This window comes from Flavobacterium sp. (genome assembly GCF_052437795.1).
In the GTDB taxonomy this organism is placed as follows: Bacteria; Bacteroidota; Bacteroidia; order Flavobacteriales; family Flavobacteriaceae; genus Flavobacterium.
The window spans coordinates 173015-230471 of record NZ_JBQVPA010000002.1; the positions used below are offsets into that span (position 1 = coordinate 173015).

54 protein-coding genes and 1 tRNA gene are annotated in these 57457 nt (G+C 46.3%); 46 read left to right on the plus strand and 9 right to left on the minus strand.

Annotated features, from left to right (window positions below; translation table 11 throughout):
• Window positions 1-138: 138 nt before the first annotated feature.
• The 15 genes from mraZ to ACT6R0_RS07510 all read left to right on the plus strand — a co-directional run bounded on the left by mraZ (window position 139) and on the right by ACT6R0_RS07510 (window position 16805).
• Complete coding sequence (mraZ, locus tag ACT6R0_RS07440; protein WP_444653191.1) at window positions 139-612, plus strand: division/cell wall cluster transcriptional repressor MraZ; 474 nt, start codon at window positions 139-141, stop codon at window positions 610-612.
• On the plus strand, window positions 587-1495 hold the full coding sequence (gene rsmH / locus ACT6R0_RS07445) for a 16S rRNA (cytosine(1402)-N(4))-methyltransferase RsmH (RefSeq protein ID WP_444652966.1): 909 nt from the start codon (window positions 587-589) through the stop codon (window positions 1493-1495). The genes mraZ and rsmH overlap by 26 nt, the downstream gene beginning before the upstream one ends.
• A gap of 115 nt (window positions 1496-1610) precedes the next feature.
• The gene (locus tag ACT6R0_RS07450; protein ID WP_444652965.1) at window positions 1611-1964 is read left to right on the plus strand and encodes an FtsL-like putative cell division protein; all 354 of its coding nucleotides are present in this window, start codon (window positions 1611-1613) and stop codon (window positions 1962-1964) included.
• Window positions 1955-3955 (plus strand): penicillin-binding protein, encoded by a 2001-nt coding sequence (locus ACT6R0_RS07455; protein WP_444652964.1) that lies wholly within the window; start codon window positions 1955-1957, stop codon window positions 3953-3955. The genes ACT6R0_RS07450 and ACT6R0_RS07455 overlap by 10 nt, the downstream gene beginning before the upstream one ends.
• Complete coding sequence (locus ACT6R0_RS07460) at window positions 3952-5415, plus strand: UDP-N-acetylmuramoyl-L-alanyl-D-glutamate--2,6-diaminopimelate ligase (protein WP_444652963.1); 1464 nt, start codon at window positions 3952-3954, stop codon at window positions 5413-5415. Before ACT6R0_RS07455 ends, ACT6R0_RS07460 begins: the two co-directional genes overlap by 4 nt.
• A 6-nt stretch (window positions 5416-5421) precedes the next feature.
• Window positions 5422-6657, plus strand: a complete 1236-nt coding sequence (gene mraY / locus ACT6R0_RS07465; protein ID WP_444652961.1) for a phospho-N-acetylmuramoyl-pentapeptide-transferase — start codon at window positions 5422-5424, stop codon at window positions 6655-6657.
• Between the two features lies 1 nt (window position 6658).
• Window positions 6659-7996, plus strand: coding sequence for a UDP-N-acetylmuramoyl-L-alanine--D-glutamate ligase (gene murD, locus ACT6R0_RS07470; protein WP_444652956.1), 1338 nt, complete (start codon window positions 6659-6661; stop codon window positions 7994-7996).
• Window positions 7997-8089: 93 nt separating this feature from the next.
• Complete coding sequence (locus tag ACT6R0_RS07475) at window positions 8090-9400, plus strand: FtsW/RodA/SpoVE family cell cycle protein (RefSeq protein ID WP_444652954.1); 1311 nt, start codon at window positions 8090-8092, stop codon at window positions 9398-9400.
• A 149-nt stretch (window positions 9401-9549) separates the two neighbouring features.
• Window positions 9550-10641: an undecaprenyldiphospho-muramoylpentapeptide beta-N-acetylglucosaminyltransferase gene (gene murG / locus ACT6R0_RS07480; RefSeq protein ID WP_444652952.1), complete on the plus strand. Its 1092-nt coding sequence runs from the start codon at window positions 9550-9552 to the stop codon at window positions 10639-10641.
• A gap of 21 nt (window positions 10642-10662) precedes the next feature.
• Window positions 10663-12012, plus strand: a complete 1350-nt coding sequence (gene murC, locus ACT6R0_RS07485; protein WP_444652950.1) for a UDP-N-acetylmuramate--L-alanine ligase — start codon at window positions 10663-10665, stop codon at window positions 12010-12012.
• Window positions 11999-12721, plus strand: a complete 723-nt coding sequence (locus ACT6R0_RS07490; RefSeq protein ID WP_444652948.1) for a cell division protein FtsQ/DivIB — start codon at window positions 11999-12001, stop codon at window positions 12719-12721. Before murC ends, ACT6R0_RS07490 begins: the two co-directional genes overlap by 14 nt.
• 3 nt (window positions 12722-12724) lie before the next feature.
• On the plus strand, window positions 12725-14140 hold the full coding sequence (gene ftsA / locus ACT6R0_RS07495) for a cell division protein FtsA (RefSeq protein ID WP_444652946.1): 1416 nt from the start codon (window positions 12725-12727) through the stop codon (window positions 14138-14140).
• A 13-nt stretch (window positions 14141-14153) separates the two neighbouring features.
• Complete coding sequence (gene ftsZ, locus ACT6R0_RS07500; protein ID WP_444652945.1) at window positions 14154-16127, plus strand: cell division protein FtsZ; 1974 nt, start codon at window positions 14154-14156, stop codon at window positions 16125-16127.
• Window positions 16128-16217: 90 nt separating this feature from the next.
• On the plus strand, window positions 16218-16667 hold the full coding sequence (locus ACT6R0_RS07505; RefSeq protein WP_444652944.1) for a GatB/YqeY domain-containing protein: 450 nt from the start codon (window positions 16218-16220) through the stop codon (window positions 16665-16667).
• 66 nt (window positions 16668-16733) lie between these two features.
• Window positions 16734-16805 (plus strand) — tRNA-Arg (locus tag ACT6R0_RS07510).
• A 41-nt stretch (window positions 16806-16846) separates the two neighbouring features.
• On the opposite strand, the gene ACT6R0_RS07515 is transcribed toward ACT6R0_RS07510, so the two are convergent.
• Window positions 16847-17281 carry a hypothetical protein gene (locus ACT6R0_RS07515; protein ID WP_444652943.1) on the minus strand — a complete coding sequence of 145 codons (435 nt, stop codon included), beginning with the start codon at window positions 17279-17281 and terminating at the stop codon, window positions 16847-16849.
• 104 nt (window positions 17282-17385) lie between these two features.
• Between ACT6R0_RS07515 and ACT6R0_RS07520 the strand changes: the two genes are divergently transcribed.
• Both ACT6R0_RS07520 and ACT6R0_RS07525 read left to right on the plus strand, forming a co-directional pair.
• Complete coding sequence (locus ACT6R0_RS07520) at window positions 17386-19050, plus strand: T9SS type A sorting domain-containing protein (RefSeq protein WP_444652941.1); 1665 nt, start codon at window positions 17386-17388, stop codon at window positions 19048-19050.
• A gap of 85 nt (window positions 19051-19135) precedes the next feature.
• Window positions 19136-20428, plus strand: coding sequence for a flavin monoamine oxidase family protein (locus ACT6R0_RS07525; protein ID WP_444652939.1), 1293 nt, complete (start codon window positions 19136-19138; stop codon window positions 20426-20428).
• A gap of 63 nt (window positions 20429-20491) precedes the next feature.
• Here ACT6R0_RS07525 and ACT6R0_RS07530 read toward each other — a convergent pair whose 3' ends face one another.
• Window positions 20492-21985, minus strand: a complete 1494-nt coding sequence (locus ACT6R0_RS07530; protein WP_444652938.1) for a glycosyltransferase — start codon at window positions 21983-21985, stop codon at window positions 20492-20494.
• A gap of 267 nt (window positions 21986-22252) precedes the next feature.
• Between ACT6R0_RS07530 and ACT6R0_RS07535 the strand changes: the two genes are divergently transcribed.
• Window positions 22253-23026 carry a phosphatase PAP2 family protein gene (locus tag ACT6R0_RS07535; RefSeq protein WP_444652937.1) on the plus strand — a complete coding sequence of 258 codons (774 nt, stop codon included), beginning with the start codon at window positions 22253-22255 and terminating at the stop codon, window positions 23024-23026.
• Window positions 23027-23093: 67 nt separating this feature from the next.
• On the opposite strand, the gene ACT6R0_RS07540 is transcribed toward ACT6R0_RS07535, so the two are convergent.
• The gene (locus ACT6R0_RS07540) at window positions 23094-23252 is read right to left on the minus strand and encodes a lmo0937 family membrane protein (protein ID WP_444652936.1); all 159 of its coding nucleotides are present in this window, start codon (window positions 23250-23252) and stop codon (window positions 23094-23096) included.
• A 190-nt stretch (window positions 23253-23442) separates the two neighbouring features.
• On the opposite strand from ACT6R0_RS07540, the gene ACT6R0_RS07545 reads away from it, so the two are divergent.
• Window positions 23443-24786 (plus strand): FAD-dependent oxidoreductase, encoded by a 1344-nt coding sequence (locus ACT6R0_RS07545; RefSeq protein ID WP_444652935.1) that lies wholly within the window; start codon window positions 23443-23445, stop codon window positions 24784-24786.
• A gap of 66 nt (window positions 24787-24852) precedes the next feature.
• Here ACT6R0_RS07545 and ACT6R0_RS07550 read toward each other — a convergent pair whose 3' ends face one another.
• On the minus strand, window positions 24853-25221 hold the full coding sequence (locus tag ACT6R0_RS07550; protein WP_444652934.1) for a DMT family protein: 369 nt from the start codon (window positions 25219-25221) through the stop codon (window positions 24853-24855).
• A gap of 431 nt (window positions 25222-25652) precedes the next feature.
• Here ACT6R0_RS07550 and ACT6R0_RS07555 point away from each other — a divergent pair, with 431 nt between their 5' ends.
• The 9 genes from ACT6R0_RS07555 to ACT6R0_RS07595 all read left to right on the plus strand — a co-directional run bounded on the left by ACT6R0_RS07555 (window position 25653) and on the right by ACT6R0_RS07595 (window position 32905).
• On the plus strand, window positions 25653-26510 hold the full coding sequence (locus tag ACT6R0_RS07555) for a DUF2755 family protein (protein WP_444652933.1): 858 nt from the start codon (window positions 25653-25655) through the stop codon (window positions 26508-26510).
• Between the two features lie 87 nt (window positions 26511-26597).
• The gene (locus tag ACT6R0_RS07560; protein WP_444652932.1) at window positions 26598-27269 is read left to right on the plus strand and encodes an ExbD/TolR family protein; all 672 of its coding nucleotides are present in this window, start codon (window positions 26598-26600) and stop codon (window positions 27267-27269) included.
• A gap of 22 nt (window positions 27270-27291) precedes the next feature.
• Entirely contained in the window at window positions 27292-27855 is a 564-nt protein-coding gene (locus ACT6R0_RS07565) for an ExbD/TolR family protein (RefSeq protein ID WP_444652930.1), read from the plus strand.
• Between the two features lie 31 nt (window positions 27856-27886).
• A complete protein-coding gene (locus ACT6R0_RS07570) occupies window positions 27887-28711 on the plus strand; it encodes an energy transducer TonB (protein WP_444652929.1) in 825 nt (274 codons plus the stop codon).
• Between the two features lie 13 nt (window positions 28712-28724).
• Window positions 28725-28970 carry a hypothetical protein gene (locus ACT6R0_RS07575; RefSeq protein WP_444652927.1) on the plus strand — a complete coding sequence of 82 codons (246 nt, stop codon included), beginning with the start codon at window positions 28725-28727 and terminating at the stop codon, window positions 28968-28970.
• Window positions 28960-29433, plus strand: a complete 474-nt coding sequence (locus ACT6R0_RS07580) for an energy transducer TonB (protein ID WP_444652925.1) — start codon at window positions 28960-28962, stop codon at window positions 29431-29433. The genes ACT6R0_RS07575 and ACT6R0_RS07580 overlap by 11 nt, the downstream gene beginning before the upstream one ends.
• A gap of 69 nt (window positions 29434-29502) precedes the next feature.
• Window positions 29503-30423 carry a PstS family phosphate ABC transporter substrate-binding protein gene (locus ACT6R0_RS07585; RefSeq protein WP_444652924.1) on the plus strand — a complete coding sequence of 307 codons (921 nt, stop codon included), beginning with the start codon at window positions 29503-29505 and terminating at the stop codon, window positions 30421-30423.
• A gap of 49 nt (window positions 30424-30472) precedes the next feature.
• On the plus strand, window positions 30473-32176 hold the full coding sequence (locus tag ACT6R0_RS07590) for a tetratricopeptide repeat protein (protein ID WP_444652923.1): 1704 nt from the start codon (window positions 30473-30475) through the stop codon (window positions 32174-32176).
• 96 nt (window positions 32177-32272) lie between these two features.
• Window positions 32273-32905: a 7-carboxy-7-deazaguanine synthase QueE gene (locus ACT6R0_RS07595; RefSeq protein ID WP_444652922.1), complete on the plus strand. Its 633-nt coding sequence runs from the start codon at window positions 32273-32275 to the stop codon at window positions 32903-32905.
• 48 nt (window positions 32906-32953) lie between these two features.
• On the opposite strand, the gene ACT6R0_RS07600 is transcribed toward ACT6R0_RS07595, so the two are convergent.
• Window positions 32954-33655: a class I SAM-dependent methyltransferase gene (locus tag ACT6R0_RS07600; RefSeq protein WP_444652920.1), complete on the minus strand. Its 702-nt coding sequence runs from the start codon at window positions 33653-33655 to the stop codon at window positions 32954-32956.
• Between the two features lie 40 nt (window positions 33656-33695).
• On the opposite strand from ACT6R0_RS07600, the gene ACT6R0_RS07605 reads away from it, so the two are divergent.
• The 6 genes from ACT6R0_RS07605 to ACT6R0_RS07630 all read left to right on the plus strand — a co-directional run bounded on the left by ACT6R0_RS07605 (window position 33696) and on the right by ACT6R0_RS07630 (window position 36960).
• Window positions 33696-34190, plus strand: a complete 495-nt coding sequence (locus ACT6R0_RS07605; RefSeq protein WP_444652919.1) for a YkgJ family cysteine cluster protein — start codon at window positions 33696-33698, stop codon at window positions 34188-34190.
• Window positions 34191-34231: 41 nt separating this feature from the next.
• Entirely contained in the window at window positions 34232-35284 is a 1053-nt protein-coding gene (locus ACT6R0_RS07610; protein WP_444652917.1) for an ATP-dependent nuclease, read from the plus strand.
• Window positions 35281-35826: a hypothetical protein gene (locus ACT6R0_RS07615; protein ID WP_444652916.1), complete on the plus strand. Its 546-nt coding sequence runs from the start codon at window positions 35281-35283 to the stop codon at window positions 35824-35826. Before ACT6R0_RS07610 ends, ACT6R0_RS07615 begins: the two co-directional genes overlap by 4 nt.
• The gene (locus ACT6R0_RS07620; RefSeq protein ID WP_444652914.1) at window positions 35823-36227 is read left to right on the plus strand and encodes a PH domain-containing protein; all 405 of its coding nucleotides are present in this window, start codon (window positions 35823-35825) and stop codon (window positions 36225-36227) included. The genes ACT6R0_RS07615 and ACT6R0_RS07620 overlap by 4 nt, the downstream gene beginning before the upstream one ends.
• 112 nt (window positions 36228-36339) lie before the next feature.
• Window positions 36340-36708 carry a VOC family protein gene (locus tag ACT6R0_RS07625; protein WP_444652913.1) on the plus strand — a complete coding sequence of 123 codons (369 nt, stop codon included), beginning with the start codon at window positions 36340-36342 and terminating at the stop codon, window positions 36706-36708.
• A gap of 3 nt (window positions 36709-36711) precedes the next feature.
• Window positions 36712-36960 (plus strand): hypothetical protein, encoded by a 249-nt coding sequence (locus ACT6R0_RS07630; protein WP_444652911.1) that lies wholly within the window; start codon window positions 36712-36714, stop codon window positions 36958-36960.
• Here ACT6R0_RS07630 and ACT6R0_RS07635 read toward each other — a convergent pair.
• Both ACT6R0_RS07635 and ACT6R0_RS07640 read right to left on the minus strand, forming a co-directional pair.
• On the minus strand, window positions 36957-37169 hold the full coding sequence (locus ACT6R0_RS07635) for a hypothetical protein (RefSeq protein ID WP_444652910.1): 213 nt from the start codon (window positions 37167-37169) through the stop codon (window positions 36957-36959). The genes ACT6R0_RS07630 and ACT6R0_RS07635 overlap by 4 nt on opposite strands.
• A gap of 198 nt (window positions 37170-37367) precedes the next feature.
• On the minus strand, window positions 37368-38660 hold the full coding sequence (locus tag ACT6R0_RS07640) for an exo-beta-N-acetylmuramidase NamZ family protein (RefSeq protein WP_444652909.1): 1293 nt from the start codon (window positions 38658-38660) through the stop codon (window positions 37368-37370).
• A 6-nt stretch (window positions 38661-38666) separates the two neighbouring features.
• Between ACT6R0_RS07640 and ACT6R0_RS07645 the strand changes: the two genes are divergently transcribed.
• Window positions 38667-39902, plus strand: coding sequence for an ABC transporter permease (locus tag ACT6R0_RS07645; protein WP_444652908.1), 1236 nt, complete (start codon window positions 38667-38669; stop codon window positions 39900-39902).
• Between the two features lie 241 nt (window positions 39903-40143).
• Here the strand turns inward: ACT6R0_RS07645 and ACT6R0_RS07650 are convergent, their stop codons facing one another.
• Window positions 40144-40533 carry an SPOR domain-containing protein gene (locus tag ACT6R0_RS07650; RefSeq protein ID WP_444652906.1) on the minus strand — a complete coding sequence of 130 codons (390 nt, stop codon included), beginning with the start codon at window positions 40531-40533 and terminating at the stop codon, window positions 40144-40146.
• A 212-nt stretch (window positions 40534-40745) separates the two neighbouring features.
• Here ACT6R0_RS07650 and ACT6R0_RS07655 point away from each other — a divergent pair, with 212 nt between their 5' ends.
• Genes ACT6R0_RS07655 through ACT6R0_RS07690 form a run of 8 tightly spaced genes read left to right on the plus strand, consistent with a single transcriptional unit; the run spans window position 40746 to window position 52394 of the window.
• Window positions 40746-42080: a cytochrome c3 family protein gene (locus ACT6R0_RS07655; protein ID WP_444653190.1), complete on the plus strand. Its 1335-nt coding sequence runs from the start codon at window positions 40746-40748 to the stop codon at window positions 42078-42080.
• A 34-nt stretch (window positions 42081-42114) separates the two neighbouring features.
• Window positions 42115-45177 carry a TAT-variant-translocated molybdopterin oxidoreductase gene (locus tag ACT6R0_RS07660; protein ID WP_444652905.1) on the plus strand — a complete coding sequence of 1021 codons (3063 nt, stop codon included), beginning with the start codon at window positions 42115-42117 and terminating at the stop codon, window positions 45175-45177.
• Between the two features lie 37 nt (window positions 45178-45214).
• On the plus strand, window positions 45215-46645 hold the full coding sequence (gene nrfD / locus ACT6R0_RS07665; RefSeq protein WP_444652903.1) for an NrfD/PsrC family molybdoenzyme membrane anchor subunit: 1431 nt from the start codon (window positions 45215-45217) through the stop codon (window positions 46643-46645).
• A 5-nt stretch (window positions 46646-46650) separates the two neighbouring features.
• Window positions 46651-47175 carry a DUF3341 domain-containing protein gene (locus ACT6R0_RS07670; RefSeq protein WP_444652902.1) on the plus strand — a complete coding sequence of 175 codons (525 nt, stop codon included), beginning with the start codon at window positions 46651-46653 and terminating at the stop codon, window positions 47173-47175.
• Window positions 47176-47183: 8 nt separating this feature from the next.
• Window positions 47184-47726, plus strand: a complete 543-nt coding sequence (locus ACT6R0_RS07675; protein WP_444652901.1) for a c-type cytochrome — start codon at window positions 47184-47186, stop codon at window positions 47724-47726.
• A gap of 25 nt (window positions 47727-47751) precedes the next feature.
• A complete protein-coding gene (locus ACT6R0_RS07680) occupies window positions 47752-49311 on the plus strand; it encodes a quinol:cytochrome C oxidoreductase (protein WP_444652900.1) in 1560 nt (519 codons plus the stop codon).
• 19 nt (window positions 49312-49330) lie between these two features.
• Window positions 49331-50551, plus strand: coding sequence for a cytochrome c oxidase subunit II (locus ACT6R0_RS07685; RefSeq protein ID WP_444652899.1), 1221 nt, complete (start codon window positions 49331-49333; stop codon window positions 50549-50551).
• A gap of 31 nt (window positions 50552-50582) precedes the next feature.
• On the plus strand, window positions 50583-52394 hold the full coding sequence (locus tag ACT6R0_RS07690) for a cytochrome c oxidase subunit I (RefSeq protein WP_444652898.1): 1812 nt from the start codon (window positions 50583-50585) through the stop codon (window positions 52392-52394).
• A gap of 430 nt (window positions 52395-52824) precedes the next feature.
• Here the strand turns inward: ACT6R0_RS07690 and ACT6R0_RS07695 are convergent, their stop codons facing one another.
• Window positions 52825-54243 (minus strand): APC family permease, encoded by a 1419-nt coding sequence (locus ACT6R0_RS07695; RefSeq protein WP_444652896.1) that lies wholly within the window; start codon window positions 54241-54243, stop codon window positions 52825-52827.
• A 93-nt stretch (window positions 54244-54336) separates the two neighbouring features.
• Between ACT6R0_RS07695 and ACT6R0_RS07700 the strand changes: the two genes are divergently transcribed.
• The 3 genes from ACT6R0_RS07700 (at window position 54337) to ACT6R0_RS07710 (ending at window position 57320) form a co-directional block, all read left to right on the plus strand.
• Window positions 54337-55176 carry a DUF5694 domain-containing protein gene (locus ACT6R0_RS07700; protein ID WP_444652895.1) on the plus strand — a complete coding sequence of 280 codons (840 nt, stop codon included), beginning with the start codon at window positions 54337-54339 and terminating at the stop codon, window positions 55174-55176.
• 114 nt (window positions 55177-55290) lie between these two features.
• Window positions 55291-56634 (plus strand): sensor histidine kinase, encoded by a 1344-nt coding sequence (locus ACT6R0_RS07705; protein WP_444652894.1) that lies wholly within the window; start codon window positions 55291-55293, stop codon window positions 56632-56634.
• Window positions 56631-57320 (plus strand): response regulator transcription factor, encoded by a 690-nt coding sequence (locus ACT6R0_RS07710; protein ID WP_444652893.1) that lies wholly within the window; start codon window positions 56631-56633, stop codon window positions 57318-57320. The genes ACT6R0_RS07705 and ACT6R0_RS07710 overlap by 4 nt, the downstream gene beginning before the upstream one ends.
• Window positions 57321-57457: the final 137 nt, after the last annotated feature.

Consider the following 57457-nt stretch of genomic DNA (forward strand, 5'->3'; position numbering starts at 1 on the left):
TTCGCCTTTACATGTGTAGTGGGCTTTTCCCACAAAACCAGTTTTCAGTTCAAAACTTATTAACAAAGTAGGGGAAAGTGGGAAAATGTGGAGATTAATTACATATATTTGCTTCAAATCAAAGGGGGAGGTAACTCATTGAAAGTCATAACCGGAACATACGAATGTAAGGCAGATGCAAAGGGCAGGGTAGCGATACCGGCACCTTTGAAGAAGCAATTGTCAGGGAGCCTGGAAGAGGGGTTTATCCTGAAGCGTTCTGTATTCCAGCCTTGTCTCGAGTTATACCCGATGGCGGAATGGAACAAGATGATGGCGAAGATCAATAAGCTGAACCGTTTCGTGAAAAAGAACAATGATTTCATTCGCAGGTTCACGGCAGGTGTGAAGGAAGTGGAGATCGATGCGGCAGGAAGGCTGCTTATTGCAAAGGACCTGCTTGTGTTCTCAGGTATTGAGGGTAATGTGGTGCTGTCTTCGGCAGTGAACATTCTTGAGATTTGGGACAAAGATAAGTATGAACAGTCGATCGACGGCTCTGATATTGACTTTGCTGACCTTGCGGAAGATGTAATGGGAGGCTTAAATGATGATGAAAATGGAATATCATAACCCTGTGTTGCTAAAGGAAACCGTTGATGGGCTTAATATTAAGCCGGATGGTGTATATGTGGATGTGACCTTTGGCGGCGGTGGGCATTCTCGTGAAATAATGAGCAGGCTCGGGCCGAACGGGAGGCTTTTTGGCTTCGATCAGGACGAGGACGCGCAGGCGAACGAGATAAATGACCCGAGGTTTACGCTGATACCGGAGAATTTCAGGTTCATAAAAAGATACCTGAGGTTCCATAACGTGAAAGAGGTGGATGGCATACTGGCCGACCTTGGTGTTTCATCGCACCAGTTCGATGTGGCCGAACGCGGTTTTTCGACCCGCTTTGAAGCAGAGCTGGACATGAGGATGAGCAAAAAGAACGAACTGAATGCCTTTAAGGTGGTGAATGATTACGAAGAGGCCGATATAAAAAGAGTGTTGGTTGATTACGGAGAGCTTAAAAATGGCGGGGCAATGGCTTCGGTCATTGTAAAGGCCAGGGCGGAGCACCCAATAAAGAACAGTAGCGAACTGAAGCAGGTGCTTGGCAGGTTTTTGCCGGGGCACAAAAGCAATAAGATACTTGCGCAGATCTACCAGGCGATACGAATTGAGGTGAACCAGGAAATGGATGTGCTGAAGGAGTTTTTGGAGCAGTCCCTTGATATTTTGAAGCCCGGAGGCAGGCTGAGCGTAATATCCTACCACTCGCTGGAGGACAGGCTGGTAAAAAGATACATGCGCAATGGGATGTTCGATGGTGAGCCGGAGCGCGATTTCTTCGGGAATTTCGAAGTGCCTTTCAAAAGCATCGAAAAGCTGATCATTCCTACAGATGAAGAGATACGCATCAATAACAGGGCCCGTAGCGCAAAGTTGAGGGTTGCTGAAAAGAAATAAACAAAATAAAGTCCTGATTGGGCGTCCCGTCTCCCCCTCCTCCGGAGGGGGGGGCGGGGGGAGGAAAAAATAAACGTCCCAGTCCTCTTTGGCCGGGGCTGGAAAAAAACAAATCATGAAAGGCGGGGTCATCAATCTTTTAAAGGCAAAATACTTAGTAGACCAGGGGTCTATGAAGAACTGGAGCTTTATAGTGTTCCTGGTCATGGTTACCATGCTGATGATCGCCAACACGCACGATTATGAGCAAAAGCTGTACCGTATAGGGGAGCTCGAGAATGAGGTGAAGATACTGAGGTCGGAATTCGTAGACCGCCGCTCGGAACTGATGGAGCTCAAAATGGAGTCGACGGTATCGCGCAAGATGGAGGAACGCGAAATATACCCGTCATCGGTACCACCAAAGAAGATAAAAGTTGTAAGGGAAAAAGAAAAAAGCTTTTTGGATAAGCTAAAAATATGGGAGTAGAAGATAAAAAAACCTCGTACAGGATCTACCTGGTAGCCTTCATGATCTTCATGATGGCTATCCTCGTTTCTGTGAAGCTCACGAATATACAGTGGGTAGAGGGCGACTATTACCGTAAGCTTGCCGAAGACCGCACGGTGAAGAACGTGCCGCTGAAAGCTAATCGCGGCAATGTGTATTCTTCTGACGGAAGCCTGCTGGCAACCTCTATTCCGCATTACACGGTAAGGTTCGATGCTATGGCGCCGTCAAAAGAGGATTTTGGTCAACATGCCGAAGGGCTGGCCGATTCGCTTTCGGTGATGTTCGGCCGCCCGGCGGGCGAATATTATAATGAGCTCCGCAAGGCTCGCAATACGAAGAACAGGTATTTTTTTATTGCGAAAGGCTTAAGCTATACCGAATACCTGCGCGTAAAAAGCTTTCCACTTTTCAGTCTTGGGGCATTTAAAGGCGGTGTGATAACAGAGCAAAAGATCGTGCGTGAGCACCCTATAGGCAGGATAGCCGAAAGGACTATAGGCTATGAAAGGACCGGACATTCGGGAGAGAACCTTGAAGTAGGCATTGAAGGCGCATTTGCAAAATACCTTAATGGCAAAGATGGCCGCCGCATGATGCAGAAGATCGCCAAGAACCAGTGGAAACCGATAAGCGATGTGGACCAGGTAGAGCCGGTTGACGGTTTTGACGTGGTCTCGACGATCGATGTATACATTCAGGACATTGCGCACCACGCGCTTGTAAAGCAGCTGGAATATTATGAGGCCGACCATGGCTGTGTAGTGGTTATGGAGACCAAGACCGGCTACGTACGTGCGATATCGAATTTGGGAAGGAACACCGATGGTACTTATAGTGAAACAGTGAACTATGCCGTATGGGAGTCGCAGGAACCGGGCTCAACCTTTAAGCTGCCGGCATTAGTGGCTTTGCTTGAAGATAAAAAAGTAGACACCAGTAAAGTATTTGACTGCCATGGTGGCGTTGTCAACTATTTTGGCCGCCAGGTCGAGGATTCGAAAAAAGGCGGATATGGTAAAATATCGCTGGCAAGGGGTTTTGAGTTGTCGTCGAACACCGTGTTGGTACAGGCTGTATACGAAGGCTACAAGGACAACCCAAAGCAGTTCGTGGACCGCCTGAATGGCTTTGGGCTTAATAAAAAACTTGGCGTGTCGCTCAAAGGCGAAGCATCGCCAAGGATACCGCAGCCAGAAGATAAAACATGGTCGAGGTTATCATTGCCATGGATGGGCTTTGGCTATGGGCTGAGCCTTACGCCGCTGCAGACACTTACGTTTTACAACGCAATTGCAAATAACGGTGAGATGGTAAAGCCGCTATTCGTACAGGAAATAAAAGAGCGCGACAGGCTGATAAAGAAATTTGGAAAAGAAGTGATCAACCCAAAGGTATGTTCGCAGGAAACGATAGACCAGGTAAAGGCCATTATGGAGAATGTAGTGAAAAAAGGTACAGGCTCAAAGCTGTATTCACCTAATTTCTCGATGGCAGGAAAGACCGGTACCGCGCAGGTAAATTATGGTGGCGGAAAAGGGGATGGTATGTACTACGCATCATCTTTCGCGGGTTATTTCCCGGCAGATGATCCGGAGTATTCCTGCATCGTGATCATCCACAAGCCGCACGTGGGTAAGGGATATTATGGCGCCGATGTATCAGGCCCGGTGTTCAAGAGGATCGCTCAGAAAATATATACAGATGTGCCAAGCACTAACGAGGTGAAGAAGCTTGATAAAGAGCTAAAAAAACAGGAAGTGCTTTATGCGGCCTACTATGACAAGCAAAGCAAGGTTAAGGATACCATACCAAACACCATTGGCATGAGCGGCATGGATGCCGTGGCGCTGCTGGGCAACATGGGGCTGAAGGTGCAGGTGATAGGTATGGGCAAGGTGAAAAAGCAATCGCTTGCGCCAGGGCATTCTGTAGCAAAGGATCAAACCATAATACTGGAATTATCGTGATGGTTTTAAGGGATATACTATACAAGACATCAATTGAGGCCGTGAGTGGCCCGACCGATATAGCCGTCAACAAGATGGAGTTCGACTCGCGTGCAATAGCGCCAGGCGATGCATTTGTTGCCATAAGAGGTACGCAAAGCGATGGGCATGGATATATAGATAAAGCTATAAGCCTTGGCGCTGTGGTCGTGGTTTGTGAAGCAATGCCCGAGAACCTTAGTGAAAATGTAACTTATATCCAGGTAAAAAGTGCGTCGGCGGCACTGGCTACAATGGCGGCCAACTACTTTGGGAATCCGTCGCGCAGCCTGAAGCTGGTAGGGATCACTGGGACCAACGGCAAGACGACCATCGCAACACTGCTCTACCAGTTGTTTAAAAATGCCGGCTATAAAACAGGCCTGCTGTCGACAGTAAAAGTTATGGTTGCTGATACCGAATATCCCGCGACTCACACAACCCCTGATTCGCTTACCATCAACAGGTACTTAAGGGAAATGGCAGATACGGGGGTAGACTTCTGCTTCATGGAGGTAAGTTCGCATGGCATCCACCAGCACAGGTCGACCGGGCTGGAGTTTGCGGGAGGGATATTTACCAACCTGAGCCATGACCACCTGGACTACCATAACAGCTTCGCGGAATACCGCGATGTGAAGAAAAGGTTCTTTGACGAATTGCCCAAAGGTTCATTCGCCCTTGTGAATGTCGATGACAAGAACGGGCTGGTAATGTTGCAGAACACAATGGCAAAAAAGCTGACGTATGCGCTAAAAACCTACGCCGACTATAAGGCTCAGATACTGGAGAACCAACTTTCGGGCTTGTTGCTGAAGATCAATGAGCAGGAAGTTTGGGTTAAGCTGATAGGCAAGTTCAATGCCTACAACCTGCTGGCCATTTATGCGGCAGCGGTAAACCTCGGACTGGAAAGCCAGGAGGTGTTAAGGCTGATGAGCGAGTTGGAAAGCGTGTCGGGCAGGTTCCAATTCATCGTGTCAGACAGCAACATAACAGCGATCGTAGATTATGCACATACACCCGATGCATTGGAAAACGTACTGAAGACGATAGAGAACATCCGTACCCGTAATGAGCAATTGATAACCGTAGTAGGATGTGGCGGCGACAGGGACAAAACAAAACGCCCCGTGATGGCCAATATTGCTTCAACCATTAGCGACAGGGCTATATTCACATCGGATAACCCAAGGAGCGAGGATCCGGTAGATATTATCCAGGACATGGAGAAAGGGGTGGAAGCCCAGAATTATAAAAAAACGGTGGCAATGGTGGACAGGCAGGCGGCAATAAAGCTCGCATGCCAGCTGGCCCAGCCGAACGACATTATACTCATAGCAGGAAAAGGCCATGAGACGTACCAGGAAATAAAGGGAGTGAAGTATGATTTTGATGATATGAAGATCGTGAAGGAAATTTTAGGGCAACTAAACAAATAGGCGTATATGCTATACTACTTATTCGAATATCTTGACAAGCAGCTGGATGTGCCGGGCACAGGGGTGTTCCAGTACATTACCTTCCGCTCGGGGCTGGCAGTGATATTGTCGCTGTTCATCTCTACCGTGTTCGGTAAAAAGATCATCAATTTCCTGCGCAGGCAGCAGATCGGTGAAACGGTAAGGGAACTGGGCCTTGAAGGGCAGACCCAAAAAGCAGGTACGCCGACCATGGGAGGGCTTATCATCATCATGGCAACCCTTATCCCGGTGCTGTTGCTGGCAAAGCTGGATAACATCTATGTAATGCTGCTTATCGTGACAACGCTTTGGATGGGGACCATCGGCTTTATCGATGATTACATTAAGATATTCAAAAAAGATAAGGAAGGCCTAAAAGGAAAGTTCAAGGTAGTAGGCCAGGTAGGATTGGGATTGATTGTAGGCTATGTGCTGTATTTTCACCCTGGTGTTACTGTGCGTACTGACACTGCCGGGAATACTTACAGTACCGTGAGCACTACCGAGCTGACAACAGTTTCATCATTGCCTAAGGAAGAGAAGTCGACAGTAACTACCATACCGTTCTTTAAAAATAATGAGTTTGACTATGCCGAGGTATTATCCTTTATGGGAGACGGTTACAAGGATTATGCCTGGATAGTATTCATACTGATCGCGATATTCATTATCACGGCAGTGTCCAACGGCGCCAATCTTACCGATGGCATTGACGGGCTTGCGGCGGGAACATCGGCCATAGCGGTGCTCACACTGGGGATATTCGCATTCGTTTCGGGTAACATCATTTTCTCGAATTACCTGAACATCATGTACATTCCCAATTCGGGAGAGATGACCGTATACATAGCCGCGTTCGTAGGTTCGCTCATCGGCTTCCTGTGGTATAATACGTATCCTGCAAGCGTGTTCATGGGAGATACGGGCAGCCTTACCATCGGCGGTATCATAGCGGTACTGGCTATAGCTGTTCGTAAAGAACTCTTGATACCGGTGCTGTGCGGGATCTTCCTTGCGGAGAACCTTTCGGTAGTGATGCAGGTAAGCTACTTTAAGTATACGAAAAAGAAATATGGCGAAGGCCGACGGATCTTCCTGATGTCGCCACTGCACCACCACTACCAAAAGAAGGGCTATCACGAAAGCAAGATCGTGACCCGTTTTTGGATCGTAGCCATACTGTTGTCGATCTTCTCACTGGTATCACTAAAACTGAGGTAGTATGGGAAAAAGGCTGGTAATACTCGGTGGAGGCGAAAGCGGTGTAGGTACTGCGATTCTCGGAAAGAAGAAAGGATATGATGTTTTCATCTCCGACTTCGGAAAAATAAAGAACAATTACAAGGAAGTATTGGCGCTTAACGGGCTGCCTTGGGAAGAGGAAAAACATACTGAGGCCCTGATACTGAATGCCGACCTGGTGATGAAGAGCCCGGGTATACCGGATAAATCGCCGATAGTGAAGAAATTGAAGGAAAAAGGCATCTCGATAATATCAGAAATAGAGTTTGCACAGCAGTTCATTGAAGTCGAGACCATAGGCATTACCGGAAGCAACGGCAAGACTACCACTACGATGCTCACACACCACCTGCTGAAACAGGGTTCGCTGAACTATGGGCTGGCAGGCAACATAGGGAAGAGCTTTGCGTGGCAGGTAGCTGAGAATAAGCATGAAGGGTATGTGTTGGAACTGAGCAGCTTTCAGCTCGACGGGATAGCCGATTACCGTCCGCACATTGCGGTGATAACCAACATTAGCCCCGATCATTTGGACAGGTACGATTACAAGTACGAAAATTACATAGCGGCCAAGTTCAGGATAACCATGAACCAGACGGAGAATGATTACCTGATCTATGATGCCGATGATGAGATAATAACAAAGTGGCTCAGTGAGCACGAGATCAAAGCAAAAAAGATCCCCTTTTCGCTAACGAAAAAAGTTGAAGGAGGGATCTATGTGGACAACGATACTATTATAAGCAATATAACAAACGAACAATTTACCATGCCAATAAACGAACTATCATTAGAAGGGAAGCACAATGTGAAGAATGCGATGGCGGCTACATCTGTAGGCCAGCTGATGCGCATTAGGAAAGACACCATCAGGGAAAGCCTTTCCAACTTCCAGGGCGTGGAGCACCGCCTCGAGAAGGTGCTGAAGATACAGAACGTGCAGTACATCAATGACAGTAAGGCGACCAACATCAACTCGACCTATTACGCGCTGGACAGCATGACGACGCCAACGGTATGGATAGTGGGTGGTGTGGACAAAGGGAATGACTATGACGAACTCATGGCGCTGGTACGTGAAAAGGTAAAGGCGATCGTGGTGCTTGGTGTAGATAACCAAAAGATCGTGAACGCATTTGGCAATGTAGTAGATGTAATGGTGGAAACCACCAGCATGGCTGAGGCTGTGAAAATAGCGCAGAAGTTGGCAGAAAAAGGGGATACGGTATTGCTATCGCCGGCCTGTGCAAGTTTCGACCTGTTCGAAAATTACGAAGAGCGTGGCAAGCAGTTCAAGAACGCCGTACAGAATTTATAATAACATAGCCGTAGAGATGCGTTGAATGTGTCCCGGCAAAATGAATACAAAAACTTGAGGCACACACAATGTGTCTCTGCAGAGGTATAAAAAATGAAAGAATTGATCAATAACCTAAAGGGAGATAAAGTCATCTGGTCATTCGTGGTCCTGCTGGCGCTTATCTCGTTCATGCCGGTTTTCAGCGCCAGTACCAACTTGGTGTATGTTATCGGCAAGGGCTCTACCATTGGTTACCTGGTTAAGCACCTCATGCACATACTCATTGGCTTTGGCCTTATTTACTTTGTGCACAAAGTGCCTTATCATTATTACAGAGGATTATCGCAACTGGCACTCCCGGTCGTAGCGCTGTTGCTGGTCTATACCTTTTTCCAGGGAACAGTGATCGACGGGGCTAATGCCAGCCGCTGGATCAAGGTGCCTTTTATTGGGGTGACATTCCAGACATCGGCGCTGGCCATGATCGTGCTTATGGTATATGTGGCGCGCTATCTGGCTAAAATGCAGGATAAGCCTATAACCTTCAAGGCATCGTTCTTTGAATTGTGGGTTCCGGTATTCATCATACTGGCGTTGATATTGCCGGCCAACTTTTCTACAGCGGCGCTCATCTTTTCGATGGTGTGCATGCTGGTGTTCGTGGGCAAATACCCGCTGAAATACCTCGGGGCGATCATCGCGATGGGTATTGCGATGCTTACACTGTTCGTGCTGCTCGCAATGGCCTTTCCTAAGGCCATGCCCAATAGGGTAGACACGTGGATGAGCCGTATAGAAAGGTTTACTACTGATGCGCCCGATGAGGACGATTACCAAATAGAAAAAGCCAAGATCGCCATAGCTACCGGTGGCATATACGGTCAGGGTCCGGGCAAGAGCATACAGAAAAACTTCCTGCCGCAGTCGTCATCCGACTTTATTTTCGCTATCATAGTGGAGGAGTACGGGCTGATAGGCGGACTTGGGGTACTGATGCTGTATATGATATTGTTCTTCAGGTTCCTGGTCACGGCGCATAAGGCACAAACAATGTTTGGCAAGCTGCTGATAGTAGGGCTTGGGTTCCCTATTATCTTCCAGGCGCTCATCAACATGGGAGTGGCGGTTGAGCTCCTCCCGGTCACGGGCCAGACACTGCCGCTGATAAGCAGTGGGGGAAGCTCGATATGGATGACATGTATTTCGATAGGCATCATCATCAGCGTTACGAAGAAGGAGGAAGAGATAGCGCAGGAAATGGAAGAGAAAGAGTTCAGGGAGCAGGCCCTTCAGCGCATGGTAGATGAGCACATCCTACGTGAAAAGCAAAGGGAGGAAGCCGAAGCGGCGGGCCTGGCACAACCGGCAGCATACTCGATAGAAGATGCATCTAACCCAATGAATGCGGTTTTTGGGAAGTAGGTTGTTAGATATTGGATTATTGGATTTTTAGACAGGAGATAATAGATAAAAGATAATAGACAAAGACCGTAACTGATTAGACATACCTCGCTCCCCTCTCCCTTGGAGAGGGGCTGGGGGTAAGGTCAAATAAAAAATAAACAATAAAAATGGCAGATCCGAAATTCATACTAAGCGGCGGCGGCACAGGGGGGCACATCTACCCTGCGATAGCTATTGCGGATGGATTGAAGCGCCGTTTCCCTGATAGTGAGATACTGTTCGTGGGTGCGAGTGACAAAATGGAAATGCAGAAGGTGCCGCAGGCAGGATACAACATAAAAGGCTTGTGGATCGCCGGTATACAAAGAAAACTGACGCTGGATAATGCCATGCTCCCGTTGAAGATGATGAGCAGCCTGTGGAAGTCACGCGGCATTGTCAAGAGCTTTAGGCCGGATGTGGTGATCGGTACGGGTGGTTTCGCAAGCGGGCCACTGCTAAAAGCTGCTTCATCGTTTGGGATCCCGACGGTGATACAGGAGCAGAATTCGTATGCGGGGATCACCAATAAATGGCTCTCGAAAAATGCGGATAAGATATGTGTGGCGTATGATGGCATGGAGCGATTTTTTCCGGCATCGAAGCTTGTGTTTACAGGCAATCCGGTGCGTCAGGACCTGATACATACCGAAGATAACAGGACAGAAGCGATAAAGAAATATGGATTAGACCCGGAGAAAAAGACCCTGTTGGTATTGGGCGGAAGCCTTGGGTCGATGCGTATCAATCAGCTGATAGCAAAGGAACTTATGTGGATGCTGGCGCAAAATGTGCAGGTGATATGGCAGTGTGGTAAGTTCTATTTTGAGGAGTACAGGCACTATGGCGATACAGATAACGTCCAGGTACTGTCGTTCATAGACAGGATGGATCTGGCATATGCCGCTGCAGATGTAGTGATATCAAGGTCGGGTGCGTCATCGGTGTCAGAGCTTTGCATTGTGGGCAAGCCTGTGATCTTCATACCGTCGCCCAATGTAGCTGAAGACCACCAGACTAAGAACGCCAAGTCTATCGTAGATAAAGATGGTGCACTGATGCTAAAGGAAGTGCAGCTGGATACACAGTTCCAGCCTGTGTTCGAAGATCTGCTTCGAAATGAAGACAAGCAGCGGAGGCTGGGTGAGAACATGAAAAAATTGGCAAAAGTAAATGCCACTAATTATATTGTTGAGGAAATAATAAAGTTGCTGAAGTAGTAAAGTTTCAAAGTAAAAAAAATGGATCTAAACCAAATACATAACGTCTATTTTGTAGGTATCGGAGGCATCGGGATGAGCGCCCTGGCCCGCTATTTCAAATTTATAGGCAAAAATGTAGCCGGCTATGACCGTACGCCCACCCATCTTACAGATGAGTTGAAGGCAGAGGGCATCCACATCCATTTTGAGGACAGGCTGGAACTGATCGCGCTTCCGTTCCTGAACAAGGAAAATACGCTCATAGTAGTTACGCCTGCCGTGCCGAAGCAGCACATGCAGTGGAACTATTTTCTTGATAATGGTTTTGTAGTGAAAAAACGCGCCGAAGTACTTGGGATCATCACTAAGGATACCTATTGCTTCGCGGTGGCTGGTACGCACGGAAAGACCACCACATCGAGCATACTGGGCCATGTGCTGTATGAGAGTGGTGTGGATGTTACAGCTTTTTTGGGAGGCATTGTAGAAAACTACAATAGTAACCTGATAGGAAGTGGCAAGACCGTAACGGTAGTAGAGGCAGATGAGTTTGACCGCTCGTTCCTGCACCTGCATCCGGATATGGCCTGTATTACATCGATGGATGCCGACCACCTTGATATTTATGGTGATGAGGCTGCGATCGTAGTGACCTTTATGGAATTTGCCGGTAAAGTAGAAGATAAAGAACATTTTTTCATAACCAACGGCCTTCCTCTGGAGGGGATAACGGTAGGTGTGAATGGCGGGGATTTTTCCGCAGATAATATCAGGATAGTGGATGGCTGGTATGAATTTGATGTTACTACACCAGCCGCAACTATAAGAAATATAAAATTTGGCCTTCCGGGACACCACAACCTTACGAATGCGCTACTGGCTCTGGCCATGGCGAGTACATATGGGGTGGCTTTAGAGGATATTGCAAAGGCACTGGAAACCTTTAAGGGTGTAAAAAGGAGGTTTTCGTACCAGATAAAAAAACCGGGACTGGTGTACATTGACGATTATGCGCACCACCCAACGGAGATCAACGCGGTACACCAGGCGGTAAGTGAGCTGTATCCGGGCAAAAAGGTCCTGGCAGTGTTCCAGCCGCACCTGTTTAGCCGCACAAGGGATTTTGCCGACGGGTTTGCCAAAAGCCTGTCAGCGTTCGGGAATATAGTACTGCTGGACATCTATCCGGCAAGGGAACTGCCTATGGAAGGGATCACCTCAAAATGGCTATTGGGTAAGATAGAGAACGAGAACAAAAAACTGGTAAGCAAAGCCGATCTGATACCGTTGCTCAGGATGACCGATGCGGAAGTGATCATCACGATAGGGGCAGGGGACATTGGCGAAATGGTACCGGAAATTAAAAAAGTTTTAGATGAAAAAAATTAAGTGGAACGACGTACGTCTGGTGCTCATGCTTGGTGCCGTGGTGTTCCTGTTCTCTTTCTCATCTAACCGGAATGAAAGCAGGGCGCTGAAGAAAGTTGATGTTATATTTGCTGACAATGAGGCGTTTATAACCCGTGATAAAGTTAATAAGTTGTTGATACAAAATTATGGCAGTGTTACGGGCATCAGGAAAGATAAATTAGATTTGAATAACGTGGAAAAAACACTCGATGCTGACCCTATGATAGACAAGGCAGAGGTTTTTACCACGATAGATGGCAGGCTTGAAGCTGTGGTAAGGCAGCGCCAACCGGTCGCCAGGATCTATAAAGGGGGGAATTCGTATTACATCGACAGTAAGGGGCGCCAAATGCCGCTGTCTGACAACTACACTGCAAGAGTGCCGATAGTTACCGGCGAGATCGACAGTGCGGATAACGACAAGCTGAACCGGCTGCTTAAGTACATTCATGAAGATGAGTTCTTAAAGAAGAACATCATTGGGGTGGAGGTATACGAGACCGGGGGCACGAGGATGAAGAGCAGGGGGTATGATTTTGACATCCTGTTCGGGAAGCCCATAAACATTGAGAAGAAGTTTAATAATTATAAGGCGTTCCTGCAGGAAGCCGTGAGGGATACATTGATCGAACAATACAAAACCATTAACCTGAAGTTTACGCAACAGGTAGTGTGCACCAAAAAATAGATTATGGAAAAAGACAACATTGCAGTAGGTTTAGACATCGGGACGACAAAGATCGTAGCGATGATAGGCAGAAAAAATGAGTATGGGAAACTGGAGATCCTTGGTGTGGGTAAGTCCAAAAGCCTTGGCGTTGCCAGAGGGGTTGTTAATAACATAACGCAAACGATCCAGTCGATACAGCAGGCCATACAGGAGGCTGAATCAGATTCAGGATACAAGATCAACGATGTGGTGGTAGGCATTGCGGGGCAGCACATTCGAAGCATCCAGCACAGCGACTACATTTCCAGGAACAATCCGGAGGAAGTGATAGGCGATGCCGATATCGACTTGCTGATAAACCAGGTGCACAAGCTGGCAATGCTGCCGGGTGAGGAGATCATCCATGTATTGCCGCAGGAATTCAAGATCGACGGGCAGAACGAGATAAAAGAACCGATAGGAATGTACGGCGGCAGGCTGGAAAGCAGCTTCCACGTGGTGGTAGGACAGGCATCGTCTATCCGTAACGTGGGCCGTTGCATCAAAAGCTCCGGGCTTGATCTTTCGGGATTGACACTGGAGCCACTGGCATCTGCGGATGCGGTATTGAGCCAGGAAGAAAAAGAGGCCGGTGTAGCGCTTATTGACATAGGCGGCGGTACGACTGACCTTGCCATCTTTAAAGACGGCATTATCCGTCATACGGCAGTTATCCCTTTTGGGGGCAACGTGATCACGGATGACATCAAGGAAGGGTGCTCGATCATAGAAAAGCAGGCGGAATTGCTAAAGACCAAATTTGGTTCGGCATGGCCGGGCGAGAATAAAGACAACGAGATCGTATCGATCCCGGGACTTCGCGGTCGTGAGCCAAAGGAAATATCATTAAAGAACCTATCTAAGATCATCCATGCCCGTGTGGTGGAGATCATTGAGCAGGTGTTTGCCGAGATAAAAATGTACGGTCATGAAGACCCTCGCAAAAAGCTGATAGCAGGCATTGTGCTTACCGGTGGTGGTGCGCAGCTTAACCATATCAAGCAGCTGGTGGAATACATAACAGGAATGGATACCCGCATAGGCTACCCGAACGAGCACCTGGCAGGCAACAGCGAGGAGGAGATCTCGAGCCCGCTGTATGCCACGGCAGTTGGTTTGGTTATGAACAGCTTGCGCAACAATACCTACAGCGCAACACCGCTTGTAGAGTTGCAAAAACCTGTAGAGCAGCCTGTGGTAAGGCATCAGCCGCAGCCACAGCCGATAATAAATACTGTTGTTGCGCCCGAGCCAATAGTGGAGCAGGAGCTGGAAACCGTAGCGGTGGCAGCCGAACCGTCACGCAATTCGAATGAAAGCACTGAGAAGAAGGTAAAGAGGTCGTTTTTCGACAAGTATATAGACAAGATCAAAGATTTTTTAGATAACGCAGAATAAAAACCCGATGGATATGATGAACACAGAATTTGGAAGCATTTCGTTTGATCTACCCAAAAATCAATCGAACGTGATCAAGGTAATTGGTGTTGGCGGAGGCGGTAGCAACGCGATAAACCACATGTTTAAGCAGGGGATCAAAGGTGTTGATTTTATTGTCTGCAATACAGATTCGCAAGCATTGCAAAACAGTCCGGTCCCAAACAAGATACAGCTTGGGGTAGGCCTTACCGAAGGGCTTGGTGCGGGTGCGAACCCTGAAGTAGGCCAGCAGTCGGCGCTGGAAAGCATCGACGACATCGAGAAGATGCTGGATACCAATACAAAAATGATATTCATAACTGCGGGCATGGGCGGCGGTACCGGTACCGGTGCGGCTCCTGTTATCGCACAGTTGGCCAAGGAAAGGGACATTCTTACCGTAGGCATCGTGACCATACCGTTCCAGTTTGAAGGAAAGGTGAGGGGCGAGCAGGCGCTTGCAGGTGTGGAAAGGCTGCGCAAGCAGGTAGACTCCCTTATCGTGATCAACAATAATAAGCTTCGTGAAGTGTACGGAAACCTTGGCTTTAAGGCCGGTTTCTCGAAAGCGGATGAAGTATTGGCAACGGCCTCAAGGGGTATTGCCGAAGTAATTACGCACCACTACACGCAAAATATTGACCTTAAAGATGCCAAGACCGTACTTAGCAACAGCGGTACTGCCATAATGGGTTCATCGTTGGCTTCGGGTGATAACCGTGCCAAGGATGCCATTATTGACGCACTGGATTCGCCACTATTGAACGATAATAAGATCACTGGCGCGAAAAACGTACTATTGCTTATCGTTTCGGGTACTACCGAGATCACTATCGATGAGATCGGCGAGATCAACGACCATATCCAGTCGGAGGCAGGGCATAACGCCAACATCATTATGGGTGTGGGCGAAGATGAATCGTTGGGTGACTCTATTGCCGTGACCATCATCGCGACAGGTTTCAATGTGGAGCAGCAGAACGAGATCGTTAACACCGAGCCTAAAAAGATCATCCACGCGCTGGAGGAAGACCAAAGGCTTGTGCGCGATCTTACGCAGTCTCCTATAGTGCCATCATTCGATCTTCCTGCGCGTGTTGCTGAAATACCGAAGCCTGAAGTAAGCGCGGCTCCTGTAGTTGAGGAAAAAATAGTTTTTGCGCTTGAGGAGGAAGTAACAGAAGAAAAAAAGCCTATAGCTGAAGTTGTTGAAGCGCCTGTTGCTGAAGCGCCTGCGTTCCCATCTTCAGAATACATCAATAACCTTGACGTTTTCTTTGAGATCGTAACGCCCGAAAAAGCGCCGGCTCCGGTACAGCAGTTCCAGATAAAGGATGTAAGGGAGATCGAAGTGATCGATGCAGAATTTGTGATCGTTGAGAAAGAGCAGGAGCAATTTGCCTTTTCATTCGACCTGTCAATTGATAATGTAAGGAAAGAAGAGCCGATCTTGTTCAGCCTTACGGAGGAGACCCGTGCTATAAAAGTGAACGAGCCTGTGCAGGTAGTTCCGGTAACGGAAGTGAACGAGGCAGGGGTTATACGCTATTCGCTTGACGATTATCTGGAGAAAGAAGCTGAGTTGCTGGAGTCAAAACCGGTTGCCAAAGTAGAAGAAAAGATCGCGCCCGAGCTTGATCTTACCGTAAGGAGGACAGAGCAGCCGGAGACGGCAAGGTTCAATCCGAACGATAGTCTTTCGCCGGTAGAGATGACCATAGAAGATACGCTTCGCCTTAGGGCAGAGGAGCGCAGGAGGAAGATGAAGGAATTTAACTATAAATTCCATAACAGCGCTTCTAAAGTAGATGAGTACGAAAGGGAACCGGCCTACAAAAGGATGGGTATAGACCTGAACGATCCCCGTACAGACAATAGCAAGTCCCGTTTGTCATTGGGCATGGACAGTAACGACGACCTACAGTTGCGTTCGAACAATTCGTTCCTGCATGATAACGTGGATTAAACTAACCCAAATGTGAACCTTAACCCGAAAATATCTTAGTATTTTCGGGTTATTTTTTTATCTTCGCAAGCACATTTTAAACACTGTATTATGAATTTACAGACACAGATCATGGACGAGATGAAAACCGCCATGAAAGCAAAAGATACCGTTGCCCTTGAATCGCTCAGGGCTATTAAATCAGCCATACTTATCGCCCAGACAGAGAGCGGGGCGAAGGAAGAACTATCGCAGGAAGAAGAGATAAAAATGCTGCAAAGGCTGGTAAAACAACGTAAGGACAGCGCTGCAATATATATTGAGCAGGGCCGCCAGGACCTCGCCGACCCGGAACTGGCCCAGGTTGCCGTGATCGAGAAATTCCTGCCCGCGCAAATGGGTGAAGAAGAAGTGGAAGCATTGGTCAAAAAGATCATTGCCGATAACGGATTTTCAGGCATGGCCGATATGGGTAAAGTAATGGGTATCGCATCAAAGGAGCTTGCAGGCCAGGCGGATGGCAAAACGATATCGAACGCTGTTAAGAAAGCGCTGGCATAGTTTCAGGTTTCGGGTTTCGAGTTTCACGTTAAGCAAACTGAAATTTGAAACCCGAAGCAAAAGATAGGCTCCATAGTTCAATGGATAGAATTTCAGATTCCGGTTCTGAAGATTTGGGTTCGAATCCCGATGGAGTCACAAAACCTCAGTTTATGCTGGGGTTTTTATTTTGCAGGGAATTATCTTTTCCTGAGCCAGATCCCATACAGCATCAATAGAGAGCCAAGGAAAAAAATGACCCGTACCCCATTCCGGATCACCTGCTCATTTTTAACAAGGAACCGTACCGGGAAGCGGTCACTATTTACAGCATTGTGGGTAGTATGGAATTTTAGCTGCATGTCAATGATATGATCTGCGGCGATGATAATGATATTCGTAAGCAGGATCGTGAGTATTGAGAGTATTATCCCGAAGAATATGTTTTTGAATGGATCGTCAGGGCGCATGCCAATTATTTTCATTGCCAGCATTACCAGGATGGCTGTCACAAAGGTTATAGGAATCCCCCATCCCAAAAACTTCAGGTATTTCATTTTTGCAGTACCATCAGGTATCCTCAAAATTAGTAACAGGTTGATGGCTGCGAATGCCAGGTAAAATATAATTTTCATAGTGGTGATCGTCTTGCGGAAATATACTTATACGTTTGCAAATTTAATGTTAACGAAACATCTTTATTCCTAAATTTGCCCCCAACTCATAGATAACCATACAAATGCAAAAAATTACACGCTATTTACTCCTGTTATCCATCTTCGCCTTCGGGATGGACCTTAAGGCCCAAACCACCATACTCGATGAGACCCTGATGACCCAGCAAAGCTTCAATACCTTTACGGCTGTAAGTGTATCGGGTACGCAGGGATGGAATTTCAGCGCTCAATACGGGGCAGTGTGCAGTGGATTCTCGAACAGCCAAAGCAATGCCAACGAAGACTGGTTCATAAGCCCGGAATTGGATATGTCGGGCCTGGATAATTTAAAGATAAGCTTCAGCCATGCCAGAGGTCCGGCCCCCATGATCAATGTGGGTGTGGCCCAGGGCTGGTACAAAGTATTTGCGACAAGCGGCTATACCGGCAACCCTGCCACTACGGCATGGGTAGAGGTTACTGGGGTAAATCAAAACATTACCGATGGCTGGCAATATATCTCATCCGGTGAAGTAACGGTGCCCACATCGGCTTTATCACCGCAAACGCGCATAGCTTTCCGCTACATGAGCAGCAATACACAAAGCGCCACATGGGAAATAAAGAACGTAAAGGTGACCGGCGAGCAGGAAGGCACAGAGTCGTTTAAGGTGACCAATTGGAATGTTGAATGGCTTGGCTGTACGGATTTTGGCCCTGAAGATGAAAGCGGCCAGCTAAGCAATGTTGTCCAGGCCATGCTGCTGATGGATTCGGACGTGTATTGCCTGCAGGAAGTGATCAATACGCCATCTGCTCCTACCGTCGCATCCCTTGTCGCGCAAATGGGCAGCAGCCAGTGGGGCGGTGCCATTGTACCGGCCAACACAGGCTATTGTAACCAAAGGCAGGCGATCATCTATAAAAAATCGAGGGTGCAGCTGGTAAGTTCCCAGGAGTTGAGCAATGGTAACGGATCTCAGGGAAATTCGTATGCGACCAACTGGTCAGGCGGCAGGTTCCCTTCGGTATATAACATCAATTTTGTTTCAGGGAGCACGACCATACCGGTCTCGCTTGTGAATATCCACGCAAAGGCAGAGGATGGGAACGCAACCAGCTATACACGCAGGAAAGGCGGCTCGGAAGGGTTGAAAGGCATACTGGACGGTGCGGCTTACAATACCAAAAATATAGTCGTGATCGGCGATTTCAACGATTACCTGGTTGGGACTACGAGCGAAGCCTGCAATTGCAGCATTTCTCCATTTAAGAATTTTATGGACGATACCGCGCGCTACACGGGCATAACTCAAAATATCATAGATGTAGATAACGACTGGGGTAACCATCCAATTATTGAAAATATCATTATTTCGAATGAGTTGGTGGATAATTATGTTGCCAACAGCGCTGTGCAGGAAACAGATCTCCCGAACCAGATCTTCGGCTATTACAATACTACATCCAACCACTTGCCGGTATCAGCAAGGCTCCAGTTCGAAGTGCTTGGCACGCCAGTATTTGAAAAGGCTGCATGGGCAGTATATCCGAACCCGGTGAGGAACGAATTGAATATTACTGCAACAGCCCCGTTAGAGGATAAACTAACTGCGATTTACGACCTTACCGGCAGGCAGGTTTTTTCCGGCGAGATCAAAGGCGAAAGCATCAATGTAAGTATGCTTCCGGCGGGGATCTACATCCTGAAGCTGGATGGCAGGAGCCAGAAGTTTGTAAAAGAATAGTTTTTTAAAATACAGGAGAAGGGTAAATGTAGGAATGCATTTGCCCTTCTTCTTTTTTGTAACTTCGATATCTAAATAATATATAATGAGATCGGATATATTGATTATTGGTGCGGGCGCATCGGGCCTCATGGCGGCATATACTTTGGTTAAAGCCGGAAAAAAAGTTGCCGTACTTGAGGCGCGTGACCGCACAGGCGGGCGTATCCATACCATTGAAGGCAGGGGTTTCTCTGGGCCGGTCGAGTTAGGTGCTGAATTCGTGCACGGCAACCTGCCGGTTACATTAGGGCTGTTAAAGGAAGCTGGTATCGGTTATAGCGATGTGGGGTTTGAAATGTGGCAGCACCATAATGGAAAGTTGGAGCAAAGCATAGCGTTCGTAGATGGTTGGGATGCCTTTTTAGAAAAGCTGAACGGTTTGGCAGAGGATATGCCCATACTTGATTTCATTGAGCAAAATTTTGGAGGGGAAAAGTATGCCAATATGCGCCGCCAGATCGTAGATTATGTGTCGGGTTATGATACAGCCGACGTGAAGGATGTAGGTGCGTTTGCCCTTCGCAACGAATGGAACCATGAAGACGAGGATGCCCAGCACCGCATTAACGGAGGCTACTGCAGGGTGATCGATCTCCTGGCGGGAACCGTACAGGATGCGGGTAATGCGATATATCTCAATAGCGTTGTCAAGGAAATAATTTGGGAACGAGGATCGGTCAAAGCAATTACTGCTGACGGTACTGCTTTTGAAGGAGGAGAAGCCATTGTTGCACTGCCGCTGGGAGTTTTGCACAATAAGGAGGGCGAAGGAGCTGTAAAATTCTGTCCGCCGATAAACGAGCAGGAAAAAGCGTTTAGTGGTATCGGTTTTGGCTCAGTGATAAAAGTACTGCTTGAGTTTGATACGATCTTTTGGGAGAAAGGTGGCGTTGACGCGGACCTCTCCTCTATGGGGTTCCTGTTTAGTGATGAAGCTATCCCGACGTATTGGACACAAGCGCACCAACGCAGCTCGCTGCTTACGGGATGGCTGGGTGGCCCTCCTGCACATTTGCAAAAAGACACTTCCGCGGAAACGGTATTGGATATGGCATTGGTTTCATTAGCGAATATTTTTAAGACCGGTCCTGAGGAATTGCGGAGCAGGCTGGTAGCCTGGCATGTCGCCAACTGGACGGCAGAGCCTTTTAGCTTAGGGTCGTATGCATATGACAAGGTGGAAAGCGCCAAGGCACGGATACTTTTATCGCAACCGGTTGATAATACCATACTCTTTGCCGGGGAATATTTATACGAAGGCCCTGCTATGGGTACTGTAGAGGCAGCACTGACAAGTGGAAGGGATGTTGCTCATAAACTTCTGGAGATCATATAAAAAAAATGCCGCATCGCGATCGATACGGCATCTAAAAGCACTACCTTTTTAAAAATAATATCGTTAAGCGATCTCGCGGGTCAGCCATCCGCGTTTATGTGCGGTCGCTATGGCATATGGCGTGATCCAGAACAGCGCGAAAGTATATAATATGCTGTAGGAGTATGCCCAGACAGACTCGGCAATGCTGTGCCTTTTAGCGTAAAACAATACAGGAAAGCTTGAGAACACAAGTATGCCGAATATGGTAGAACTTAGGAACAGCACAGGGTGTATCACTATGAAAAAAACCATGAACAGCAGGAATGGATAGGTCATGATCAGCCTCATTGATTGGTTAAGGAACAGCAGCCTGGCACCCAGCTTTGAGCCCACCCTGAAGTTTTTGAAAACGAATTTTCCCATCATAATGTTTTCGCGCACATTGCTTCGGTCCCAACGAATGAACATTTTGTACAATCCGCTGTATTTCTCCGGCACGTTTGTCAATACGTGGGCATTGCGTTGGAACAATACTTTAAAACCCTGTTTCAGTATCATGTTGGTCATGGCACGGTCTTCACCAATGTCCGACGGCTGGCCCATGAACGTTTGATTGATCCACTCCTCAAGGCAGTTGAATACCGCATCCCTCCTGTAAGCGGATAGCGCGCCCGGCGTACACATCACGGTACCCAGCATGCTTTCGGCAGAGCGTACGAATTCAAAGCTCAGCGCAAAACTCACATTCAGCATTTTAGGCAGTATTGCATTGCCGCTGTTCAGCACTTTCACGTTCCCGGCTACAGCGCCGCAGTCTTTATTGGTCACAAATGGCGTTACCAGGTTGCGGAGGGTGTCGGTTTTTACTACAGAGTCACTGTCTACAGTTACGAACACCTCGCCTGTACCCATGTTGAAACCACGGTATAATGCATGGCGTTTGCCTTTGTTCTCGGGCTGCTGGAAAATAGTCACGCGGTCGCCCAGCTTTGCTTTGGCCTTTTGCATCCATTGCCATGTATCATCTTTACTGCCATCATCAATGGCAAGGAGTTGCATTTTTTCTTCAGGATATTTGCTGGCGGCGAGGCTCATCAGTGTATCATATACCAATCGCCCCTCGTTATATGCGGGCACGATCACGGTAACGGTAGGGAGCAATTCGTCTGAAACAGAAGGGATCGACTTGTATCTCATGTACAGCACTACGTTGTAAATGAAGAATCCGACCTTGAACAGCAATAACGCCGAGGCAACTATCAGGAACGGAAAACCCCATGATGAGTTGATCCTGTCAGTGTTGAACTGCTCAAGATCCTCCTTGAACTCATATACAAGGTAACCTGAAAGCGCCATAATGATAAATGTGCTTACAAGCACAAAGCGTCCCATCGCGCTTATCTTCTGCTTCGGTTTTGGAGCTTCAGTGGTTATATTTGGTGCAGAAGCAATATTCTTTTTCGGGATATTTACATTACCGGTCAATACAAAATTAGTAATAGGCCCTCCGGCCATTCCAGTGGCTGCCGTAAAAGTATATGGTTGGTTGGTTGTTGTAATTATTCCGTTTTTCATGGTGCAACATTTATTGTTATGGCAAAGGTTAGGCAACCCCTGTGCCACTATGGTAATATTACTGGGATGTAGTGTTTTACAGTTTTTAGCAAAATTTATATAGTGTGGAATTTCCTGCAAAAGTGTGGAATTATTCTACACTTTTTCCAGGCAGGTGATCCAAACACAGATGTTAAAAGCTTCTTAATTTGTTAAATATCAGTGTCATGGATACTTTGGGCATACTCCTTGCGTTATCAATAGCCTATTGATGATGAAAAGGACTGAATGAAGAAGAAACTCGCATTGTGGCTTTCCGTATCCGGGATGCTATGCCTCCACGCGCAAGAAAAGATCGTTATTGGGAATGACACCCTTGTGAACCAGACTAAAATTTCCGGTGACGCATCGGTGTACAAAAAACTCCTGGTGCCTACTTTATTAGTAGGTTACGGTGCCATGGGCCTGTGCAGCGATGAATTGAGGAGCATTAATTCCAATGTTCGTGTAAGTGTGAACGGAGAGCGGGGCCAGCGCACCAATATTGATGATTATTCCAGATATGCGCCCGTAGCGGCTGTTTATGCGCTAAACCTGGCAGGGGTGCAGGGAAAGCATAACTTTCGCGATCGCACCATTATCCTGGCGACATCGCACCTTATCATGTGCGGGTCGGTAATGGGGATGAAAAAGCGTGCAGGTGTTACCCGCCCCGACGGCAGTACTGATAATTCGTTCCCATCCGGGCATACGGCAACAGCCTTTGCTGGTGCGGAATTCATGTGGCAGGAATATAAGGACGTATCGGTTTGGTACGGTGTTGCGGGCTATGTAGTGGCAACAGGTACCGGATTGCTGCGCATTTATAATGACAGGCACTGGCTAACGGATGTAGCTGCCGGGGCAGGCATAGGTATACTGAGCACCAAGCTGGCCTACTGGATACACCCCTGGATGCAAAAACAGCTTTTTGGAAATAAAGAGGAGAGGAAATATACGGCCCTTGCCGCGCCATTTTACAACGGTGAACAATTAGGGTTGAGTATTGCGATACGTTTTTAATGCCAAAAATCCCTCACGGGGAGGGATCTTGTAATGTACTTTTGTTTTCGGTTATTGACGGATATAACTACGGCCTCCTGCCAACGGCAAGCCTGTAAAGTATTCCGATAATTGCCAATACTAATAAGATGTGGATAAGGCTACCTACAGATTCTGCAAAGCCAAAGTACCCCACAAGCCATCCTATGATCAGGATTACAACGATTAACCAAACTAAATCTCTCATGATCGTAATATTTTAAATAGTTAGTGAGATAAAATTACTTCTTTCAATAGAGTATAGTTAATTAATTAAGAATCCTTTAATAGCTAAAGTTTTCTTAACAGTTAAGTCTGAACAGCTACGCAAATAAATGAGTAAAATCATTTCGCCTGCCCTTTAATTGCCTACTTTTGCCTTACTTACATTATTGTGCATGCAAACTCCCTTAAAAATAGCCATAGTAGGCTCGGGCCTTGTGGGTTCCCTATTGGCGATTTACCTTAAAAAAGCCGGCCATACCGTTCATGTTTATGACCGCAGCCCCGATATCAGAAAGGTTAACTTCTCCGGACGCTCCATCAACCTGGCCATGTCCAACCGTGGCTGGCGGGCACTGGATGATATGGGTCTTGGAGATGCGATAAGGGAGATAGCGATACCAATGGACAAGCGGGCCATACATACTGTTGGCCAGCCGCTAAACTATCTTTATTACGGTAAGGAGGGGGAGAGTATTTACTCGTTGTCGCGCGGGGTGCTGAACCGTAAGATGGTAACCCTCGCCGAAGAGGCTGGCGCGGAGTTCTTTTTCGACACCCGTGTGTGGGATGTGACCATGGCCACTGCTACGCTGCATACCGGCGAAACCGAGCAGGGCGCGTGGGATGAAAGGAAGTACGACATCGTGTTTGGTGCCGATGGGGCATTTTCAAGGGTACGCCACCGAATGCAGCGACAGAATATGTTCAACTATTCGCAGGAATTCCTCAATACAGGCTATAAGGAATTGCATATCCCGGCTAATGAGGACGGCACGCACAAGCTAGATATGAATTCATTCCATATATGGCCGCGCGGCGAATTCATGCTGATAGCCATGCCCAATCTGGACGGTACCTTTACCTGTACGTTGTTCATGCCGTTTACAGGCGAAAATTCGTTTGAGTCGTTAAAAGACAGGGAAACCCTTGAAGCATTCTTTTTAAAGTATTTCCCTTCGACCACTGATGTTATGCCCGACCTGGTAGAGGATTTCTTTAAAAACCCTACAAGTACGCTGGTCACCATGAAATGCTATCCGTGGACATTTGAAGATAAAGTAGCCCTGATTGGGGATGCCTGCCATGCGATAGTCCCCTTTTACGGACATGGCATGAATGCGGGATTTGAGGATATTACCATCCTGAGCCAGCTAATGGAGCAGTATGGCGATGACTGGAAGACCATATTTAGTGAGTACCAGGAAAGCCGCAAGCCGAATGCGGATGCCATTGCTGAATTGTCTTACCGCAATTTCATGGAAATGAGCTCTGATACTGCTAACCCGGATTTCATCCTTCGCAAAAAGATAGAAAAGCGCTTTTCTGAAAAATATCCCGACAAGTGGCTGCCATTGTATAGCCGCGTAACGTTTAGCCACCGCCCTTATGCTGAGGCGCTTGCCCTGGGCGACCGCCAAAAAGCCATTATGGATGAAGTGATGCTGACGGATGGCCTGGCCGAGAAGTGGGATTCGCCGGAGGTGGATGGAAAGATACTGGAACTTTTGGAAGGGTAGGGTTTAGCCTTTGCAGTTACACTTCGGTTTCAAAACTTCTCGATTTTAGAACTTTGAAGTCTGAAATTATTTCTTGAAAATAAAATATACCGCCAGCACCAGGAATAAAAAGCCTACAGCGTGGTTCCAGCGAAATGTTTCCCCTTTAAAGAAGAGGAGCATGAATACTGTAAATACGACCAGGGTGATCACTTCCTGTATTACCTTTAATTGCAGCAATGTAAAGGGGCCGCCATTCTCGTTATACCCCATTTTATTTGCAGGCACCTGGAAAAAGTATTCGAACAACGCCAGTCCCCAGCTTATGAATACAATAGCGATGAGCCCCAAATTCTCAAACCATTTCAACTCCTTGAATTTCAGGTGGCCATACCACGCGAGTGTCATGAAAATGTTGGAGAGGACGAGAAGGCCGATAGTGAAAAATCCTTTCATTAGTATGGATAATTGTTGTTCCTAAAACGTTTTTTGTAGATCGTGTTGTATTATTTTATGGCAAAATAATACCATATATTTATTTAAATTGTGAATTTACAGATTAAAATCACTTTGTCAAATAAATTTACAATGCTCGCACAATAATTATATTGGAATTATGTTATTAGTAGGTAATTCGTATTATTAAATTAAAATTTTATCAAATAATCGGTTTATGTAAGTTAAATTAAAAAATGTATAGGCAAATAGTTTTTATGCTCGGTTTTGACAGCATTATGATTACGATAAATTACTGTTAAGAATTAAGAAAAAAAATCAATTTGTTTTTTTTTATGGCGTAATGGTATAAATTTGCCAGTCTTATACAGCTAAATTTTAACAACAAAAGACTATTATTAAAAAATCAGAAAACTAAATTTTTAAAAGAAATGGCAAACGCATCTATTCAGAAGGTTGAAAAAAATGGAGGTTCTTCTACAGGATCTAATGTATTCGCAGCACTAACTATCGTGCTTTGTTTGATAGTAGGCGCCCTGGTGTGGAAATTTGTAATGGGAGCTCCAGGTAATTTTCAAAATGCCGCAGAGATGAGGAATGGCGCTGAAGCAGGCGAGCCGATCGCGGGGAACTACCTTGCAATGGTTTACAAAGGAGGGTATGTAGTACCGGTACTTATGGGCCTATTGCTAATGACGGTGGTATTCTCTATTGAGCGTCTGTTCGTTATCGGAAAAGCGGCAGGTAAAGGAAATGTTGAGTCTTTCGTAAGGAAAGTACAGGGCCAGATCGCTGCAGGCAATATCAACGAGGCTATGGCTGAGTGCGACAAGCAGCAAGGTACTGTGGCTAACGTTGTAAAGGCGGGCCTTTTGAAATATGAAGAAGTGAAGAGGGAAGGCTTTGACAGCGAAAGGGCTGAAGCTGCCATCCAGCAGGAAATAGAAGAAGCTACATCGCTTGAGATGCCAATGCTTGAGAAGAACCTTGTGATCATCTCTACGCTTGTATCTATCGGTACGCTAATGGGTCTTCTTGGTACGGTAACAGGTATGATCAAGGCGTTCTCGGCTCTTGGAGCAGGTTCTACGCCAGATTCATCACAGCTTGCTAACGGTATCTCTGAAGCGCTTATCAACACAGCTACAGGTATCTCGACTTCAACTATCGCGATCATCGCTTACAACGCGTTCACGTCTAAAATTGACAAGCTTACTTACTCTATTGATGAGGCTGGTTTTGCCATCACCCAAACCTACAGGAGGTTCAGGGCTCGTGCGAACAACTAGTTATCAGTAATTGTAAAACATATAAGTGCCGGGATGCTGACACATGGTCTCAGTATCCGGGCGCTTCATTAAGCTAAGAGAAATATAATGGGTAAAGTAAAAATATCAAAGAAAAGCACCAGGATAGACATGACCGCGATGTGCGACGTGGCATTCCTTTTGCTATCATTCTTTATTATGACCGCTACCGCCAAGCAGCCTGAGGCTAAGCCGGTAGATACGCCTGAGTCTACAGTGATCGAAAAACTTCCGGATGAGGGGGTTGCTACGATCACCGTGGGACAAAAAGAGGTGTTCTTCATTATGCCAAAGAATATCAGGAGGGCTACGCTTGAGCAGGTTGCTTCTAAATACAATGTGAAGCTGACCGAAGATGAGATCAAGGAATTTGAGAACCTTGAGGGATTTGGTGTTAACATAACACAATTGAGGTCATTGCTTCAGCTTTCTCCTGCCGACAGGGTGAAGGAAGGTGTACAAAAGGGAATTCCTTATGACACGATCAACAAAAATGCTAACAACCAGCTTTTTGACTGGGTTAAGGAAGCAAGGCAGGCACAGCGTAAAATTTTTAGTGATAAATTTGACGCCGGCGAAATTAATGCTGAAGAGTTTAAGGTAAAAGGTGACCTCCAGATCGCTATCAAAGGCGATGCAAAAGAGGAGTACCCTACCATAAAGACCGTTATGGATATCCTGCAGGCCCAGAAGAAGAACAAGTTCTTCCTGGTGACAGGTTTACGAAATGAAGATTTTTAATATTATAAAAAGATAATATAAAATGGCAGAATTAAATACCGGCGGCGACGGTGGCAAAGGCAAAAAGGTAAGAAGTAAAAAATCCAATCCGGGAGTAGACCTTACCGCGATGGTGGACCTTGCGTTCCTTCTTATCACGTTCTTCATGCTTACCACTACGCTGTCAAAGCCACAGGCAATGCCGCTTCCTATGCCGGAGAAAAATCCGGACAAGGTTATTGATGACAACACTAAGATCCCTGAAGAACGCATGATGACGATATTGATCGGTAGCAAGAACAGGATCATGTGGTATATGGGTAAATTTGATACACCAACCATTCCTCCCACCCAAGCATCCTTCGGAAAGGATGGGATCAGGAAAGACCTTCTTAAGAATGTGCAGCTTGGAAAACAGTATGCTGCTAAGGAAGGCAAACCTGAACAAGGACTGGTAGTGAATATTAAAGCGAGTGATAAGGCAAGCTACAAAAACCTTGTAGATATCCTTGATGAGATGGCTATAACCAAGCCACAGCTTTTCGCAATTGGCGACATGACTCCGGGAGAGCTTGACTTGTTGAAGCAATCGAACTCATACGAATAATCCTTACGGTCAACCAAAAAACAGAAAAATTATGTCAAAAATAGGTTTATTTAAAAAGGAATGGATCGACATCGTGTTTGAAGGCCGTAACAAAAAGTACGGTGCTTACAAACTGAGGTCTGAAAGCCCGGTAACGACATCGATAGCCCTGGGCATCGGTATAGTGCTTTTCGTAGGGCTTATCCTTTCGTACCATCTTCCGGGCCTTATTGGCGGGATGATGAAGGAAGAGGTGAAGGAAGATGTAAAGCTTGTAGAGCTTACAGAGCTGCCTGAGCCTGTAGTTGAGGTACTGCCTCCGGAACCTCCAAAGGTAGAGTTGCAGCAGGCGCCCAAGTCTATTGTAGAAGAGATCAAGTTCAAGCCGCTTGAGGCTGCCAAGAAGGAAGAAGTGCCGGACGAGATCCCGGATACGAAAGACTTTAAGGATGCCGACCCAAGCGACAAGAACGCTGAAGCAAGCCCTGAGGGCGACATCAATATCGACAAGCCATCAGGTGATCTTAACAAAGGTGTAGAGCCGGTTGAAGATACAGGTGTTTACGATTCGCAAGGCCTGCAGGTGAAGCCTAACTACCCTGGTGGTATGAAAGGTTTCTATGACTATGTTATGTCCAACTTCAGGGTTCCTGAAATTGAGAATATGAAGCAAATTAAAGTATATGTATACTTTGTTGTTGAGAAAGACGGTACTATGAGTGGCATTAAGGCGCTTAGGGACCCGGGCCACGGCCTTGGTAAAGAAGCCGAGCGTGTACTTAAGTCTATGAAAAAGAAATGGGAGCCGGGAATCCAGAACGGTAAGCCGGTAAGGGCATCTTTCAGCCTTCCTATTACTATCAACATCAGGTCATAATTAAATTTAAGAGATGCTTTCACGAAAAAAATCTCGATACCAAACGCAGAAATCGCCCCAACAGCGATTTCTGCTTGTTTTTGGGATGATCTTCTTCCTGCTTTACTTTATCCTCGGGATCATAGTCATCTTTTGGAAGGAGATTCCTATACAGTTGAGCTCCAACGGCAGGCTGGCCTTCGGGCTGCTGCTCATTGGCTATTCTTTCCTGAGGTTTATTAGGCTCATCCAAAAAAACAATGAAAGAGATGAAGAGTAAGTTAATGCTTTTTGCCTTGCTGTTGTTTTATGCAGGCTTGAAAGCCCAGACCGTAACTAATATACCTCCGGCAGTTAATACTACACAGGTGGAAGACCCCGAATACATGGTCTACGATACTTCCGCGCTTCAGGGAAAACCTGAATACCCCGGCGGCATGGATGCATTCTATAAATTCGTTTCCCAGACCATCAAGGTTCCTCCAATAGAGCCTGAAGAGGATATGAAGATAAAGATCATCGTAACTTTCGTTATTGAGAAGGATGGTACTATTAGCAGCATTAAAGTGCCCCGCGACCCCGGTTACGGAATGGTCGAAGAGGTAAAGCGTGTGTTGCGCCTTTCGAAGAAATGGAAGCCGGGAGAACAGAACGGCAAGCTGGTGCGTACATCTTTTGCCCTGCCGATAATACTACAGATCGAGGGTGTTGGAAAGATAGAGGAACCGAAAGTAAAGGAATAGCATTAAACGCTATTGATGCTGTGGGTACTTCTTTTTGATATATGTAACTATAGAAAAGCCAGAAATAAAATGAAAAATACTATCCGTATATTTTTTGTATGTATTGCCACGGCAGCCATTATTTTTTCCTGTAAGCAGGATACCGATGGCAAGGGCGGATTTGAAGGGGAATCGCTTACTTATGGCAACGCGGCATTTTATGTAGATAATACGATACAGCCCATTGTTGAGGATGTACTGGCAGTTTTCCTTAATGTTTATGGCCATGCACAGATCAAACAAATAAATCTCACTGAAAATGAACTACTGCAGGCCGCCCAAAGGAATTCGGCACGGGTACTTATTATGCCGAGGAAGTTAACCGCAGAGGAAGAAACGCATTTCCGCAACAGGAAAATAGAGCCAAAAGTAACAGAATTTGCCGTTGATGCCATCGCACTTATTACGAACGCAAAAACTACCGATACGCTTATCGATCTGGAGGATGTTTATGCGGCAATGCAAGGCAAAACATCGGCGAGGGTGCCAAAGCTGGTTTTTGACAATCCTAATTCCGGCATCGTAAAAGAGATGATGCGCCTGGCAGGTGTAAAAACATTACCGTCAGAAAATATTTATTCTTTGAAAACTAACGAAGAAGTAATTAAATTTGTACACGATAACCCCGGTTCGGTAGGTGTTGTGGGCGTGAACTGGCTGTTGCAGCCACCTCCGGCACTGTTGAAATATGTGGAGGGTGTTGTGGTTTTGTCAGTTGATAATGTTAAGATCGACAAGGGTGCCAAAAAATATTACAAGCCCAGCCAAAGCAATATTGCCACGGGATCGTACCCGCTCACGCGAAAACTTTATGTGTTAAATTATCAGGGCACGCAGGGCTTGGGCATGGGTTTTGCAAATTACATCAGTGCACCCGAAGGGCAGCGCATCGTGCTGAAGTCGGGGCTGCTGCCGATAACCCTTCCTACAAGGGAAGTGGTGGTGCAGTAATAATAATAGAAACTACTAAATATTAATAGGAGAAACAAAAATGACCAAGATGAAAAATTTCAAGTTCTTAGGTTTATCATTGCTTGTTTTTGGTGTTGCTTCCGCACAGGACGCGAACGAGGCCAAAAAAGCGATCGATGCCGAACAGTACCAAAAAGCAAAAACAACCCTGAAATCGCTTATTGCAAGTTCGCCTGATGAAGGTAAAAATTATTTCCTTCTGGGTGACGTATACATGAAGCAGAACGAACAGGATTCTGCGGCGATCTATTTCAACAAGGGTAAAGCAGTTAAAAACAATCCTGAATATAACAACATCGGCCTTGGCCACCTTGACCTGGATAACGGCAATGCAGCCGGTGCACAAGCTAAGTTTGACGCGGTAGAAAAGGAACTGAAGAAAAAAGATGTGGAGCAGCTGATCTATATTGGCCGTGCATACATCAATTCTGACAATCCGGACTATAAAAAAGCCATCGCTGTGTTGAACAAGGCAGTAGCTAAAGATGCAAAATCGGCGCAGGCTTATCTCAGCCTTGGTGATGCCTACTACCGCGACCGTAACCAGAACGAGGCGTACAGCTCATACAGGACGGCGCTTTCGTTGGATAATACACTGCTAAGGGCAAAACTGCAGATCGGTACCATTACCAAAAATACAAGGGCGGCATTCCCTGAGGCGATCAAGGCTTTTGATGAGATCGTTAAGGCGAACCCAAACTATGGCCCGGTGTACAGGGAGCTTGCAGAGACCTACTACCTGTGGGCTAATACCGAAGGTGGAAAATATACTGAGTATACCAAAAAAGCGCTTGAATATTATGAAAGGTACATGTCGCTTACCGATTACTCCCTAAACTCAAGGATGAGGCATGCCGACTTCCTGGTACTGACACGCGACTGGAAAGCCCTAGAGGCTGAAGCTGCCGCAATGCAGAAACTGGACAGGGTTAACCCTAAGATCCTTCGTTACCTTGCTTACTCAGCGTATGAGAACGGTAACTATGCCGGTAGTCTGACCGCAATGAAGGATTTCCTTGCTAAAGCAGATCCAAAAAGGATCATTGGCAGGGATCACCTGTATCTTGGCCTTGCAAAGCTTGCTACTACAGTTGGTAAAGACGATAAGCAAAATAACATCATTACCGACCAGGCATTGTTTGATGAAGCGATAGTTGACCTTAAGAAAGCTATTGAGCTTGACCCAACACTTATCAGCGAATACAATGAGATAGGCAAGAAACTTTTTGGTCAGAAGCTTTATCGCCCTGCAGCGGCAGTGTTTGAAATAGGCACGACAGTGCCTGATAACAAGAACGCATTCTATGACAACTTCTATCTTGGGTACGCGATATACTACGGCCACCTGAACATGTCGGAGGAAGCACAGAAAACCAACATTGAGAGGCTTAAGACAGGCTCTGCCGCAATGGATAAGGTAATTCAACTTTCGGCTACATCGCAGGATGCCTACCTGTTCAAGGCAAGGATAAACCGCCAGATCGGTACTGATGCTTCCTATGCGGAAATGGCTAAGGCTTATGACAACTACATCAGGGTGGTGAATGAAAAAGGTGCTGAAGAAACATCGAAAGAGGCTGTTAAGAAAAACCTTGTAGATGCTTATTCAAATGCTGCGGCTTATTATGCATTGACAGACAAGCCTAAAGCTATCGACTATTTTACAAAAGCACTGGCTATTGACCCTGCAGATGAATACGCTAAGGGAGAATTGGCGAAGCTTAAGAAATAATTTACTGCTGAATTATAAACAGGACCGTCCCGATACTTTCGGGGCGGTTTTTATTTGTCTGATAATACGTATCTTTGCACCCTATTTTTGAAAACAATGTTGAAGAAGGAAATACAGACAGAAGTTGAAAAAGGCCTGATGCTGCCGCTGATGGAGGAGTTCTACACCATTCAGGGAGAGGGCTACCATACCGGCACCGCGGCCTACTTTATACGTGTAGGTGGCTGCGACGTGGGCTGCCACTGGTGTGATGTGAAGGAAAGCTGGAATGCCGACCTGCATCCGCCAACGAATATAGAGGCCATTGTAGCTAATGCAAAGCAATACTGTAAGACCATTGTAATTACCGGCGGCGAACCACTTACCTGGGACATGGGCCCAATTACGCAAAGGTTGAAGGCCGAAGGAATGAAAACCCACATAGAGACCTCGGGGGCATACACGCTTTCGGGAATATGGGACTGGATATGCCTTTCGCCAAAAAAAACAAAGCTGCCTACAGATTCAGTATATGCCAGCGCCCATGAGCTGAAGGTGATCATCCATAACAGGCACGACTTCATTTTCGCCGAAGAGCAGGCAGCAAAGGTGAATCCCAACGCCATACTCTTCCTCCAGCCCGAGTGGAGCAAAAAGGAGGAAATGACACCGCTGATAGTAGATTATGTAATGAACAACCCTAAATGGCGTGTGTCATTGCAAACGCATAAGTATCTGAACATACCGTAAGCAACTGCTTATTGAAAATATGACCCGGGCACTGTCCCGGGTTTGTTTTTATACTGTCAGCCGAGCCAAATAATCATAATGCTCACCTTCCATAACTAGTTCGCAATTGAGGCCATTGGCATGTGCGGCATTTTGTAGGGTATTATAGTCAATGTACAGCCAGTCGAACGTTTCTTCAACCTCGCCTTTGTACTTTACCGTAAAAGTTACTTCGCCATAGTAATCTACATCCGAAGGTATCCACTTGCCGCCATCCTCATCTTCATCGAACATGTAGATGATATCTGAGGAGTCAATCAGTATCTGCCCGTTCGGGTGTAGCAGTGATTTCAGTTTTTCAAGATAGGTACTGATGTTCTTCAGTTTTCCGAATATGCCTGTGCCGTTCATCAGGAGAATGATAGTGTCAAACTTTTGGTTTTCCAGTTCGAGTACGTTTATGCATACAGCATTTTTTACCCCTCGTAGACAGCAGGCTTCAACAGCGTTCGGAGATATGTCGACTGCCATTATCTCCAGTCCCTTTTGCAGGAAAAGGGCATGGCTACCCGCGCCGCACCCAACATCGAGCACGCGTCCCTTTGCTATCATAAGTGCTTTTTGCTCTATTGCCGGCATGGACTTATAATCCCTGAACAGGTAGGCTACGCTCATTTCATCTTCTTCAGATATTGAGGTTTCGGTAATGAGGTCTTGCGGATCATTGCCGGTTTGATAGTCTAATATGGCTTTCCCGAAAAGGTCTTTCATTTTTTTATACTTTTGCCACAGATTGATAAATGACTGCGGAATGGAGGATTTTTTAAGGCAATTGCCGAAGCTTGCCAAAGATAAGAATAACGAGAATAAAAAGTTTTTCGATAAGCTTAAAAAGAAAACGCCCAAAAACCTGGATTATGTAATGCAGGAATTGCACGACAGGGAGTTTAAAAAAGACTACTGCCTGGATTGTGCTAACTGCTGTAAAACGACCGGGCCGCTGTTTACCCTGGCCGATATCGAGCGCATTGCAAAGCACCTTCGCCAAAAGCCGCAGCAGTTCATCGATAAGTACCTGCGCATCGATGAGGATAACGACTATGTACTGCAAAGCGTACCGTGCACCTTTCTCGATAGCGAGAACTATTGCCTCATTTACGACGTTCGCCCCAAGGCCTGCCGCGAGTTCCCCCACACCGACAGGAAAAAGTTCCAGCAGATCGCGAACCTGACAATGAAGAATGTGGCGATATGCCCCGCGGCTTACAATATTGTGGAGGAGATGAAAAAGAAGATCGTTGTTTAATCATATTAATTATTGGCTTATATTTGGGTAGCATTACCAATATGAAAGAAACATACATCACAAGAGCCATACTCAAAGACTACCTTACGATTAAAGAGGTAGATATCACTTTTAATAAGGATATCAACATCATCATCGGGCAGAATGGGACAGGGAAGACGAATTTTATAAATTATTTGGGTGAGTCACTTGGTCCTTTAGGTGAAATAGACAATAATAATGACAGTCATATTCATTTTATTTCATCTGACAAGGAATTCTTAAAAACATTGTATTTGTCGAAGTATATTGGAGATGATTTTCTTCCTAAGGAAACTGTACGTATTCAGTTATATCAAGGAGAATGGGAGACAAATGAAGTGGTAGCCCATAATTTGGTACCTATTAAAATCTTACACGGGATACCTCAAAATTATTATGTTGCTGACGAACCAATAAATGATATCGTAAAAAAAATCACAAATGGCTATAGGGTCTTTGCAAATAATAGTAATGCGATATCGTCAGAAATAGGTGTTAACTATTTATATCATGCTATCCTTCATCCAAAAGAAGATAATTGGGATATTAATGATTCACTTATTGAGCTTAATGAAAATCTTGCTGATTATACCAATATTCATAAAGTGAGAATTGGGATTAATTCAAAAATAGTTGAAATAACCAAAGATGAAGTAAACTTTAATAATCTTTATCTTGAATATCTTGTGAATGGGGAGTGGCTTTTATTCAAACAATTATCAGACGGAACTAAGCGACTTTTTTATGTTATTTCTGAAATTTTGATGGGAAAGCGTTCAATAGTACTGCTCGAAGAGCCGGAACTCGGCCTGCATCCGCACCAACTTTATAAACTGATGGAATTTGTAAGGGAGATGTCAGATAGGCACCAGTTCATCATTACAACCCATTCTCCAATTGTCCTAAATATGTTGCAAAAAGATGAACTTGACAGCATCATAATAGCAACCATTGAGAAAGGTTCAACGAAACTGAATCATCTTAAGGAAGAGCAGATTGAGAAAGCAAAGGCATACATGGATGTCGCCGACCTTAGCGATTATTGGATGCATTCAGATTTAGAGAAGGCATGAAAGTAGGACTTATAGGTGAGAATCCGAATGATACAATTGGGGTTGCACAACTGCTTCTACAATGCCATCCCCACTATTATGTTCCGGTGCTGAAGCGGAGGACAGGTGGGCAATTGGACAATGTAAAGTTTACTAAGCTTTTCGAAATAGAATTAAAAACCGGTCAATTTGACCTATTGATTTTCGTCAGGGATCTGGATGGGTTTGAAAATGATGCTCCTAAAATGCAGGCAAGGCAAAAATGGTTCAATAACCATAAAGTTTTATTCAATGGAGAATCTTTATACCTGCTGAACATCCAGACCCTTGAAGCGATATTTTTTTCCGACATTGAAAGCCTGAACAAAATTTTTAAGCTAAAACTGAAGTTCAAAAATCCGCTTCAGATTGATAACCCCAAGAAAGAACTGATAAGGTTAACTTCGGAAAAATATAAGGAAAGCCGATCGGCCGACTATATGGCAAGGCTGGATTACGCTACAGTTTTAAAGAATTACCCACCTTGGAAAGTGCTGGATGATTATTTTAAGAAAAACCGATGAAAACCTACCGCTCCAAGATCGACCTGTGGCTCTTCATCCTTATCTTCGGCATATTGGGTGGTATTATGATCGAGGGAGTCATACGTAAGGATTGGCTGGTACTGGCGATGATCCTTCCCGTGATAGGTTTCATTGCCTATTTAATGTATTCCATTAGGTATATCATCAATAATGATGTACTCGAAATACGTACCTGGATATTGGGGGCGACAAAGATCCCCATCTCAGGGATAAAGTCGGTAGAGAAAACCAATAATCCCCTGAGTGCCCCTGCCATGTCACTCAAAAGGCTGGAGGTATTGTACGGAAAGTATGACTTTGCCCTTATTTCCCCACAGGATAGGGATACTTTTATAAGTGACCTTCTAGAAATAAACCTGGATATACTTATTAAAGGTTAAACATAAGTTCCTTCTTTTCAATTTGTGTGATTATTGTAAATCGTGTCAAAATTTTAAATCCCTTAAATACCACTGCAACGATTTTTTTATAGTTTTACGGCAAATTACAAATATGGCAAAACTCACAGCCCTCAAGCCAATGCTTTATACCCGCGATCTGAAGGGGACCATAGCCTTTTATACCGAAGTGCTGGGGTTTACTTGCGGTGTGTTCGAGGAAAGCCTGGGCTGGGCATCCTTTGAAAAGGATGGGATAGAGATGATGGCCTGCCTGCCTAATGCGCACATCCCTTTTGATACGCCTGTGTTCACGGGTTCGTTCTATATTACCACTGATGATGTGGATGCGCTTTGGGAGGAATGGAAAGGCAAGTGCCACATTTGCTACGACATTGAAACTTTCGAATATGGCATGCGTGAGTTCGCACTATATGACAATAACGGCTACCTGTTGCAATTCGGGCAGGAAATAAACCAATAAACCATGAAACTATTACGCAACATGCTGATCATTGCAGTCTTTTCCATGGGGCTGTCTGCGCTTTTCTTCTATAGGAATAACAATGTGGTAAAAACAGCCTCCTGGGCCGATGAGATAGGCGAGATCGCTACGGTAGGGTTATTCATCTTCATCTTTACTTTCGTGCTGTACCTTATTGCGCGTACTGCGATGAAGGGTGCAAAAGCCGTAACAAAGAAAAAGCCCTCCAATACGGAAGGCCCTCAGGTTTAAGCGGCAAGTTCTTCGGTGGCGTGCTGCTTCAGTTCGCCTACAAAGCTCTCAATGCTGTGGATCTTGTCTTCCACATATTCCAGCAGCCCTTCTATCTTGTCCCTAAGGCTCTCGAAGAAGGCAATAATATCGTCTACATATCCTTTTGCCCTATCGATAAGGCCGAGGATCATTTCGATAAAGTCGTTTATTTTTTCTGTAATATTCATGGCAGTATGTTTTAAGATTAATACAACTGAAAATTACGAAACCCTCACGGGAAGCGGAAACACTTTGTAAAAACATTATGATTTATCTTGTGATCTTGGAACGCGGAACGCCGATCGGGCGGAGCGGCACAGATCTTACGAACAATTCCCAGGGGTAAATATTTTTAGGCCTTATCCGCGTCATCCGCGTTCCATTCTTTACCTGTAGATCAAATACTTCTTCCGCATCTTCTTGAAATCCGAAATACCATCTTTCCAGCTGTCGCGTATGTCATCTTCATCCATGCCGCTTTCTATCTGCCTGCGCAGTGTTTCCGTACCGGCAAGCTTGGTAAAGAATGATGTAAAGAAAACCGATTTATCCCTGGTCTCCTCATAGGCTTTCAACAGCCATTTCAATTCCAGTTTCTTTACTTTGGACGCATTGCTCAGGTCTTCGCCAAAGCACAGTTTCCCTTTTTGCGGAGGTTCTTTGGACCCCTCATTGGGCATGGGCGTAAAGCTGAAGCCTGTATCAGGCAGGTCGGGCGAACCATATATCTGGAACTGCTTATCGGTGCCGCGGCCAAGGCTCACGTTAGTACCCTCAAAAAAGCACAGGCTGGCATAGAGGTTAATGGCCTTGTCGTTCGGCAGGTTGGGCGATGGCTTTACCGGCAGGTGGTAAAACATACTGCGCTTATAGTTAAGGCATGGTATCACGGTCAGTTCGCACTGCACGCTGTCCTTCAGCCATTTTTCCCCGTTTATCATTTTACCATATTCACCTATGGTCATGCCGTGCAGCACAGGTATCGAATGCATGCCGATGAAGCTGTTATGCTGCTTCTCGAGTATCGGCCCATCGATTATGGCACCATTGGGGTTTGGCCTGTCAAATATTACCAGCGGCAGGTCCTTTTCGGCGCAGGCCTCCATGATGTAGTGCAAAGATGATATGTAGGTATAAAATCGCGCTCCCACATCCTGCAGGTCAAATACCAGTATGTCGATGCCATCCAGCTGCTCTGACTTAGGCTTCTTATTGTCACCGTAGAGGGAGATGATGGGCAGCCCGGTCTTGGTATCCTTGCCGTCCTTTATCAATTCACCTGCATCGGCAGTGCCGCGGAACCCATGCTCTGGAGCATATATTTTTTGCACGTTCACTTTGCTGTCAAGCAAAAAGTCGACCACGCTCATCATTCCTTCGGGGTTAGTGTTCAGGGTAATGTTCTTGGCCTCAGGGCGGTCTTCAATGTAGCGTACGATACCGGTCTGGTTGGTCACTACACCTACGCGCTTGCCTTCCAGCAACGGGAGATAGGCGTCGAAGTTGTCGGCGCCGGTAATGATGTCTTTTTTATCGTTTTTGGCTTTTAATGAGATCTGCCTGCCCTTCGGTCCGTCTTTCAGGTGCGGGGTAGTGGTAGGGCGCATCGATTTTCCGCACGCCACCATAAATAGTATTGAGAATAAAACTGTACTTTTGAAAAACGAATTATATACCATACCCGTTTGAATTTAGAATATTTCATAGCCCGGAGGCTGGTTTCTGCAAAAAGCCATAAAAGTAGTATATCTGCGCCAATTATAAAAATCGCTATCATTGCCATAGCCATTGGCATCACCATGATGGTGGTCGCGGTGGCCACAGGGCGCGGGCTTCAGGACAAGATACGCGAAAAAGTATCGGCTTTCAACGGGCATGTCATCATCTCTAATTTTGACGATAACCAGTCGGAGGTAAGTGTTGAGCCTTTATCCATAAAACAGGATTTTTACCCTAAGTTCACTCAGGTGCGGGGCGTGCAGCATATCCAGGCGGTAGCTTCCAAGGCGGGTATCATCCGGACTGAAAAGGCGTTCGATGGAATTGTCTTTAAAGGCGTAGGCAAGGAATACAAGTGGGATATTCTGGAGGAATACATAACAAAGGGCAAAAAGCCCAACCTCAATGCCACGCTCAACAATGAGGTTATTTTATCCGAATATTTAGCGAACCGGCTTGAACTTAAAGTTGGCGACGAGTTCAATACCTACTTTATGAAGGAAGATGGCAACGGTATGCCGAACCTCAGGCGTTTCAAGCTGGTGGGGATCTATAATTCCGGTTTCCAGGAATTCGACGCGGTATATGTCATTGGTGACATCCGCCATGTACAGCGCATCAACAAATGGCGCAATGGCGAGGTTGGATCTTTCGAGGTCTTTATCGATGATTTTGATGAGATCGACCAAAAGGGCAGGGAGGTCCACGAAGCCATACCGTCTACGCTCGAAGCACGAACCATAAAGCAGAAATACTTTAATATTTTTGAATGGCTTACGCTGTTCGACGTCAATATCATGGTCATCATCGTCATTATGGTAGTCGTGGCTACTATCAATATGATCGTGGCATTGCTCGTGCTTATTTTAGAGCGTACACAAATGGTGGGCATGCTCAAAGCGCTTGGGGCGAACAATTGGAGCGTGCGAAAAATATTCCTGTACAATGCAGCCTACCTTATCATAAAAGGCCTGCTGTGGGGCAATGGCATCAGCCTCGGGCTCATCCTCATCCAGAAATACTTCGGCGTGATCACCCTGCCACCCGAGAATTACTATGTAAGCGTGGCACCGGTAACCATCGATGTGCCGGCGATCCTCCTCATAAATATAGGTACGATAGTAGTATGTGTAACGCTATTGCTGATCCCGTCCTATATTATCACCAAGATCTCCCCGGTAAAGGCGTTGCGCTTCGATTAAAAGCAACACAGGCAATGCTGATCTTTCGGATCTACACTGATCTTCTTCAGGAGCGAAAGGCTCGGGCATTTTCAGCAGGCGCAATTCCTGCCCTCGCCTTTATCCCTCCACTGCGTTACGGGGATACCGGCTCGTTCAGGGCTATGTGGCTTTCTTTTTCGTTTGTCGGTATAGAATAGGGCTGGGTGAGGCCATAAAAAAAAGCAGCTAAACGCTGCTTCTCTCCAAAATATTGTATTACTTATTTGTTCGGCTTGATGAGCAGCGCGTACGGATACTTTTTCCTGATGTCCGCCAGGTTCTTTTCTGCCTCAAAGCGCGTCCTGAAATTGCCTACCCATACTTTATAAGTAGGGCTCTCGAACACAATGGTTCCGTCCAGGGTTTTGAACTCCCTTTTAAAGTCAGAAAGTGTTTTGCGTGCCTTGTCATTCTCTCCGTAGAATATTTGGATCTTATACTTCTCATTTACAGAGATAGACGCATTTATCTTGCGTTTTTCGGCCAAAAGCTGTTCAAATTTGCTGTCCTGCACAACGGTCACCTTATTCTCCTGTGCATGGCTTTTTATTCCTGTCAGCGACAGTAAAATTATCCCCGAAAATAGCAGGCCCGATTTTAAAATTCTCATAATGAAGTGTCTTTACCACAAATGTACGATATATTGCAATATCTGCCTAAACCGATTTTATTTAGAATTATTATAAATTATCCCTTAAGATTTATTTAAGGTTTGAGAATAACTATGAAGTCGTATTTTTGTGGGAGTTTTTGAAAAAGCATGGGCATTCCATGTCATGCATTGAAAAAATCGTACCAATTATGTCGATAATCATTTTTAATATGAAAAAAGTGGGTAACCATACTTCGTTTTCAAGAATTTTATTGTTCTTCCTGGCGTTATCGCTCACCATTCCCTTTACATCATTTGCACAGGAAACGGCGGCTCCGGCTACCGAGGCTGCTGCCCCTGCAGATGCTGCCGCGGCTCCGGCTGCCGGTGCGGGCGACCCTGTAAAAGGTAAGGAGTTGTTTAACAGTCTGTGTGCCGCGTGTCACAAGCTTGATGCCAAATCGACAGGGCCTGCCCTTCGTGGTGTGGCAGATAAGCATGACCGTGCATGGCTTTACAAGTGGATCCATAACAGCAGTGAGATGATCAAGGCTGGTGATCCTGCCGCGGTAAAGCTGTTTGCTGAGAACAACAACTCGGTAATGACGCCATTTCCGCAATTAAGTGAGGGCGATATTGATAACATTTTGGCGTATACGTCTGCTCCGGCTCCTGTAATTGAAAAAAAGGATGCTCCGGTTGCGGCGGCGGCTGAAGGTGGTTCGTCAAATACGCTTATCCTTGGTGCATTGGTATTGGTACTTGTTGTGCTTATAGTAATGCTTGTATTGGTGAACAGGACCCTTCGTCGGGTAGCTGCCGCCAATGGTGTTGTGGTGGTTACAGAGCAGCGCACTTCGCTTTGGAGAGCATATGTAAAAAACCAGTTCCTTGTATTGGTTACGGCGATACTTCTTCTTTTGGCATCATCGTACTTCCTATACGGTTACCTGATGCAGATCGGTGTTGACCAGGGCTATGAGCCGGTTCAGCCGATACACTTCTCGCACAAGATACACGCCGGCGACAACGGCATCGACTGTAAGTACTGCCACTCTTCCGCAAGGGTGAGCAAAGCTTCGGGCATACCTTCCCTTAACGTATGTATGAACTGTCATAAGAATATCAATGAATTTGCCGGTGATAAGGATTCGGTTTATGTAGACCATTCAAAAGAATTCTACAGCGGCGAGATCAAGAAACTTTATGATGCAGTGGGATGGGATCCGGCTACTCAAAAATATACCGGAAAACAAAAGCCTGTTAAATGGGTCAGGGTACACAACCTTCCGGATTTCGTTTACTTTAACCACTCTCAGCACGTTTCTGTTGCAGGTGTAGAGTGCCAGACTTGCCACGGCCCTGTAGAGACCATGGAGGTTATGAGGCAGCACGCGCCGCTAACCATGGGATGGTGTGTGAACTGTCACCGCGAGACCGATGTTAAGGTAGAGGGTAACGAGTACTACACTAAAGTCCATGATGAGCTTGCTAAAAAGTATGGCAAGCAAAAGCTTACCGCAGCTGACATGGGCGGTACCGAGTGTGGAAAATGTCACTATTAATCAATCTATAAGAAGCTAAATATCTGTATATAACATGGCATCAAACAAAAAATACTGGCAAAGTGTTGAAGAGCTCAATGAAAACAGCTCTATTGTTGAGACGCTAAGAAACAATGAGTTTGTTGAGGAGATACCTACTGATGAGTTCCTTGGTAATAAGGAAGTTTTGGAGTCATCATCAACAAGCCGTCGTGACTTTTTGAAATATGTTGGGTTTACCACTGCGGCGGCATCACTTGCTGCGTGTGAGGGGCCTGTTACAAAATCAATACCTTACGTAGTTCAGCCGGAAGAGATCATTCCTGGCGTTGCTGATTATTATGCAACAACGATCGCTGATGGTTTCGATTTCGCGAACGTACTTGTCAAAACCCGTGAGGGCCGTCCTATCAAAGTTGAGAACAACAGGCTTCCGGGTGCAAAATATACTGCCAACGGCAGGGTGTACGCTTCGGTGCTTTCACTTTATGACAGCATGAGGCTTAAAGAGCCGATGATCGCTGAAAAGCCTGCTACATGGGAAGCAGTTGATGCTAAAGTTAAAGAATCGCTTTCGCAGGCAGCTGCGGGCGGCGGACAGGTAGTTCTTCTTACAGGTACTATGGCCAGTCCGTCTACAGATAAACTTATTGCCGAATTCGGTGCAAAATACCCTGGATTCAAACATGTGGTATATGACGCTGTTTCTTCATCTGAAGCGCTTGATGCCTTCCAGATGGTATATGGCGAAAGGGCGCTTGCTGATTATGATTTCGGTAAGGCTGATGTTATCGTTTCTGTTGGTGCCGATTTCCTTGGCGACTGGCAGGGTGGTAACTACGATAGCGGCTATACTATGGGCCGCATCCCTTCAAAAGGAAAAATGTCAAGGCATATCCAGATAGAGGCTAACATGTCGCTAACGGGTTCGAATGCTGATAAGCGTATCCCGCTTACAGTGACCGAGCAGAAATATGCCCTTGTAAAAATATATAATGCTGTTACAGGCGCCGGAGTAAGTGTTCCTGCCATCGGGAATGCTGCTTACGAAAAAGCCGTAACCGCTGCTGCTGCTGAGCTTAAGGCTAAAGGTTCAAGGGGTGTTCTCGTAACTGGCCTTGATGATGTTAACGCGCAGCTTCTTGCCATAGCCATTAACAATGCACTGGCTTCAGAAGCTTTCAGGCCGGGTGCTGCCCGCCTTACCCGCAAAGGAGATGCCAAAGCAGTTGCACAGCTTGTTAACGATATGAAAGCGGGTGCTGTACATACGCTTATCATGAGCAATGTAAACCCTGTGTACACATTGCCTAACAGTGCCGACTTTACAGAAGGCCTTAAAAAAGTAAAACTTTCGGTTGCATTCTCGCTTAAGGCAGATGAAACCGCCTCAAGATCAAATATTGCTGCCGCTGCGCCACACTACCTGGAATCATGGGGAGATGTGAGCATTGCAAAAGGTAGCTATGCCATTACCCAGCCAACCATCCGTCCGCTGTTCAAAACAAGGCAGTTGCAGGATGCGCTATTAGTATGGTCGGGCAGTTCGCAAAACTTCTACGATTATGTAAGGGCTACTGCTCCTGCATGGTCGGCAGGAAAATCATGGAATCAGCTTGTACACGATGGTGTGGCAATGGTTGAAGTTCCTGCTACTGCTACAGGCGCCGGCGCTGACTATAATGGTGCGGCATCTAAGCTTGCTGCGGCTAAAAAAGGAAACGGGCTGGAGCTTGTACTTTATACAAAAACAGGTATGGGTGACGGCCAGCAGGCGAACAACCCATGGCTGCAGGAATTCCCGGACCCGATCACCAGGGTATCATGGGATAACTACATCACCGTTTCTAAAGCCGATGCCGAAGCGCTTGGCCTTGAGAACTGGAACGTAGCCAATGGTGGTTTGAACGGAAGCGTGGTTACTGTAAAAGTAGCCGGTAAAGAGCTTAAAGACGTGCCGGTAGTAATACAGCCGGGCCAGGCTAAAGGCACCGCGGGCCTTGCCCTTGGATACGGTCGCCAGGCAGCCATGCAAAAAGAAATGCAGGTAGGTGTAAACGCTTACACACTATATAATAATTTCAATTCCTTCCAAAATGTTGAGTTGAGCAAGCAGGGCGGCGAGCATGAGTTCGCCTGTGTTCAGCTTCAGAATACATTGATGGGTAGGGGAGACATCGTTAAGGAAACTACACTTAAGACCTTTAACGAGAAAGATGCTAAAGAATGGAACATCATGCCTGTTGTATCATTCAACCATGAGGAAGTTCCTGCAGCATCTATTGACCTTTGGGAGTCATTCGACAGGACTACAGGACACCACTTCAACCTTTCTATAGACCTTAATGCCTGTACAGGTTGTGGCGCGTGCGTTATCGCATGCCACGCTGAGAACAACGTACCGGTAGTAGGTAAATCGGAGATCAGGAGGAGCCGCGATATGCACTGGTTGCGTATTGACAGGTATTACTCTCACGAAGAGACTTTCGCAGGCGATGTTACGCTTAAAGAAAATACTTCAGGCTTATTCGACTCTGTATCTACGTTCAGTGCAATGGAGGATCCGTCAGAGAACCCTCAGGTCGTATTCCAGCCTGTAATGTGCCAGCACTGTAACCACGCTCCTTGTGAGACCGTATGTCCGGTAGCTGCGACTTCTCACGGCCGCCAGGGCCAGAACCACATGGCTTATAACCGTTGTGTGGGTACACGTTACTGCGCTAACAACTGTCCGTACAAAGTACGCCGTTTCAACTGGTTCCTTTATAACAAGAATAACGAGTTTGACTACCACATGAACAACGACCTTGGCCGTATGGTACTTAACCCGGATGTGAACGTTCGTTCAAGGGGTGTTATGGAGAAATGTTCTTTCTGTATCCAAATGACGCAGGCTACTATACTTACAGCTAAGCGTGAAGGGCGCCAGGTACGTAAAGATGAGTTCTACACAGCGTGTTCTGAGGCTTGCGGTACAGGTGCAATGGTATTTGGCGATGTTAATCATAACGAAGATCCTATCGTTGCGCTTAAGGAAGATGACAGGGCTTACCACCTGCTAAGCCAGATCGGGACCAAGCCGAATGTATTCTACCACGTAAAAGTGAGGAACACATAGTTAGAAGAAATATTAATAAGAAACAAGATAAAGGATTATGTCGTCTCATTACGAAGCACCCATTAGAAAACCTTTAATTATAGGTGACAAAAATTACCACGATGTAACAGTTGATGTTGCAAGGCCGGTGGAAGGCAGGGCCAACAAGCAATGGTGGATAGCATTTTCCATCGCGCTTGCCGCTTTCCTTTGGGGCGTTGGTTGCGTTGCTTATACAGTTGGAACCGGTATCGGTACATGGGGTTCAAATAAAACAATCGGCTGGGCCTGGGACATCACCAACTTCGTTTGGTGGGTAGGTATCGGCCACGCCGGAACACTTATCTCTGCGGTACTTCTTTTGTTCCGCCAAAAGTGGAGGATGGCGATCAACCGTTCTGCGGAAGCGATGACCATCTTCTCGGTTATACAGGCAGCGATGTTCCCCGTATTCCACATGGGCCGTCCATGGTTAGCGTACTGGGTAATGCCTATCCCGAACCAGTTCGGTTCGCTTTGGGTTAACTTCAACTCTCCCCTTCTTTGGGACGTATTCGCGATCTCGACCTACCTTTCGGTATCATTGGTTTTCTGGTGGACAGGACTTCTTCCTGACTTTGCAATGCTTCGCGACAGAGCCATTACACCTTTTACAAAAAGAGTTTATTCAATAGTAAGTTTCGGATGGAGCGGCCGTGCCAAAGACTGGCAGCGCTTTGAGGAAGTATCATTGGTACTTGCCGGACTTGCGACACCACTTGTACTTTCTGTACACACCATTGTATCTTTTGACTTTGCCACGTCGGTTATACCGGGCTGGCACACTACGATCCTTCCGCCATACTTTGTTGCGGGTGCGATCTTCTCAGGTTTCGCGATGGTAAATACCCTCCTTATCATCATGAGGAAGGTGTCAAATCTTGAAGCATACATTACTATCCAGCATATCGAGTTGATGAACATCATCATCATGATCACAGGATCGATAGTAGGTATCGCCTATATCACTGAACTTTTTGTTGCCTGGTATTCAGGTGTTGAATATGAGCAGTATGCGTTCCTTAACCGTGCTACCGGTCCTTACTGGTGGGCATATGCACTGATGATGACGTGCAACGTGATATCTCCGCAGGTAATGTGGTTCAAAAAGATCAGAACAAGTATCTATGTTTCATTCGTTATCTCTATCGTTGTAAACATTGGTATGTGGTTCGAGCGTTTCGTGATCATCGTTACATCGCTTCACAGGGATTACCTTCCGTCATCATGGACGATGTTCCAGCCAACATTTATTGACGCGGGCTTCTTTATCGGAACCATAGGCTTCTTCTTCGTATTGTTCCTTCTTTACTCAAGGAGCTTCCCTGTCATCGCACAGGCAGAGGTGAAGTCGATCATGAAAACATCGAGCGAGACCTACAAGAAGAAATGGGCTGCAGAAGGCCATGGACATGACAATCATTCACATTCAGAAAATAACCATCACTAAGAACCATGAGTAATAAAGTTATACATGTATTGTACAATGATGATGATATCCTGATGGATGCAGTAAGGAAGACACGCGCTGCGCATCATCACATTGAAGAGATCTATACGCCTTTCCCGGTTCACGGGCTTGATAAGGCCATGGGCCTTGCACCAACAAGGTTAGCTATCTGCGCATTCTTATATGGTTTAGTGGGGCTTTCGGTAGCTACCACCATGATGTGGTTCATCATGATCCAGGACTGGCCTCAGGACATTGGCGGCAAGCCAAGCTTTACCTACATTCAGAACATGCCGGCATTCGTACCGGTAATGTTCGAAATGACAGTATTCTTCGCGGCTCACTTAATGGTGATCACCTTTTACATGAGGAGTAAGCTATGGCCTTTTAAAGATGCGGAGAACCCGGATGTAAGGACAACTGATGACCACTTCCTTATGGAGGTTGCCGTTCACGGCGACGTAGACCAGATGGTTTCCTTTTTTGAAGGCACACATGCTGTGGAAGTGAAAGTAATTGAAAAGCATTAAGAGAAAGTATGAAAGCGATATATAAAATAGCATTACTTGCAGTAGCATCGGCATCGCTTACTGCCTGCTTTGACAAATCGGCACCCAACTACCAATACATGCCGAACATGTATGAAGCTGTACCTTATGAAACGTATTCGGAGCATGCCGTATTCCCTAACGGGAAAGAGGGCCAAATGCCCGCAGAGGGTTCTATTCCGAGGGGATTCGTTCCTTACGAGATACCTAATACTACTGAAGGATACGAGGCTTCCAAAGCCAACACTTCGCCGCTTGACTCTGTGGGCTTTGATGCCGCAAGGGCAGAACAGCTGTTCACGATATACTGCGCCATTTGCCATGGTGATAAAGGTGATGGAAAAGGAAACCTGCCTAAGAGGGAGAAATTCCTGGGCGTACCAAGCTATAAAGACAGGGTTATCACTGAAGGAAGCATATTCCACGTAGAGACTTACGGCCTTAACAGCATGGGGTCTCACGCTAACCAGCTTACGCAGGAAGAGCGTTGGCAGGTAGCCCGCCACGTGATGGATCTTAAGAGCAAATTATAATTGTAGAACACTGAAAGCATAAAGTATGTACACATTTTCAAGTAGATTAAAAACTTTTGCGTTCGTCCTGATGATACTTGGTATCCTGGGGATAGGCTATAGTTTTTTCACTGCACCAAAGAGTATTGAAGACGTAGAGAAAATTGTTGCGGAACAGGATGCACACGGCCACCACGGTGATGCCCATGCTGCTCCTGCGCACGATGCACACGGTTCTGCAAAAGAAGAGCACAAAGCGGAAGAGCACGCAGCACCGGCTAAACCTGCCGATACACAACACGCTGTTGCTGTTGACTCTGCACATAAAACAACTGATTCAGTTCATGCTGAGGCTGCTGTTGCTGCCGGCCATGACGATCATGACCACGCAGGCCACGACCATGCCGCCGATCCGCACGGTAATGAAGCTCACGACCACACTACGCACGCTAAAGCTGCCCACGGCCACGATGATGCCCATGCAGCTCACGCTGAGCACCAAAAACACATGGACCACATGCTGCACCAGTTGCAGAACAAGCCATGGTCCGCTGTGTATGTTGCCGCATTGTTCTTTATGCTGATCTCACTTGGAGCGCTTGCGTTCTATGCCATACAAAATGCTGCTTCTGCGGGTTGGTCGCCTGTATTGTTCAGGGTTATGGAGGCTATCTCGGCTTACCTTGTTCCGGGAGCCATTATCGTATATGTACTTTTAGTACTTGGAGCGCTTGACATGCACCATATCTTTATTTGGATGGATGCGAAAGTTGTAGCTCACGACCACCTTATCCAGGCGAAGTCGGGCTACCTTAATAAAACGTTCTTCCTTATCAGGGCCGCTATTTTTATGGGTGGCTGGATATTATACCGTCAGTATGCAAGGAAAAACTCCCTTGCTCAGGACGAATCGAACGATAACAGCTATTACAAGAAAAACTTCAAGGCATCTGCCGGTTTCCTTGTGTTCTTTATCATTACTGAGTCGATCATGTCATGGGACTGGATCATGTCGGTTGACCCACACTGGTACAGCACATTGTTCGGATGGTATGTATTTGCAAGTTTTGTAGTGAGCGCGGTGACCGTTATTGCAATGGTAACGATCTACCTTAAATCTAAAGGATACCTTGAGTATGTCAACACAAGCCACCTTCATGACCTTGCAAAGTTCATGTTCGGCTTCAGCGTATTCTGGACGTACCTTTGGTTCTCTCAGTTCATGCTTATATGGTATGCTGATATACCTGAAGAAGTTACTTACTTTAAGACACGTATTGAAGATTATAACCTTCCTTTCTTCGGAATGGTGGTGCTTAACTTCGTATTGCCGATACTTATCCTTATCAATTCTGATTTCAAGCGTTTGACATGGATCATTGTTATGGCAGGAACGATCATATTGGCAGGCCACTACATGGATTTCTTCAACATGATCATGCCGGCTACCGTAGGCGACCAGTGGTTCATCGGTGCGGGTGAGATAGGCGCGATACTGTTCTTTATGGGCTTGTTCATACTCGTGGTGTTCACTGCGCTTACAAAGGCTCCGCTATTGGCAAAACGCAATCCGCTTATTGAGGAAAGCAAGCATTTTCATTATTAATATTTAAACAAATAAACAGATGACTAGTTTATTGGTAATTATAGTTTTAGTTTTATTAGGCATTGCGATATGGCAGTTAACTAAAATATTCCAACTTACCCAGATAGGTTCGGCTAAAGCTTATGAAGACGGAATGTCTGAAGTAGCCACCGATAAGGATAATAATGTAAATGGATACCTGATGTTCGCCTTTGTAGGCTTCATCTACATCGTTACTATTTTCTCATTGTGGAAATACGGCCACCTGGTACTGGGTACTCCGGCCTCTGAGCATGGCCCGCAGGTAGATAACCTTATGGCTATCTCTATGGCGCTTATTTTCTTCGTGCAAACGATCACGCAGTTCCTTCTTCATTACTTTGCCTTTAAATACAGGGGCAAACAAGGGAAAGTTGCTTTTTATTATGCCGATAACGACAAACTTGAGTTCATCTGGACCATTATACCGGTGATCGTTCTTGCAGGCCTTATCCTTTACGGATTGTATGCATGGACCAACATCATGTTTATTGACGAAGAAAAGGAAGATACTATTTTTGTTGAAGTGTATGCCAAGCAGTTCAGCTGGGAAGTGCGTTATTCCGGTAAAGACGGTGTTCTTGGAAAAGCCAACGTTCGTTATATTGAAGGTGTGAACACGATGGGTGTTGACATGTCTGACAAAAATGCACAGGACGATATCACTGCTACCGAGCTTCACTTGCCAAAAGGAAAACAGGTAGTGTTCAAGTTCCGTTCCCAGGATGTTCTTCACTCGGCCTACATGCCGCACTTCCGCGCACAAATGAACGTGGTGCCTGGTATGGTAACTGAATTCGCATTCGTTCCTACCGTTACTACTGACGAGATGCGCCAAGATCCTGCCATCATGAACAAAGTGGCTAATATCAATAATATCAGGTCTAAGAAAAGCGCCGAGCTTGTAGCCGATGGCAAACCTGCACTTGATCCTTATACTTTCGACTATTTGTTGCTTTGTAACAAGATATGTGGCCAGTCACACTACAATATGCAGATGAAGATCGTTGTTGAGGATGATGCCGATTTCCAAAAATGGCTTGATAGCAAGGAAACACTTGCTTCGGCGGTTAAGAAATCTAAAGAAGATGCAGCGAAGGGTACTGACACAGGAGCTCCGATGTCAGAAGGGGAGGCTCCGGCTGGAGAGAATGCTACGCCATCACCAACAGACACAGTTGCTGTTAAGCCAAAAGCAATAGCACAGGTAACAAAACAATAATTCTTTTTAAATATATTCAAATTAAAGAAATATGTCAGCAGAAGGACACGAAATACACGGCCACGACGATCACGGTCACCACGATGAGCACCACCACCATAAAGATACCTTCATAACGAAGTATATCTTTAGCATCGACCATAAGATGATTGCCAAGCAGTACCTTATTACAGGTATACTGATGGGTATTCTTGGTGTGGGAATGTCACTTTTATTCCGTATGCAGATCGCATGGCCGGAAGAATCGTTCAAGGTATTCGATATTTTCCTGGGTGAGAAATTCGCTCCGGGAGGCGTAATGCGAAACGATATTTACCTGGCCCTTGTAACCATACACGGTACTATCATGGTATTCTTTGTATTGACGGCAGGTTTGAGCGGTACATTTAGTAACCTCCTCATTCCGTTGCAGATCGGTGCACGGGATATGGCATCAGGTTTCATGAACATGATCTCATACTGGTTATTCTTCATTTCGACCCTTATCATGGTAATGTCATTATTCGTAGAGGCAGGCCCTGCATCAGCGGGTTGGACGATCTACCCGCCGTTGAGCGCACTTCCGCAGGCAATACCAGGCTCTGGTGCCGGTATGACGCTTTGGTTGGTTTCGATGGCAATATTCATCGCGTCATCACTAATGGGTTCACTAAACTATGTGGTAACGGTTATCAACCTTCGTACAAAAGGTATGTCGATGACAAGGCTCCCACTTACAATATGGGCGTTCTTCATTACTGCGGTTATCGGTATCATTTCATTCCCGGTATTATTCTCTGCAGCATTACTATTGATATTTGACAGGAGCTTCGGTACATCGTTCTTCCTTTCAGATATATTCATTGCAGGTGAGGTATTGCACTACCAGGGAGGTTCTCCTGTACTGTTCGAACACCTTTTCTGGTTCCTTGGACACCCTGAAGTTTACATTGTACTTCTTCCTGCACTTGGTATCACGTCAGAAATTATCGCGACCAACTCACGTAAGCCTATCTTTGGTTACCGTGCGATGATCGCCTCCATACTTGCGATTGCATTCCTTTCAACGATAGTTTGGGGCCACCACATGTTCATCTCGGGTATGAACCCGTTCCTGGGCTCGGTGTTTACCTTTACAACACTATTGATCGCGATACCATCAGCTGTAAAAGCATTCAACTACATCACGACCCTTTGGAGGGGTAACCTGCAGCTTAATCCTGCGATGTTGTTCTCCATCGGCCTTGTATCAACGTTCATCACAGGTGGTCTTACAGGTATTATCCTTGGTGACAGTACGCTGGATATCAACGTGCACGATACCTATTTCGTTGTAGCTCACTTCCACCTTGTAATGGGTATCTCTGCACTATACGGCTTCTTTGCCGGTGTGTACCACTGGTTCCCTAAGATGTTCGGAAGGATGATGAACAAAAACCTTGGCTACATCCACTTCTGGGTAACGGCAGTATGTGCTTATGGCGTATTCTTCCCGATGCACTTTGTAGGTATGGCCGGCCTTCCTAGGCGTTATTATACCAACTCCGCTTTCCCATTGTTCGATGACCTTGCCGATGTTAACATACTTATCACGATGTTCGCTATCATCGGTGCTGCATTCCAGTTGGTGTTCCTTTGGAACTTCTTCTACAGCATCTTCCGTGGCAAGCGTGCACCGCAAAACCCATGGAGGTCCAACACTCTTGAGTGGACTACCCCTGTAGAGCACATCCACGGTAACTGGCCGGGCGAGATCCCGGAAGTATACAGGTGGCCTTATGACTACAGCAAGCCGGGCCATGACGAAGACTTCGTTCCGCAAACTGTTCCGTACAAGGAAGGCGAGGAGCAGCTTCACCACTAGGATTCGATCTTACTCAATTATACAAAGGCGGCAGGTTTTTACCTGCCGCCTTTTTTGTTTATATTGAAAGTGTGACGTCGTTATCCTCATTGCGAGCGGACGAATTGAGCGCGGCGATCTTTTATTCGTAAATAATAATTACAGTAGGAGGAGCAGTGGGTTGGTACAATTACTATACGTCGTTCCCGACATCACCTTTATTTGCCTCCGTACGCTTTAGCAGGATTTTGACTGTGAGGGAAAGCGGTCTGTGTAGAGAGCATTGTTTCATTCAGGAACCAAGAGGAGTCCATTTTTCAAAATCTCTATGCCTACAGGCAGTGGTCGAAGTAACAGGAACTCCCAAAACAAAAACCCGCCACGACTTTCATCATGGCGGGTTTTATTCAGGTCGCTAATTATCAATAATGAGGCGTATTTCCCTTTGAGCTTAGGGGGCTGGTTTCGGCTTCGTCAAATAATATACCGGTATACCGGCAAGCATAATGACCACGCCCCATCCGCAGGTTTCAGGCTTGTCCTTCAGTAACATGAAACAAAAGGCAGCCGCCAGGATAATGTATAGTGCGGGGATAATTGGATAACCAAAGGCTTTATACGGTCTTTCGGCATCCGGCATTTTTTTACGGAGTATGAAGATGCCCGCAATGGTAAGGATATAAAAGATGACCACGATGATCATCACATAGTCCAGCAGGTCGCCATACTGGCCGCTCAGGCACAGGGCGGAGGCCCAAATGCATTGGAACCACAATCCCCATCCCGGAACGCTCGCCTTGTTCAGGTTCGCAGCTTTTTTAAAGAACAGCCCATCCTTTGCCATGGTATAATATACCCGTGCCCCGGCCAGTATAAGGCCATTGTTACACCCAAAGGTAGAGATCATGATCATAATGGCGATGATGTACACACCCGTGCTTCCGAAGATGGGCTGCGCCGCGGCAGTACCGACACGATCCAGGTCGGCAAAGGCAATGCCATCATTAGGCAATACAGCAAGGTACATGATATTGGTCAGTATATAAATGACCGTAACGATCAGCGTGCCGTAAAAAAGGCTCAGGCCCACATTGCGGTGCGGGTCTCTGATCTCCCCTGAGATGAAAGTAACGCCGTTCCAGGCGTCACTGGAGAACAGTGATCCCACCATCGATGCCGCTATTGCCGACATCAGCACCCCGCCGCCGATGGCCGTCCACGTTCCCGATTCTTTATCCCACTGCCTTGCGGTCCAGGCATCGGCCCAGTTGGCATCCCAAATGTCGGCATTCGCCGCCAGTGCGAACCCGAATACGACCAGTCCTGCCAATGACGCTATCTTTGTGATCGTAAAAACGGTTTGGATGTACTTGCCGTTCTTCACGCCGCGACTGTTGATGAACGTAAGCAATATAATGGTGGCTATCGATACGAGCTGTGCGGCATTAAGTTTGAAGGAACCTATTTCATAAAGTATGTTATCCGGGCCGAGAGGAGGGCAGAGGTAGGCGGCAAACTTCCCAAAAGCAACACCCACAGCTGCAATGGTCCCGGTCTGGATCACGGCAAAAAAGCTCCATCCGTACAGGAAGGCGATAAGCTTGTTGTAGGCTTCCTTAAGATATACATACTGACCGCCAGCCTTGGGGAACATGGCGCTCAGTTCGCCATAGCTAACGGCAGCGATCATAGTCATTATGCCCGAGAGTATCCAGATAAGAATGAGCCATCCTGCACTCCCAACGTTGCGCATCATGTCGGCGCTTACGATGAAGATGCCCGACCCGATCATTGACCCTACAACGAGCATGGTGCCGTCCAGCAGGCCAAGTTCGCGTTTTAAGTGTTTGTTGTCGTGTTCGTTTTCCATTTTGGTTTTTGGTTTGGTCGCCTAAAGATATTTAAAAAAGCATTGCGTTGGCGGGAATAGCCTATAATTGCTATTTTTACAGCTATGCAACTGATGAAAAACACCCTTGCGCTTTGTTTCCTGCTATACTTCGTTCCTGCCGCCTTTTCACAGCAAAAAGTAAAGGTGCACCTTATTGCGACCTACCATATGGGCGGAACAACAGATGCACTGAAGGTTGATGGCAATAAAGACAACATCCTTGGCCCCGAACGACAAAAGCAGCTCAGCGCCCTGTTGGACATCCTCCAAAAAACAGATGTGGAAAAGATCTACGTGGAAAACACACCTGACAAGCAGAAGTTTTGGGACAGTATCTATAGGGATCACTACACAAAAAAGCGGGTCGCCATGCGCAACGAGATCTTCCAGATAGGCGTAAAGCTTGCCCAACGCCTCAATATCCGCGGCGGTGTAAAATGCATTGACTGGGCTTATGACGAAAGCCGTAACCTTAGTGACAGGCTTTTTGCCGAGTATGCTGCAAAGATGAACCGCCTTTGTGATTCGCTGCACATTGATAACCACGACTTCACGATATATGATAGCATCGTACTGAAACAGCTCAGCGAGTTTAACTCCAACATACCAAAACAGGATCTGGTGACCGTTTTTCGCAACCTGAATTCAAAAGAATATCTCAATAAGTTCTATTACGGTAACGTGAGCACTTACCTCGACAAGAATACGGAAGGCACAGGTGCTTTTTGGACGCAGTACAATATGATGCGCAACGTGAACATTTACTCGAACATCATTCGCGACATCCTCGCCGACAGGCCTCAAAGCGTGTTGGTATTATATGGAGCAGGCCATATTAAGGCTTTAAAAGATATGTTCGAAGCGCACCCACTTATCGAGGTAGTCATGTTTGAGGACTATTTTAAGGAGTGAATTTTGGACATGACGCTTTTGAACGATGTAATATCGGTTAATTCACTCAGTTAACGCTCGGTTAACACACATCATCTCCACCACATAAATCATTAAATAGTATAGCTTTGCAGGATGAAGCGGAAAATATACTTCCTTATTGCCGGATGCATCATCACTGTGGCCGCGCTCGCGCCGATACAGGGCTATTTCATTTACAACACTTACCGGCTGTATGCTAAAGAGGCCAATGCCGAAATTACCCAGGAACTATTGCGACTGGAAACGGATGGCAAGCTGGACACCATCAATTCGGTATGGATGAGCCGAACCCAACAGTTCATGAGGGATTATTCCGAAGGTAAAGTGCGGCGGGGGGAGTATGAGCAGGCAATGCAGGGAATATCCGATTCGCTTTCCGGCGAGGTGCAAAAGTGTATTGAAAGTGACCCAAAGCTGGACAGTTACGATGTAACCTATACCAATTACATTACATCGGCAAGGATGTGTAAAGACACTACCAAGCCGGCCGATACCATATTTAAGGGCAAAATGCTGCTGTATGGCACTAACGTGGAAAACGTACCGGAAGACAAGGCTTCACAATCAACCTGGCGCGATAATACCAGCAAAAATGACAGTCTGTGGGGAGCCTTTGAGGTGGTTACCACCCGCTACTACAGCATTGCCAACTGGGAAAAGCTGGTTTTTGCGCGGATGTCGGGGCTGCTGATATTTTCAGTACTGCTATTGGTATTTGTGGTGGTGCTGTTCTACCTTTCGATAAAGAACCTCATCGCGCAAAAGAAGATAGCCGACATAAAGACCGACTTCATCAACAACATTACCCACGAATTCCAGACACCATTGGGTGCCATGGACATTGCCGTGAAAATGCTCCAGCGTAATGATGGCGGCCTTACGGAGGAACAGTTCGGGCACTCCATTTCCATCATCGACAGGCAAAACAAGCGGATGCAAAAACTGTTTGGGCAGGTAACGGATGCATCCCTTTCGACCGGCATCGATACAGCCCAGGCGACCACAATATCACACAACGAGATTGCCGAGATAGTGAATGATTTCGCGCTTTCGCATCCCGAAATAATGACAATGCAGCCCCAAATGGATGATGCCGCCCTGTTCATGGACAAGTTCCACATTGGCACGATCCTGAACAATCTGCTGGACAATGCCGCAAAATATGGCGCTACAAAAATACTGGTATCGCTGAAAGACTGGGAAAAGCAGGCCACATTAACCATTACCGATAATGGCATGGGCATTGCCGAAAAGGAACAAAAGCTTATATTCGATAAGTTTTACCGGGTGGAAAAAGGGAACATCCACACCGCAAAGGGGCTAGGGCTAGGGCTGTATTATGTAAAAGAGATCGTGACCGCCTACAAAGGCATCATTACCGTGAAGAGCGAACCCGGCAAAGGCTCGGAATTTACCATTACACTACCGAAAGTATGAAACACATCCTCTTAGCCGAAGACGATATCGACTACGCCAGCATCCTGAAACAATACCTTGAGATCTCAGGATTTAAAGTTACGTGGGCCAAAGATGGGGCGGAAGCATTGGAACTTTATCCGGCTGCGAAACCTGATATATGTGTTTTTGATGTGATGATGCCAAAGATGGACGGTTTTACATTAGCCGAAACGATCGTTGGTTCCTATCCCGAAACACCAGTGGTCTTCCTTACTGCAAAAGGGATGAAGGAAGATAAAATAAAAGGCCTGAAGCTGGGCGCCGACGACTATGTGGTAAAACCTTTTGAAGCCGATGAACTTGTACTGCGAATAACCAATATCCTGAAGCGAAGCCAACGTGCAGTTGCCATGCCTGCCGAAAAAGGCCAAACCATTGCGATAGGGAACTATGCTTTTGATGCCTCTAACTATACACTTGTCCATCCTAATATCATGCACCGCCTCACCGAACGCGAATCGCACCTGATAAGCTACCTGTTCACCAACCGCAACCGCATGCTAAAGCGGGAGGACATCCTCCTTGAAGTATGGGGCAGCGATGACTTTTTTTCCGGCCGCAGTATGGATGTGTTCATCAGCCGTTTGCGGAAGTATTTTGCCGAAGATGCGTCGATAGCCATTACTGGTTACAGAGGATTGGGATTGGAGTTTATTGTGAAGTAGATTCTTAGATATCACTCCTGCTGATCAGTCCTCACCCTTCCCTCTCCAAAGGAGAGGGTGACGGGATGTAACGTAACACTCCTACCCTAAACCCCCCAGCCCCTCTCCAAAGGAGAGGGGAGCAGCTACAGTCATGC

What these genes read in the sequence shown, in the direction of transcription:
- rsmH (WP_444652966.1), top strand. Translation starts at nt 587, where the DNA reads ATGATGATGAAAATGGAATATCATAACCCTGTGTTGCTAAAGGAAACC.
- ACT6R0_RS07450 (WP_444652965.1), top strand. Translation starts at nt 1,611, where the DNA reads ATGAAAGGCGGGGTCATCAATCTTTTAAAGGCAAAATACTTAGTAGAC.
- ACT6R0_RS07455 (WP_444652964.1), top strand. Translation starts at nt 1,955, where the DNA reads ATGGGAGTAGAAGATAAAAAAACCTCGTACAGGATCTACCTGGTAGCC.
- mraY (WP_444652961.1), top strand. Translation starts at nt 5,422, where the DNA reads ATGCTATACTACTTATTCGAATATCTTGACAAGCAGCTGGATGTGCCG.
- murD (WP_444652956.1), top strand. Translation starts at nt 6,659, where the DNA reads ATGGGAAAAAGGCTGGTAATACTCGGTGGAGGCGAAAGCGGTGTAGGT.
- ACT6R0_RS07475 (WP_444652954.1), top strand. Translation starts at nt 8,090, where the DNA reads ATGAAAGAATTGATCAATAACCTAAAGGGAGATAAAGTCATCTGGTCA.
- murG (WP_444652952.1), top strand. Translation starts at nt 9,550, where the DNA reads ATGGCAGATCCGAAATTCATACTAAGCGGCGGCGGCACAGGGGGGCAC.
- murC (WP_444652950.1), top strand. Translation starts at nt 10,663, where the DNA reads ATGGATCTAAACCAAATACATAACGTCTATTTTGTAGGTATCGGAGGC.
- ACT6R0_RS07490 (WP_444652948.1), top strand. Translation starts at nt 11,999, where the DNA reads ATGAAAAAAATTAAGTGGAACGACGTACGTCTGGTGCTCATGCTTGGT.
- ftsA (WP_444652946.1), top strand. Translation starts at nt 12,725, where the DNA reads ATGGAAAAAGACAACATTGCAGTAGGTTTAGACATCGGGACGACAAAG.
- ftsZ (WP_444652945.1), top strand. Translation starts at nt 14,154, where the DNA reads ATGATGAACACAGAATTTGGAAGCATTTCGTTTGATCTACCCAAAAAT.
- ACT6R0_RS07505 (WP_444652944.1), top strand. Translation starts at nt 16,218, where the DNA reads ATGAATTTACAGACACAGATCATGGACGAGATGAAAACCGCCATGAAA.
- ACT6R0_RS07515 (WP_444652943.1), bottom strand. Translation starts at nt 17,281, where the DNA reads ATGAAAATTATATTTTACCTGGCATTCGCAGCCATCAACCTGTTACTA.
- ACT6R0_RS07520 (WP_444652941.1), top strand. Translation starts at nt 17,386, where the DNA reads ATGCAAAAAATTACACGCTATTTACTCCTGTTATCCATCTTCGCCTTC.
- ACT6R0_RS07525 (WP_444652939.1), top strand. Translation starts at nt 19,136, where the DNA reads ATGAGATCGGATATATTGATTATTGGTGCGGGCGCATCGGGCCTCATG.
- ACT6R0_RS07530 (WP_444652938.1), bottom strand. Translation starts at nt 21,985, where the DNA reads ATGAAAAACGGAATAATTACAACAACCAACCAACCATATACTTTTACG.
- ACT6R0_RS07535 (WP_444652937.1), top strand. Translation starts at nt 22,253, where the DNA reads ATGAAGAAGAAACTCGCATTGTGGCTTTCCGTATCCGGGATGCTATGC.
- ACT6R0_RS07540 (WP_444652936.1), bottom strand. Translation starts at nt 23,252, where the DNA reads ATGAGAGATTTAGTTTGGTTAATCGTTGTAATCCTGATCATAGGATGG.
- ACT6R0_RS07545 (WP_444652935.1), top strand. Translation starts at nt 23,443, where the DNA reads ATGCAAACTCCCTTAAAAATAGCCATAGTAGGCTCGGGCCTTGTGGGT.
- ACT6R0_RS07550 (WP_444652934.1), bottom strand. Translation starts at nt 25,221, where the DNA reads ATGAAAGGATTTTTCACTATCGGCCTTCTCGTCCTCTCCAACATTTTC.
- ACT6R0_RS07555 (WP_444652933.1), top strand. Translation starts at nt 25,653, where the DNA reads ATGGCAAACGCATCTATTCAGAAGGTTGAAAAAAATGGAGGTTCTTCT.
- ACT6R0_RS07560 (WP_444652932.1), top strand. Translation starts at nt 26,598, where the DNA reads ATGGGTAAAGTAAAAATATCAAAGAAAAGCACCAGGATAGACATGACC.
- ACT6R0_RS07565 (WP_444652930.1), top strand. Translation starts at nt 27,292, where the DNA reads ATGGCAGAATTAAATACCGGCGGCGACGGTGGCAAAGGCAAAAAGGTA.
- ACT6R0_RS07570 (WP_444652929.1), top strand. Translation starts at nt 27,887, where the DNA reads ATGTCAAAAATAGGTTTATTTAAAAAGGAATGGATCGACATCGTGTTT.
- ACT6R0_RS07575 (WP_444652927.1), top strand. Translation starts at nt 28,725, where the DNA reads ATGCTTTCACGAAAAAAATCTCGATACCAAACGCAGAAATCGCCCCAA.
- ACT6R0_RS07580 (WP_444652925.1), top strand. Translation starts at nt 28,960, where the DNA reads ATGAAGAGTAAGTTAATGCTTTTTGCCTTGCTGTTGTTTTATGCAGGC.
- ACT6R0_RS07585 (WP_444652924.1), top strand. Translation starts at nt 29,503, where the DNA reads ATGAAAAATACTATCCGTATATTTTTTGTATGTATTGCCACGGCAGCC.
- ACT6R0_RS07590 (WP_444652923.1), top strand. Translation starts at nt 30,473, where the DNA reads ATGAAAAATTTCAAGTTCTTAGGTTTATCATTGCTTGTTTTTGGTGTT.
- ACT6R0_RS07595 (WP_444652922.1), top strand. Translation starts at nt 32,273, where the DNA reads ATGTTGAAGAAGGAAATACAGACAGAAGTTGAAAAAGGCCTGATGCTG.
- ACT6R0_RS07600 (WP_444652920.1), bottom strand. Translation starts at nt 33,655, where the DNA reads ATGAAAGACCTTTTCGGGAAAGCCATATTAGACTATCAAACCGGCAAT.
- ACT6R0_RS07605 (WP_444652919.1), top strand. Translation starts at nt 33,696, where the DNA reads ATGGAGGATTTTTTAAGGCAATTGCCGAAGCTTGCCAAAGATAAGAAT.
- ACT6R0_RS07610 (WP_444652917.1), top strand. Translation starts at nt 34,232, where the DNA reads ATGAAAGAAACATACATCACAAGAGCCATACTCAAAGACTACCTTACG.
- ACT6R0_RS07615 (WP_444652916.1), top strand. Translation starts at nt 35,281, where the DNA reads ATGAAAGTAGGACTTATAGGTGAGAATCCGAATGATACAATTGGGGTT.
- ACT6R0_RS07620 (WP_444652914.1), top strand. Translation starts at nt 35,823, where the DNA reads ATGAAAACCTACCGCTCCAAGATCGACCTGTGGCTCTTCATCCTTATC.
- ACT6R0_RS07625 (WP_444652913.1), top strand. Translation starts at nt 36,340, where the DNA reads ATGGCAAAACTCACAGCCCTCAAGCCAATGCTTTATACCCGCGATCTG.
- ACT6R0_RS07630 (WP_444652911.1), top strand. Translation starts at nt 36,712, where the DNA reads ATGAAACTATTACGCAACATGCTGATCATTGCAGTCTTTTCCATGGGG.
- ACT6R0_RS07635 (WP_444652910.1), bottom strand. Translation starts at nt 37,169, where the DNA reads ATGAATATTACAGAAAAAATAAACGACTTTATCGAAATGATCCTCGGC.
- ACT6R0_RS07640 (WP_444652909.1), bottom strand. Translation starts at nt 38,660, where the DNA reads ATGGTATATAATTCGTTTTTCAAAAGTACAGTTTTATTCTCAATACTA.
- ACT6R0_RS07650 (WP_444652906.1), bottom strand. Translation starts at nt 40,533, where the DNA reads ATGAGAATTTTAAAATCGGGCCTGCTATTTTCGGGGATAATTTTACTG.
- ACT6R0_RS07655 (WP_444653190.1), top strand. Translation starts at nt 40,746, where the DNA reads ATGAAAAAAGTGGGTAACCATACTTCGTTTTCAAGAATTTTATTGTTC.
- ACT6R0_RS07660 (WP_444652905.1), top strand. Translation starts at nt 42,115, where the DNA reads ATGGCATCAAACAAAAAATACTGGCAAAGTGTTGAAGAGCTCAATGAA.
- nrfD (WP_444652903.1), top strand. Translation starts at nt 45,215, where the DNA reads ATGTCGTCTCATTACGAAGCACCCATTAGAAAACCTTTAATTATAGGT.
- ACT6R0_RS07670 (WP_444652902.1), top strand. Translation starts at nt 46,651, where the DNA reads ATGAGTAATAAAGTTATACATGTATTGTACAATGATGATGATATCCTG.
- ACT6R0_RS07675 (WP_444652901.1), top strand. Translation starts at nt 47,184, where the DNA reads ATGAAAGCGATATATAAAATAGCATTACTTGCAGTAGCATCGGCATCG.
- ACT6R0_RS07680 (WP_444652900.1), top strand. Translation starts at nt 47,752, where the DNA reads ATGTACACATTTTCAAGTAGATTAAAAACTTTTGCGTTCGTCCTGATG.
- ACT6R0_RS07685 (WP_444652899.1), top strand. Translation starts at nt 49,331, where the DNA reads ATGACTAGTTTATTGGTAATTATAGTTTTAGTTTTATTAGGCATTGCG.
- ACT6R0_RS07690 (WP_444652898.1), top strand. Translation starts at nt 50,583, where the DNA reads ATGTCAGCAGAAGGACACGAAATACACGGCCACGACGATCACGGTCAC.
- ACT6R0_RS07695 (WP_444652896.1), bottom strand. Translation starts at nt 54,243, where the DNA reads ATGGAAAACGAACACGACAACAAACACTTAAAACGCGAACTTGGCCTG.
- ACT6R0_RS07700 (WP_444652895.1), top strand. Translation starts at nt 54,337, where the DNA reads ATGAAAAACACCCTTGCGCTTTGTTTCCTGCTATACTTCGTTCCTGCC.
- ACT6R0_RS07705 (WP_444652894.1), top strand. Translation starts at nt 55,291, where the DNA reads ATGAAGCGGAAAATATACTTCCTTATTGCCGGATGCATCATCACTGTG.
- ACT6R0_RS07710 (WP_444652893.1), top strand. Translation starts at nt 56,631, where the DNA reads ATGAAACACATCCTCTTAGCCGAAGACGATATCGACTACGCCAGCATC.